Annotated in this window: 54 protein-coding genes, 1 tRNA gene and 1 pseudogene; 29 read left to right on the top strand and 27 right to left on the bottom strand. The window is 62.8% G+C overall.

Annotation, left to right across the window (positions count from 1 at the left end; all coding sequences use genetic code 11):
* A pseudogene (locus AB4Z43_RS33005) lies at positions 1-253 on the top strand (ATP-dependent DNA ligase); the annotation flags it as partial.
* Positions 254-339: 86 nt separating this feature from the next.
* Entirely contained in the window at positions 340-795 is a 456-nt protein-coding gene (locus AB4Z43_RS33000; RefSeq protein ID WP_064982390.1) for a YidB family protein, read from the top strand.
* Between the two features lie 656 nt (positions 796-1,451).
* On the opposite strand, the gene AB4Z43_RS32995 is transcribed toward AB4Z43_RS33000, so the two are convergent.
* The 3 genes from AB4Z43_RS32995 to AB4Z43_RS32985 all read right to left on the bottom strand — a co-directional run bounded on the left by AB4Z43_RS32995 (position 1,452) and on the right by AB4Z43_RS32985 (position 3,277).
* Positions 1,452-1,541: transfer RNA gene (locus tag AB4Z43_RS32995), tRNA-Ser, on the bottom strand.
* Positions 1,542-1,613: 72 nt separating this feature from the next.
* Positions 1,614-2,819: a tyrosine-type recombinase/integrase gene (locus tag AB4Z43_RS32990; RefSeq protein WP_441940903.1), complete on the bottom strand. Its 1,206-nt coding sequence runs from the start codon at positions 2,817-2,819 to the stop codon at positions 1,614-1,616.
* Complete coding sequence (locus AB4Z43_RS32985) at positions 2,816-3,277, bottom strand: hypothetical protein (protein WP_441940902.1); 462 nt, start codon at positions 3,275-3,277, stop codon at positions 2,816-2,818. The genes AB4Z43_RS32990 and AB4Z43_RS32985 overlap by 4 nt, the downstream gene beginning before the upstream one ends.
* A 326-nt stretch (positions 3,278-3,603) precedes the next feature.
* Between AB4Z43_RS32985 and AB4Z43_RS32980 the strand changes: the two genes are divergently transcribed.
* The 12 genes from AB4Z43_RS32980 (at position 3,604) to AB4Z43_RS32925 (ending at position 11,066) form a co-directional block, all read left to right on the top strand.
* Positions 3,604-3,822: a hypothetical protein gene (locus AB4Z43_RS32980; protein WP_441940901.1), complete on the top strand. Its 219-nt coding sequence runs from the start codon at positions 3,604-3,606 to the stop codon at positions 3,820-3,822.
* Positions 3,823-3,843: 21 nt separating this feature from the next.
* Positions 3,844-4,488, top strand: a complete 645-nt coding sequence (locus tag AB4Z43_RS32975) for a hypothetical protein (protein WP_441940899.1) — start codon at positions 3,844-3,846, stop codon at positions 4,486-4,488.
* Positions 4,485-4,673 (top strand): hypothetical protein, encoded by a 189-nt coding sequence (locus AB4Z43_RS32970; RefSeq protein WP_441940897.1) that lies wholly within the window; start codon positions 4,485-4,487, stop codon positions 4,671-4,673. Before AB4Z43_RS32975 ends, AB4Z43_RS32970 begins: the two co-directional genes overlap by 4 nt.
* Positions 4,674-4,754: 81 nt before the next feature.
* A complete protein-coding gene (locus tag AB4Z43_RS32965; RefSeq protein ID WP_441940896.1) occupies positions 4,755-5,120 on the top strand; it encodes a hypothetical protein in 366 nt (121 codons plus the stop codon).
* Positions 5,093-5,287: a hypothetical protein gene (locus tag AB4Z43_RS32960; RefSeq protein WP_441940894.1), complete on the top strand. Its 195-nt coding sequence runs from the start codon at positions 5,093-5,095 to the stop codon at positions 5,285-5,287. Before AB4Z43_RS32965 ends, AB4Z43_RS32960 begins: the two co-directional genes overlap by 28 nt.
* A gap of 47 nt (positions 5,288-5,334) precedes the next feature.
* Positions 5,335-6,891 carry a terminase large subunit domain-containing protein gene (locus AB4Z43_RS32955; protein WP_441940892.1) on the top strand — a complete coding sequence of 519 codons (1,557 nt, stop codon included), beginning with the start codon at positions 5,335-5,337 and terminating at the stop codon, positions 6,889-6,891.
* The gene (locus tag AB4Z43_RS32950; RefSeq protein WP_441940890.1) at positions 6,882-7,142 is read left to right on the top strand and encodes an HNH endonuclease; all 261 of its coding nucleotides are present in this window, start codon (positions 6,882-6,884) and stop codon (positions 7,140-7,142) included. Before AB4Z43_RS32955 ends, AB4Z43_RS32950 begins: the two co-directional genes overlap by 10 nt.
* 36 nt (positions 7,143-7,178) lie before the next feature.
* Entirely contained in the window at positions 7,179-8,438 is a 1,260-nt protein-coding gene (locus AB4Z43_RS32945) for a phage major capsid protein (RefSeq protein ID WP_441940888.1), read from the top strand.
* The gene (locus AB4Z43_RS32940) at positions 8,439-8,960 is read left to right on the top strand and encodes an HK97 family phage prohead protease (RefSeq protein ID WP_441940886.1); all 522 of its coding nucleotides are present in this window, start codon (positions 8,439-8,441) and stop codon (positions 8,958-8,960) included.
* Complete coding sequence (locus tag AB4Z43_RS32935) at positions 8,960-9,514, top strand: hypothetical protein (RefSeq protein WP_441940884.1); 555 nt, start codon at positions 8,960-8,962, stop codon at positions 9,512-9,514. The genes AB4Z43_RS32940 and AB4Z43_RS32935 overlap by 1 nt, the downstream gene beginning before the upstream one ends.
* Before the next feature lies 1 nt (position 9,515).
* On the top strand, positions 9,516-10,580 hold the full coding sequence (locus AB4Z43_RS32930; RefSeq protein ID WP_441940882.1) for a phage portal protein: 1,065 nt from the start codon (positions 9,516-9,518) through the stop codon (positions 10,578-10,580).
* Positions 10,581-10,583: 3 nt separating this feature from the next.
* Positions 10,584-11,066 carry a hypothetical protein gene (locus AB4Z43_RS32925; protein WP_441940880.1) on the top strand — a complete coding sequence of 161 codons (483 nt, stop codon included), beginning with the start codon at positions 10,584-10,586 and terminating at the stop codon, positions 11,064-11,066.
* A gap of 480 nt (positions 11,067-11,546) precedes the next feature.
* Here AB4Z43_RS32925 and AB4Z43_RS32920 read toward each other — a convergent pair whose 3' ends face one another.
* Positions 11,547-11,834: a hypothetical protein gene (locus tag AB4Z43_RS32920; protein WP_441940879.1), complete on the bottom strand. Its 288-nt coding sequence runs from the start codon at positions 11,832-11,834 to the stop codon at positions 11,547-11,549.
* A gap of 495 nt (positions 11,835-12,329) precedes the next feature.
* Here AB4Z43_RS32920 and AB4Z43_RS32915 point away from each other — a divergent pair, with 495 nt between their 5' ends.
* From AB4Z43_RS32915 to AB4Z43_RS32885, 7 genes are all read left to right on the top strand, one after another.
* Positions 12,330-13,553 carry a septal ring lytic transglycosylase RlpA family protein gene (locus tag AB4Z43_RS32915; RefSeq protein WP_441940877.1) on the top strand — a complete coding sequence of 408 codons (1,224 nt, stop codon included), beginning with the start codon at positions 12,330-12,332 and terminating at the stop codon, positions 13,551-13,553.
* Between the two features lie 83 nt (positions 13,554-13,636).
* The gene (locus tag AB4Z43_RS32910; protein ID WP_441940875.1) at positions 13,637-14,803 is read left to right on the top strand and encodes a D-alanyl-D-alanine carboxypeptidase family protein; all 1,167 of its coding nucleotides are present in this window, start codon (positions 13,637-13,639) and stop codon (positions 14,801-14,803) included.
* 76 nt (positions 14,804-14,879) lie between these two features.
* A complete protein-coding gene (gene tmk, locus AB4Z43_RS32905) occupies positions 14,880-15,554 on the top strand; it encodes a dTMP kinase (RefSeq protein ID WP_019858058.1) in 675 nt (224 codons plus the stop codon).
* Positions 15,551-16,606 (top strand): DNA polymerase III subunit delta', encoded by a 1,056-nt coding sequence (locus tag AB4Z43_RS32900; protein WP_441940873.1) that lies wholly within the window; start codon positions 15,551-15,553, stop codon positions 16,604-16,606. Before tmk ends, AB4Z43_RS32900 begins: the two co-directional genes overlap by 4 nt.
* A gap of 84 nt (positions 16,607-16,690) precedes the next feature.
* Positions 16,691-18,244 (top strand): methionine--tRNA ligase, encoded by a 1,554-nt coding sequence (metG, locus tag AB4Z43_RS32895; RefSeq protein ID WP_441940871.1) that lies wholly within the window; start codon positions 16,691-16,693, stop codon positions 18,242-18,244.
* On the top strand, positions 18,244-19,038 hold the full coding sequence (locus tag AB4Z43_RS32890; RefSeq protein WP_019858055.1) for a TatD family hydrolase: 795 nt from the start codon (positions 18,244-18,246) through the stop codon (positions 19,036-19,038). The genes metG and AB4Z43_RS32890 overlap by 1 nt, the downstream gene beginning before the upstream one ends.
* 3 nt (positions 19,039-19,041) lie before the next feature.
* A complete protein-coding gene (locus tag AB4Z43_RS32885; RefSeq protein ID WP_441940869.1) occupies positions 19,042-19,860 on the top strand; it encodes an MBL fold metallo-hydrolase in 819 nt (272 codons plus the stop codon).
* Positions 19,861-20,099: 239 nt separating this feature from the next.
* Here AB4Z43_RS32885 and AB4Z43_RS32880 read toward each other — a convergent pair whose 3' ends face one another.
* Positions 20,100-23,183 carry an ATP-binding protein gene (locus AB4Z43_RS32880; RefSeq protein WP_441940867.1) on the bottom strand — a complete coding sequence of 1,028 codons (3,084 nt, stop codon included), beginning with the start codon at positions 23,181-23,183 and terminating at the stop codon, positions 20,100-20,102.
* 241 nt (positions 23,184-23,424) lie between these two features.
* Between AB4Z43_RS32880 and AB4Z43_RS32875 the strand changes: the two genes are divergently transcribed.
* From AB4Z43_RS32875 to AB4Z43_RS32865, 3 genes are read left to right on the top strand one after another with little or no spacing between them, the layout of a single operon-like run.
* Complete coding sequence (locus AB4Z43_RS32875; RefSeq protein ID WP_019858052.1) at positions 23,425-23,610, top strand: hypothetical protein; 186 nt, start codon at positions 23,425-23,427, stop codon at positions 23,608-23,610.
* A gap of 48 nt (positions 23,611-23,658) precedes the next feature.
* Positions 23,659-24,348 (top strand): iron-containing redox enzyme family protein, encoded by a 690-nt coding sequence (locus tag AB4Z43_RS32870; protein ID WP_223217735.1) that lies wholly within the window; start codon positions 23,659-23,661, stop codon positions 24,346-24,348.
* Positions 24,349-24,372: 24 nt separating this feature from the next.
* The gene (locus AB4Z43_RS32865; protein ID WP_441940865.1) at positions 24,373-25,059 is read left to right on the top strand and encodes a Crp/Fnr family transcriptional regulator; all 687 of its coding nucleotides are present in this window, start codon (positions 24,373-24,375) and stop codon (positions 25,057-25,059) included.
* 123 nt (positions 25,060-25,182) lie between these two features.
* Here the strand turns inward: AB4Z43_RS32865 and AB4Z43_RS32860 are convergent, their stop codons facing one another.
* Entirely contained in the window at positions 25,183-25,455 is a 273-nt protein-coding gene (locus tag AB4Z43_RS32860) for a hypothetical protein (protein WP_019858047.1), read from the bottom strand.
* A 408-nt stretch (positions 25,456-25,863) separates the two neighbouring features.
* Here AB4Z43_RS32860 and AB4Z43_RS32855 point away from each other — a divergent pair, with 408 nt between their 5' ends.
* Positions 25,864-26,769, top strand: coding sequence for an agmatinase (locus AB4Z43_RS32855; protein WP_441940863.1), 906 nt, complete (start codon positions 25,864-25,866; stop codon positions 26,767-26,769).
* 22 nt (positions 26,770-26,791) lie between these two features.
* Here the strand turns inward: AB4Z43_RS32855 and AB4Z43_RS32850 are convergent, their stop codons facing one another.
* From AB4Z43_RS32850 to AB4Z43_RS32825, 6 genes are all read right to left on the bottom strand, one after another.
* Entirely contained in the window at positions 26,792-27,571 is a 780-nt protein-coding gene (locus tag AB4Z43_RS32850) for a pyrroline-5-carboxylate reductase (protein ID WP_019858045.1), read from the bottom strand.
* A 43-nt stretch (positions 27,572-27,614) separates the two neighbouring features.
* Positions 27,615-28,499: an aldose 1-epimerase family protein gene (locus AB4Z43_RS32845; protein ID WP_441940861.1), complete on the bottom strand. Its 885-nt coding sequence runs from the start codon at positions 28,497-28,499 to the stop codon at positions 27,615-27,617.
* 174 nt (positions 28,500-28,673) lie between these two features.
* Positions 28,674-29,390 (bottom strand): Bax inhibitor-1/YccA family protein, encoded by a 717-nt coding sequence (locus tag AB4Z43_RS32840; RefSeq protein ID WP_019858043.1) that lies wholly within the window; start codon positions 29,388-29,390, stop codon positions 28,674-28,676.
* Between the two features lie 42 nt (positions 29,391-29,432).
* Positions 29,433-30,206 (bottom strand): anti-sigma factor family protein, encoded by a 774-nt coding sequence (locus tag AB4Z43_RS32835; RefSeq protein WP_019858042.1) that lies wholly within the window; start codon positions 30,204-30,206, stop codon positions 29,433-29,435.
* Positions 30,203-30,736 carry a sigma-70 family RNA polymerase sigma factor gene (locus AB4Z43_RS32830; protein ID WP_441940907.1) on the bottom strand — a complete coding sequence of 178 codons (534 nt, stop codon included), beginning with the start codon at positions 30,734-30,736 and terminating at the stop codon, positions 30,203-30,205. The genes AB4Z43_RS32835 and AB4Z43_RS32830 overlap by 4 nt, the downstream gene beginning before the upstream one ends.
* Positions 30,737-30,846: 110 nt before the next feature.
* Positions 30,847-31,440: a histidine phosphatase family protein gene (locus tag AB4Z43_RS32825; protein ID WP_441940858.1), complete on the bottom strand. Its 594-nt coding sequence runs from the start codon at positions 31,438-31,440 to the stop codon at positions 30,847-30,849.
* 175 nt (positions 31,441-31,615) lie between these two features.
* Here AB4Z43_RS32825 and AB4Z43_RS32820 point away from each other — a divergent pair, with 175 nt between their 5' ends.
* Together AB4Z43_RS32820 and mazG are read left to right on the top strand one after the other, a co-directional pair.
* The gene (locus tag AB4Z43_RS32820; protein WP_441940856.1) at positions 31,616-32,800 is read left to right on the top strand and encodes an amino acid aminotransferase; all 1,185 of its coding nucleotides are present in this window, start codon (positions 31,616-31,618) and stop codon (positions 32,798-32,800) included.
* An 80-nt stretch (positions 32,801-32,880) separates the two neighbouring features.
* On the top strand, positions 32,881-33,705 hold the full coding sequence (gene mazG, locus AB4Z43_RS32815; protein WP_019858038.1) for a nucleoside triphosphate pyrophosphohydrolase: 825 nt from the start codon (positions 32,881-32,883) through the stop codon (positions 33,703-33,705).
* 63 nt (positions 33,706-33,768) lie between these two features.
* On the opposite strand, the gene hflX is transcribed toward mazG, so the two are convergent.
* The 8 genes from hflX to dusB all read right to left on the bottom strand — a co-directional run bounded on the left by hflX (position 33,769) and on the right by dusB (position 43,902).
* Entirely contained in the window at positions 33,769-35,160 is a 1,392-nt protein-coding gene (gene hflX / locus AB4Z43_RS32810) for a GTPase HflX (RefSeq protein ID WP_064982413.1), read from the bottom strand.
* The gene (gene hfq, locus AB4Z43_RS32805; protein ID WP_006202172.1) at positions 35,161-35,406 is read right to left on the bottom strand and encodes an RNA chaperone Hfq; all 246 of its coding nucleotides are present in this window, start codon (positions 35,404-35,406) and stop codon (positions 35,161-35,163) included. It lies immediately after the preceding gene.
* A gap of 145 nt (positions 35,407-35,551) precedes the next feature.
* Positions 35,552-36,415 (bottom strand): D-amino-acid transaminase, encoded by an 864-nt coding sequence (locus AB4Z43_RS32800; protein ID WP_441940853.1) that lies wholly within the window; start codon positions 36,413-36,415, stop codon positions 35,552-35,554.
* Between the two features lie 100 nt (positions 36,416-36,515).
* Positions 36,516-37,877, bottom strand: coding sequence for a nitrogen assimilation response regulator NtrX (ntrX, locus tag AB4Z43_RS32795; RefSeq protein WP_010909346.1), 1,362 nt, complete (start codon positions 37,875-37,877; stop codon positions 36,516-36,518).
* Positions 37,867-40,149, bottom strand: a complete 2,283-nt coding sequence (locus AB4Z43_RS32790; RefSeq protein ID WP_441940851.1) for an ATP-binding protein — start codon at positions 40,147-40,149, stop codon at positions 37,867-37,869. The genes ntrX and AB4Z43_RS32790 overlap by 11 nt, the downstream gene beginning before the upstream one ends.
* Before the next feature lie 128 nt (positions 40,150-40,277).
* Entirely contained in the window at positions 40,278-41,738 is a 1,461-nt protein-coding gene (ntrC, locus tag AB4Z43_RS32785; RefSeq protein WP_019858034.1) for a nitrogen regulation protein NR(I), read from the bottom strand.
* A complete protein-coding gene (locus AB4Z43_RS32780) occupies positions 41,735-42,877 on the bottom strand; it encodes a two-component system sensor histidine kinase NtrB (RefSeq protein ID WP_019858033.1) in 1,143 nt (380 codons plus the stop codon). Before AB4Z43_RS32780 ends, ntrC begins: the two co-directional genes overlap by 4 nt.
* Complete coding sequence (gene dusB, locus AB4Z43_RS32775; protein ID WP_441940848.1) at positions 42,874-43,902, bottom strand: tRNA dihydrouridine synthase DusB; 1,029 nt, start codon at positions 43,900-43,902, stop codon at positions 42,874-42,876. Before dusB ends, AB4Z43_RS32780 begins: the two co-directional genes overlap by 4 nt.
* Positions 43,903-44,145: 243 nt before the next feature.
* Between dusB and AB4Z43_RS32770 the strand changes: the two genes are divergently transcribed.
* Complete coding sequence (locus AB4Z43_RS32770) at positions 44,146-45,369, top strand: bifunctional 2-C-methyl-D-erythritol 4-phosphate cytidylyltransferase/2-C-methyl-D-erythritol 2,4-cyclodiphosphate synthase (RefSeq protein WP_441940846.1); 1,224 nt, start codon at positions 44,146-44,148, stop codon at positions 45,367-45,369.
* On the top strand, positions 45,366-45,848 hold the full coding sequence (locus AB4Z43_RS32765) for a CinA family protein (protein ID WP_441940844.1): 483 nt from the start codon (positions 45,366-45,368) through the stop codon (positions 45,846-45,848). The genes AB4Z43_RS32770 and AB4Z43_RS32765 overlap by 4 nt, the downstream gene beginning before the upstream one ends.
* Positions 45,849-45,871: 23 nt before the next feature.
* Here the strand turns inward: AB4Z43_RS32765 and AB4Z43_RS32760 are convergent, their stop codons facing one another.
* The 7 genes from AB4Z43_RS32760 to AB4Z43_RS32730 form a co-directional block, all read right to left on the bottom strand.
* Positions 45,872-46,327 carry a type II toxin-antitoxin system RatA family toxin gene (locus tag AB4Z43_RS32760; protein ID WP_019858030.1) on the bottom strand — a complete coding sequence of 152 codons (456 nt, stop codon included), beginning with the start codon at positions 46,325-46,327 and terminating at the stop codon, positions 45,872-45,874.
* Positions 46,328-46,337: 10 nt separating this feature from the next.
* Positions 46,338-47,303: a lipoyl synthase gene (lipA, locus tag AB4Z43_RS32755; protein WP_064982419.1), complete on the bottom strand. Its 966-nt coding sequence runs from the start codon at positions 47,301-47,303 to the stop codon at positions 46,338-46,340.
* A 137-nt stretch (positions 47,304-47,440) separates the two neighbouring features.
* The gene (locus AB4Z43_RS32750) at positions 47,441-47,698 is read right to left on the bottom strand and encodes a GlsB/YeaQ/YmgE family stress response membrane protein (protein WP_019858028.1); all 258 of its coding nucleotides are present in this window, start codon (positions 47,696-47,698) and stop codon (positions 47,441-47,443) included.
* Between the two features lie 99 nt (positions 47,699-47,797).
* Complete coding sequence (gene lpdA / locus AB4Z43_RS32745; protein WP_064982421.1) at positions 47,798-49,243, bottom strand: dihydrolipoyl dehydrogenase; 1,446 nt, start codon at positions 49,241-49,243, stop codon at positions 47,798-47,800.
* A 16-nt stretch (positions 49,244-49,259) separates the two neighbouring features.
* Positions 49,260-49,895 (bottom strand): SGNH/GDSL hydrolase family protein, encoded by a 636-nt coding sequence (locus tag AB4Z43_RS32740; protein WP_441940841.1) that lies wholly within the window; start codon positions 49,893-49,895, stop codon positions 49,260-49,262.
* A complete protein-coding gene (locus AB4Z43_RS32735) occupies positions 49,892-50,308 on the bottom strand; it encodes a hypothetical protein (protein ID WP_441940839.1) in 417 nt (138 codons plus the stop codon). Before AB4Z43_RS32735 ends, AB4Z43_RS32740 begins: the two co-directional genes overlap by 4 nt.
* 15 nt (positions 50,309-50,323) lie before the next feature.
* The coding region (locus AB4Z43_RS32730; protein WP_441940905.1) for a 2-oxo acid dehydrogenase subunit E2 at positions 50,324-50,480 on the bottom strand (157 nt) is incomplete at its 5' end.

The raw sequence follows: 50,480 nt of genomic DNA, 5'->3' as shown, positions 1-50,480 counted from the left end.
GCCGGCCTTTGCCCTGATGGCCGATCGCAAAACCGGCCGCTATGTCGGTTCGGCCTTCATCAACTCCAGCCAGGCTATCCGCGAGCGGCTGTGGAAGCGTGTCCAGGAGCATGCCGGGCCTGCGCCCCAGGGGATGAAGCGACCGGCGACGCAATGGGTCAAGCCTGGCATCATTGGCCGTGTGAAGCACTTGCGCGGCGAAGAGGATCTACGGCACGGTTCGCTGCAGGATTTCCGGCTGGAGACGGACTGAACGCATTGGAAGCTCTACTCGACCCGAACAGGTGGAACCTTTGCCAGCACGAAACCTTCTCCTTGTGACCCTAGGGAGGAAAACCAATGGCAAATCTTGGAAGAATGGCTGTCGCCATGCTCGGCATTCTGGCCTATCAAAATCGCGACAAGATCGGAGACTTGATCCGCGGTGCGAGAAATACCGATCCGAACAATCCTCAAGGCGGGCTCTTGGATCAGGTATCCAAGAGTGTCTCGGGGACGGCGTTGGGGGACATCCTCGACCGCTTCAGGAATGCGGGAGCAGGGTCGAAGGTGGATTCGTGGGTCAGTCCCGGCCCGAACCAGCCGATCGACCCGAAGGATGTCGAAACAGCGATAGACGAGGAGACTCTCACCTCGCTTTCCATGCAAACTGGCCTGTCGCGCGATGAACTGATTGCCAGGATCACGAAAGACTTGCCGGAGGCGGTCGACAAGCTGACTCCAAATGGCGAACTGCCATCACCCACTGATGAGATTACACTCCTCGATCAGGTGCCGCCACGCACAGGGACCTAACCTGATCCTGCGACGGAACATTATCTGCGAGGCAACATTCAAAGGTCGGTCAGCCAACGGAGGCTTTCCATGACCCGAAGACGAGTGGACAAGGAACGATTCGAGCGCGCCGATCGTGAGGCTAAAATTGCGATTGAGGCGGAGCGTCAAAGCCGGATTGTCAAGACGGCGCGGCTACGGGAAGAGCGGCTGTCCGTTGAGCAAGCGGTTGAGAAGCCTCCCCGGGGTCAAGCCTCGGCTAGCGGTCGCAAAGGTCCCTGAGACGACGAAGGCCGACGTCATCTTGGTCGACGAACTGACAGCTGATCGCCGACGCAAAGGCCCTTGGCATTAAGCGGAGCGAGATCGATGAAGAGGGCGAAGCCTCTATCGGACGATCCTCGACGCGATTTTGCAGTCACTGGCAAGGAAGTCGAGTTCATCGCTGGTTTGGAGGCGGATGGGCCCAGCGATCGCGTGCCTGTCCATTCCCGTACGGCTGGGGAGGATCTCCGAACCTGTCAAAGCCCTGACGTCTGGATCAGGTTGGCAACTCGCATACCAAGCCTAGTGGTGAATTCGCCATTGTTGGCGGCGAAATCCCAGAAGAAGGCCCCCAGGCAAAAAAGGAGAATGGAGAATCGCATTAGCGCATTCTAATAGTTATGCGAGAAATCTGGCGGAGGGAGTGGGATTCGAACCCACGGTGAACTTGCGCCCACGCCGGTTTTCAAGACCGGTGCCTTAAACCGCTCGGCCATCCCTCCAACTAATTGCAATTATTGCGCTTTTTGACATTTCGCAATTGGCTGTTCAGCCGTTTGCAACGCACTTTGCAACTATTTGCCTTTTCGGTTGTCGCTTATAGCCGCCTGCAACGCGACGTCAACTTGCTCTGCAGCGTCTGCCTGCATTCCTGGCATGACATGGCTGTACAAATCCAATGTTATCCCGATGTTCGAATGCCCGAGGCGCTCGCTGGCAATCTTCGGGTGAACGCCGGCCGAAAGCATTTGCGTGGCATGGGTATGCCGAAGATCATGGAATCGGATGCGGGGCAGGGACGTCTTGCCAAGGACGCGCACCCACTCATGCGTGAGAGATCGGGGTTGTAGGGGCTGGCCGTCGACCTGGGCCACAACGAAGCTGTCGCCGTCAGGACGAATGCCTAGGCGCAGCTGTTCCTCGGCCTGCCGCACGCGGTGCGCCTTGAGTTCAGCCACGGTGCTGGCCGACAGCGCCACTGTCCTGGCCCGGCCGCTCTTCGGCTCTTTGTAGCGTACGCCGTCGGCGGTCTGCTCGGCGCTCTCCTCGATCGACATCTGCCGGCGATTGTCGCCAAGCTCCAGATGGCGCCAGCGAAGTGCCAGGATCTCACCGCGACGGAGCCCGCACGTCACTGCCAAAAGGATCGGGATAAACATTCGCGTCGACCGAAGGGTTTCAAGCAGTGTCGCGGTCTGGCCCACGTCATAGGCGAGCATCTTCTGTCGCTCGACCTTCGGCGGCGTGGTCGCTAGGGCTGGGTTGCGAGAAAGCCTCTCCCACGTCACGGCTTGGCCGAGCGCCTTGACCAACACCCGGCGGTAGTGGTGAACCGTGCGGGGCGCCAGCGGCGGCAGAGGCCCGCGTTGGTTGCCATCCTTCTTGGAGCGGTGGTCAACACGCGGAGCCGTCAATGCGGTGGTGAAGGCGGCGTCGATCCGGTCCGTCTTCAGCTTGGACAGGATGACATTGCCGATGAGCGGAGCCAGTCCCTTGCGGCAAATCTCGGCATACCGCTCATGTGTCTTCGGGGCCACGGACGGTTTGATGAAGCCAAGCCACTCGTCAAGGAATTCGGCCACGGTCTGTTTGGTCGGCTCGACATAGAGGCCTTGGTCGAGGACAGTGACGAGGCGGGAACATTCTTTCTGCGCCTCGCGCTTCGTTCCCTTGAAGCTGTGCCACTTCCGCTTTTTCTTGCCAGTCTTCGGATCGATCTCACCGACGTCGAGGACGATTGCCCAGTGGCCTGGGCTGCGCTCGCGAATGTGGCCTTTCATTGGTGCTTTTCCTCCAGCCCAGCAATCAAGCTTTCCAGTTCGATCCGCTTCTCATCTGCAAGGCGCATCGCTTCCTTGACGTCTGCCCCTCGAGCGAGCGCCGAGCTTTGGAGGCGACCGACTTGCGCCCTGTACATCAGGATGTTGGTCCGCCTGTAGAGCTTCCGATACTCATCCTTCAGGAGTTCTACCTCGTCTACGGCTTCGCCTGATTTCTTCCGATCTCTCCAAAGGGCGGTTGTGGATTTCATCGCTTCCGCGACTTTCCTTAGCGCGCTCATGAGGTCGCTCTCTTGCGCCTCGTAGCGCATCGCAATCTGGCAAAGGCGCCGGATTGCCTCCGACCTGGAAGGCACCCGATTCGCGTGCTGCCAATGGTCGATCGCCTCAACCTCATCCTCCGTGATTACCATTTGGAGACGCTTGCTCTCACTGTCGCCCAGCTTCGGCCTGGCCATTTTTCACAGTCCCCAATTCGAATTTCATGTTAAAAATACACACGAAACGTTGCGGGTCAATCCAGAATGGGATACATGTGTATGATTGCTACTTAATCAACCCATGAAGGTCTCAGCATTATGACACTGGATGAAGCACTATCCCGCCCCACGATCTCAGTCCCGGATGCCGGCAGGCTGTTCTACGGGCTGGCCCGAAATGCGTCCTACGACGCGGCTCGAAGGGGCGACATTCCAACAGTTGAGATCGGAGGCAGGAAACTGGCTGTTGTGTCCGCGATCGCCGAGAAGCTTGGCCTTCGCTCGACGGCGGGAAGGGCGGCCGCATGAACGACGACGCCAGCATAGAGCGTCGTCTTCGCCGTCTCGCCAGGGACAGCGGCTTCGACATCAAGCAATCGACCTGCAGCATCGGCGACCACAACATCGGCGGGTACCAGCTCTTCGAGCGGGCAACCAATCGCGTCATTGCAGGCGCCCGGTATGACCTGGATCTCAAAGCCGTGGCAGTCGAGTTGCAGAAGCTCCATGTCCTCGGCCGATAAAAGGGAAGGGCACGCGAACCGATGTCCAGATACCGCAAGATCGACACCCGCATATGGAATGATGAGAAGTTCCGGGGGTTGAGCGATGAGGGAAAACTCGCGTTCTTCTTCATCCTGACCCATCCGAACATGACCGCCCTTGGCGCCATGCGAGCGACCTTGCCAGGGCTCGCAGCCGAGCTTGAATGGCCGCCGGAAGGCTTCCGGCAAGCCTTTGGAGAAGCCTTGTCGAAGGGTATGGCAGAGCACGATGAAAAGGGCTCCGTGATCGCCCTTCCGAACTTCCTGAAATACAACCAGCCGGAGAGCCCGAACGTCGTCAAAGCATGGGCGGCGTGTCTCGACCTCATCCCCGAAGGCGACCTGAAAACCCTTACAATTCAACGGGCAAAAGCCTTTCTGAAGGGCAAGACGAAAGCCTTTACCGAAGCCTTACCGAAAGCCTTTGCGGAAGCCTTGGCGAAGCCTATGCCTAATCAGGAGCAGGAACAGGAGCAGGAACAGGAGCCGAATTCAGATGGCTCTGGAGGTGAAAGGTTAACTCCTACGCCCGCGCGAGAAGACCCGAACATCCTGCTGATGCCAATGGCAGAGGCCAAGGCTTACCTTGAGAAACAACAAAGGCCGGCGAACGCCTACGCAGCGGCAAAGGGGATCACAGCATGATGATCTCGATCACCTTCATCGTCTTGGCATTCATCATCGGCTATCTGCTCGGCGACCGGCGCGGCGTGGGCGCTTGCAACAAGATTCTCGACCACAACAACAAGCTCTTGCTGGAGGTGATCGGCGAGCCCGGCGCGGCTCGCGACATTGATGAGAGCCCAGAAGTGCGCCCGACTGTCCACTAGGACCACATTCCTATAAGTGTTGCCTTATCTGTCCGCATCAGGTAATAGGATATTAATCCTAGGGCCGGCGGCGGGCGGTGGATGGCTTCAATCCTCGATGACCTCAAAGACGATGTGTCGGCGGCACTGACCGGCACGCTGCGCGCGGCGATCTATTGGAAGAACGCTGTCGACCACTACAACGAATACAACGAGCCCGTCTTCACCTGGACGCCTTACGCATGCGAGGGGATCCGAGGCTCCTACGACCCAATCACTGCGGGCATTCGTGGCATTCCCCGCGACCACGCCAGCATCGAAGTCCTCGCCTCCTCGCTTGCGGTCGAGCCCGATGAGACGGGCATCGTCGAGATCGAGAACCGGTTCTGGCAGATCACCCATGTCGACGTAGACCCCGCCACCGCATGGTGGACGCTGGAATGCAGCGTGACGGTCTCCCCAACATGAGGACCGTTCCCTTCACGCGTGAGCAGATCATCGAGGGCACCCGCCGGGCTGTCATCGCATTCGCCGAGGAGATGGGACGCGCTCCTAACGAGCGTGAGCAAGCCCTGCTCGTCGCATGTTTGACCCGGTACTTCATCGCGCCAGACGCGTCGCAGGTGCTGAACTGATGGCACGGGCGGTTCCAATGCCTCGAACCCCAAAAGGCGCCAGACCGGTGGCCGGAGTGTTGTCTTCTCATTTTCAGGCAAAAATGGCGGAAAAGACGCCAGCGGAGGCCGCCATTGCCTTCCTCGAGACCCTCAAAATTCCAGAGGGACCGAAGGCCGGGCAAAAGCTCAGGCTTGCGCAATTTCAGAAAACGTTCGTTCGGGGCGCTCTCGATCCTGGAAACATGGTTGCCGTACTCTCGATCGGTCGCGGCAATGCCAAGACGGCGCTTGCGGCCGGCCTGGCGCTCGGCGCCGTGATGGGCGAGTGGGACAAGCAACCGAAACGCGAAATCCTGCTCGCCGCGCGCAACCGTGACCAGGCCAAGACGGCTTTCAATTTCCTCGTCGGTTTCATCGAACGCCTTCCCCGCGCCAAGCGGGCGCTGTTCACCATTCGACGCGGTTCCCGGCTGGAGGTGGAATACGAGGGCGCCAGCGGCGGGCTTGCCCGATGCATCGCGGCCGACGGTCGATCGGTCCTGGGCGGCGCTCCGACGATGGCCATCCTTGATGAGCGCGCGGCATGGGAGCGGGAAAAGGGCGACGCGTTGGAAAACGCCATCTTGTCCGGGCTGGGCAAGCGCAACGGCAAGGCGCTGATCATCTCGACGTCGGCGCCCGACGACGCGAACACATTCAGCCGTTGGCTCGATGCACCTCCGCCGGGCACGTATGTGCAGGAACACCGTCCGGCCTATGGCTCTCCTGCCGACGACGCGGAAAGCCTGCTGGTCGCCAATCCTGGGGCCGTGGAAGGCATCGGCGCTTCCGTGGAATGGCTGCAGGCGCAAGCCCGGCGCGCGATCGCCCGCGGTGGCTCGGCGCTGTCTTCTTTCCGCAATCTGAATCGCAACGAGCGTGTCAGCGCCGACAATCGTTCCGTCCTCATTACTGTCGACGAATGGTTGGCAGCCGAAGTCAGCGAACTGCCGGCAAGGGCTGGTGCCTGTATCCTTGGCGTCGATCTGGGCGGTTCGCGGTCCATGTCTGCAGCTGCGCTCTACTGGCCCGAGACGGGCCGCCTGGAGGCCGTGGGCACGTTCCCGGCCGTTCCTTCCCTTGCCGATCGCGGCGCCTCTGATGGCGTCTCCAGCCGCTACGTGGACATGAAGGAACGTGGCGAGCTTGTCACGATGGGCGATAACACCGTGCCGCCAGGTCCCTGGCTCGCAGAAGTCGTGAACCGGGCAGGCGGCGCAACGATCTCTTGTGTCGTGGGTGACAGATTCCGCCATGCCGAGTTTGTCGAGGCAATGGCGAAGGCAAACCTTCGCGTGCCGTTCATCTGGCGCGGTTTCGGATGGAAGGACGGCTCCGAAGATATCGAGCGATTCCGCCGCGCCCTGTTTGATGGGCACGTAAAGACGCTCCCAAGCCTCTTGCTGCGCTCGGCGTTCTCGGATGCGATCACGCTGGTCGACCCGGCAGGGAACCACAAACTGGCGAAAGCCCGCTCGCTCGGCCGCATCGATGCCGCTGCCGCTGCCATTCTTGCCATATCGGAGGGCGCGCGCCGCGCTGCCCGGACCTCAAAGCAGTCGAGGGCTCCGACATGGGCATGAAAAATGGCCGCGCCGGATATTCAATCTATCGCTCGGCAGCATGGCAAGCGCTGCGCCTGGCCGCCAAGCGGCGCGACGGCTTCATGTGTACGCGCTGCGGCGCTCGCGGCCGCCTCGAAGTTCACCACGAAACCCCGGTGAGGCAGGCGCCGGAACTCGCGTACGACCTGGGCAATCTGAAGTGTCTCTGCCCGCCCTGCCACACCAAACAAACCAATGCCGAACGAGGCTCAACCGAACCCCGCGCGTGAAGCGTGGAAATCCCTCATCAAAGGAAACTTTTCGACATGCTGACTTCCGTGACAATCCAGCGCCGGCAGAGCGAGATCCGCCAGGCCTTGGCCGAACTGGCCGGCAAGGAAAAGCCGAGCGACGACGAAACCAGGAAAATGGGCGAACTCGACACCGAGTACCGCTCGAACGAAACCCGTTATCGCGCGGCGCTCACCGCCGAAGATACCGAACGGCGCGAAGCCGGTGCGGACCTCGAGACCCGTGGCGACAGGGAATTTGCCGCCATGATCAACCGGTTCGAAATGCGCCAGATTGCGCTGCTCCTCGATGAGGGCAAGGCGCTTTCCGGCCCGACGGCCGAGATCGTGCAGGAACTGCGCACCAAGGGCGGTTATCGTGGCGTTCCCGTGCCGTGGCAGGCCCTGGAACTCCGCGTCGGCGAGACCATCGCCAGCGGCACGCCAAACCCGATCCAGACCATGCCGATCATCGACCGCCTGTTCCCCGACAGCGTTGCCGGGCGGATGGGCGCGCAAATGATCAATATCGACAGCGGGCTGCAGGAATGGCCGGTGGTCACGTCGAGCGTAACCGCCGGCTGGGCGGCAACGGAAACCGGCAGCGTGGCCGGTCCAACTGTCTTCGCCACGACCGACCGGCAACTGGCGCCGAACAACACGCTCGGCATCCAGATGAAAATCACCCGCAAGGCCTTGAAGCAGTCCGGCGATGCGCTGGAGCAGGCAGTGCGCCGCGACATGAACGGCGCCATTGCCGCGAAGCTCGATGCGGCTGTCTTCCAGGGCGCGGGCTCCGGTGGGGAACCGCTCGGCGTCGTCACCGGCTACTCCACCTACGGAATCACTGCGACCGCCGTCAATGCGGCGGCTTCCTGGTCAGCGTTCCGGAGCGCGGTTATCCGGTTCATGGGAAACTATGCTGTCTCCGCTCCCGGCTCGGTCAATCTCGCGATCACGCCCACCCTTTGGGGAAAGCTCGACGGCGCACTGATCACCAACACGGCCGTTTCGGAATGGGATCGCCTGCTTGCCAACATCCCGGCAAGCAACATCGCCATTTCGGCCAACGCCCTGCCGGCGACCGGCAACTCACCGGATGAGGTGGTGGCGCTGCTCACGACTTCAGCCGGCGGCGTGGCGCCGATCTTTGTTGGCACCTGGGGCGCGGTCGACCTGATCCGCGATCCGTACTCGGACGCGGCATCGGGCGGCCTTCGCCTCACGGCGCTGGCAACCATGGACGTGACGGTTGCCCGTCCGGCGCAGCTCGAACTCCTGACGGACATTCAGTAAATGGAACGCCGGGTAGGAATCGAGTTGCGGGCAATTGGCCGGAAGCTGGCGGGTTATGCCGCCGTCTTCGGCCAGGATACGCGCATTGCCGACTTCACGGAGACAATCCTGCCCGGCGCGTTCACCAACACGTTGCGGGAGGGGCGGGATATCCTCGCCCTTGCCGACCACGATCCGCGCGCTGTGCTGGCAAGGACGCGCAGCGGCACGCTTCGGCTGTCGGAAGATAGCCGGGGCCTTGCCTTCGAACTGGACGTTCCCGACACAGGCGCCGGCCGCGATATGCTGGCCTTGGCCGAACGTGGCGACATTGGCGGGGCATCCTTCGGCTTCACCATCGGCAAGGACGGCGAGCGCTGGCAGGGCGATCGGCGCCAACTCTCCAACATCGTCCTTCACGAAATCAGCGTCGTTCAGTCCTGGCCGGCCTATGAGGGGACCGTTGTTCAGGCAAGGCATCGTCCCTTCCGGGAACCGGCCGACGCCGGCCTGCAGCGCGCCCTCAACCGCTGGAGAGCCTGATGACCGCGATCACGCTCAAACAGTCCGAAGACCTGCCGGCGAGCTATCCCGCTTCGCCGGCCGGCTTGACGCCTGCGGCTGACGCGCTCGACGCGGAGATGATCTGGCAGCGCATTGAGGCGTATACCGCGCATCGCTTCACAGAAAGGGCCGTGAGTTGGATCGTTGAAGGCTGCGGCGAATGGCATCCGCCGTTGACCCCTGCCACGATCACCACGGTCGAGCGGTGGGACCGGTTCGACATGAACTATGTCGCCGTCGATCTCGATGCTTCGCCGCTCGGCGGCTACTGCCTGCCAGGTGGCACCTATCGTTTCACCGGCACGGCCGGGAGCACGGATTCGCCCGCAACCGCGCCTGCGACCATCGAGGAGGCCTTCCGGCGGCTTGCCGAGTACATGGCCGCGACCCTGAAGGGCTCACCCGGCCTTACTTCCGAACGCGTGACCGCCGGTTCCGTCACGGTCGAAAAAAGCCGCTCGGCGTCATGGGCGGCCGAGGCAATGTCAAATTCCGGCGCTGGCGATCTGCTGCGCCCTTATCGGAGGGCGTGAAATGTGGCCGTTCAAGCGCAAGATCGAGAAACGTTCCTCAGCGTCCGGCTTCACCGCGGAAATCATAGCCGCGCGCGAATCGTACATCAGCGGCCGGGGCGGCATTGCCGAACTCACCGCCACGTCGCAATCCTGCATCAGCTTGTGGGAGAACGGCTTCGGCCTGGCCACCGTGCAGGGCACGAACATCCTAAACCGGCGCACCATGGCGATGCTTGGCCGCTCGCTCGCCTTGCGGGGCGAGGCGCTCTTCCTGATCCGCGACGGGCTTGTTCCCTGCAGCGACTGGGATCTTCGAACCCGCAACGGCCGGCCGAGCGCATACCGTGTCTCTGTCTCGGAAGCCGGTGGCGGCACCACGCAAACGGCTCTTGCCGGCGAGGTGCTTCATCTTCGCATCGGCGCCGATCCTGCCGCGCCCTGGCTCGGCACGGCACCCCTACGCCGGTCAAGCCTCACCGCGAGCTTATTGCAGGCGGTGGAAAGCTCGCTGGCCGAAGTCTTCGAGAATGCACCGCTCGGCTCGCAAGTCGTTCCCATGCCCGAGCAACCGGAAACTGACAACACGTCGCTCGCCCGGTCCTTCCGTGGGCAGCGTGGCCGCGTCCTGCTACGCGAGAGCGTGAACGTGGGTGCTGCCGGTGGACCGGCTCCAGCGGTCGACTGGAGGCCTTCCAGCCTGTCTCCCGACATGTCGAACTCGATGACAGCCGAAACGCTCTCTGCTGCCCGCAATGCCATTGCTGGGGCCTTCGGTGTTCTGCCCGCTCTGTTCGACTCGGCCGCACAAGGGCCGCTCGTGCGGGAAGCGCAGCGCCATCTGTGCCAATGGACGCTGCAACCGATCGCCGAGGCACTTGCCGAGGAAGCCACCGAAAAGCTCGGCGCTACCGTCTCAATCGACGTGATGACGCCGCTTCAGGCCTTCGATGCTGGCGGTTCGGCCCGCGCCTTCACAACCCTCATTCAAGGGCTGGCACAGGCCAAGGAAGCCGGGCTCGACCCTGGCGCCGTGGCAGATGCGCTTGCAAAACTGGATTGGGCTCCCGCCGCGCAAACGAGGTGAACCATGCTTTCGCGCCTGCCTTGGACGCCCGCGCCGGAAGCGAAGCCTCTGCCGAAGGTACGACCGCGCGCGATCAACCGCGATCGGCGCCGGCACATGGTCTCGATCGTTGCCACCATCCTGAACGCCGGAGATCCTACTCCCTTCGCCTTCGAGGCGACGTGCCGCTATAGCATCCGCTCGCGCCTATGCCTGAAGGGATGGGGTTGGCACGAGGCAGACGCCACGGCCGCCGACATTGTGGGCGAGGCGATGCGGCTCATCGGCGCCAGGCGCCCGCCATGGGCTGAAGGGCAACCCGAATATGTGCAACTCGGAGCCGGCGCCCTAATCGAGCGGACGCGTTGCGTTCAATGCCATGGGCCGCTGCCGGATGATCATCGGAAGTTCTGCGGCCAGCACTGCGCCCAGGCTCACCATGCGCTGTGGAATCGCCGCAAGGAAGCCTCCGAGGAATCGGCTTATGCTCTCGCGGCAAGACTTTGATGATCCATGTCCCGGTTGCGGCGCCCTGATCGACCGGGACAAGCCGCACGCCTCCAGGCGCGTCTATTGCACCGCCCAATGCGGGCAGCGCGATTATCACCGGATGGAGGCGGAGGCCGTCCTCGAGGCCAAGAGGAACCGACCGCCATGCCGGCGCTGCGGTAGGGCCATCCCGGCGGCGAAGCTGTCAACCAAGCTCTATTGCTCGAAGCAATGCCGCAATGACCACCACAACGACGCCAAGAAGGCGGCAAGCCGGAAGGCGAGGGCCATCCGCCCGCCATGCCGAAGCTGCGGCGGGCAGGTGCCGGTGGAGCTATACCCTCAGGCTGTGTTCTGCTGCGATGACTGCCGGTCCGTGGGCGGCATTCCCAAGACGTGCGAGTTCTGCGGCAAGGGCTTCATGGGCGTGAAACGCTCGAAATATTGCGGCCTGTCATGTGCGGCGCGGCATCGGCAGGCCGTGAGGCGGCGAACAGCTTAGGTTTTCTTCGGCCGGAGAACGTGGTTCCGAAAACCGATCGTACGCAGGCGAGCCTGTTCATGCTTTTCACGCAGTTCAACTGCCCGTCGCTTATCGTCTAACGTCGGCCGCTCGCCGCTGCCACCGGTGCGATAGTGGACGTCCCTGCGATTGTGTCCGACAAGCCAGATGGATTCATCGAGCGTCAGCCCGGCGAGAACTGTCTTGCCATCCTTGTCTGTGGACAGCGACAGATCTGCGCGATACCTCGCCTCTTCCTCAGCAGTAAAAACCAGTTCTGTCATGTTGGCATCTCATGTCGCACGGAACAGCCGGCGAACGCTCTGCTACGATTTTTGCAACGCAACGCTACGGTATCGGGCGGGACAGTCTCGCACAATGGGCACGCCCATGAGGCGGAACGCCTTGACAGGCAAGGACTTGACAGGATGGAACGGTAAGGGGCGGTACGGCGGCGAGCGAATTTCAAGACCGGTGCCTTAAACCGCTCGGCCATCCCTCCAGTGACTGTCCATCACATTCGACTGCTCTAGTGTGCCCGGCAAAGGCCTGTCAACCGGCATGCGTGGCCGCGCATGTTCCTTCACCAACCCGCGCAGCAGGGGAGACGCCACAATCTTGCCCGGTTCCGGCCACAATCGATTAATACCGTGATAAACAATTCCTGTGCACAAAGGATCGGGGTTCAAGGCGTCGTTGGCATTGTCGAGGGAGTGCTTTGGCTCCTCTGCTGTTCAAACGACGGCGTCTTGATTGAGACTGTAGGGGATTTCAGGATAATGCAGGCTACGACGCATCAGCGTCTTCGTCGCGCTTCCACGCTCACGCTGCTTGCTGCGTCGGCTGCCTTGCTGGCGGCTTGCGCGTCGCAGCCTGAGCCGAAGGCGATGGTCAATCCCAAGCATCGCTCCAAGGAATATTTCGCCGAAACCGAATATGGCGTGAAGGCGAGCCCGCGCGTCAATTTCATGCGGCGCGGCGGCGGTCGTGACCAGCTCGGCAAGCCTTACCAGGTGCGCGGCAAGTGGTACTATCCCAAGGAAGACCGGCACTACGCCAAGGTCGGTCTGGCCTCCTGGTATGGCGACGCCTTCCATGGCCGGCTGACCGCCAATGGCGAAGTCTATGACACGGCGCAACTGACCGCCGCGCATCCGACCATGCCACTGCCGAGTTACGCCCGCGTCACCAACCTCGAAACCGGCAGTTCGGTCATCGTGCGCGTCAACGACCGCGGGCCGTATCATGAGGGCCGCATCATCGACGTCTCCGAGCGCGCGGCGCAGATGCTCGACTACGACAAGGTCGGCACCGCCAAGGTCAAGGTCGAATATGTCGGTCGTGCGCCGCTCGACGGCAATGACGACCAGTATCTGATGGCCTCCTACCATCCGGGCAACAGGATTCCGGATCCGTCGGACGGCCTGCCAACCGGCGTCATGGTGGCCATGAACGGACCGTCGCCAAGCCTGCCGGTGGGCGCGGCCGCCGTGCCGTTCCCCGGTCAGCTGACGGATTCCGGTCAGGCCGTGCAGCCGTCCCTGTCGGCGCAGGCACCGGCTTTCGGCGATCTGGCACTGCCCGATTTCGGACCGATCGTGCCGGAGCGTCCGGAGATCGGCCTGCCGCCGCAGTCGCCGTTCGCTGTGGCCTCGCTGTCCTACGCGGATGAACGCGTGCACCGCGCCGACGTCTTTGCCGCGCTGGATGACAGCGGCATGTCGCCCGCCGATATCCTGCGGTCGTGGAAAAAATCCAATCCGCAGGCGTCACCGTCCAGTGCCGACTATGTCGCCGCCGGCACGTTCGACGACGCCACCGAAGCCAAGCGCGTGGCAACGGCACTTCAGCCCTTCGGCCGAACGGAAATCCAGCGTTCCGACCTCGACGGCAATGACTGGTACGCGGTCAATCTCTATCCGAACGGCCATGGCGGCCTGGACGAATTGCTGCAGGCGGCATGGTCGCACGGCGCACCCGATGCACTGGCTGTGCGCAACTGACCTATTTTGCCCGGGCGGTTGATCCGGCGGAAAAAACCCTGATAGCTTGGCTGTGCCAAAACCGGCAAACGGGTCGAGATTTCATGCAGTTGCGCGCCTTTCCGCCATTTGCCGGCTTTCTGGGACTGGCTTTGCTGCTGCTTTGCCTCGTACCAGCTCAAGCGCAGCTTTTCGAGACCAAGGCCACGCAGGCCTTCATGATCGATGCCGACACCGGTACGGTGCTGTTCTCGAAAGACGCCGACAAGCCGATCCCGCCGGCCTCGATGGCCAAGCTGATGACCATGGAGGTGGTTTTCAACGCCATCAAGTCCGGGCGCCTCAAGCTCGACGACACGTTCGTGGTCAGCGAAAACGCCTGGCGCAAGGGCGGCGCGCCATCGGGCACATCGACGATGTTTGCCAAGCTCAAATCGTCGATCCGGCTCGAGGATCTGATCCAGGGCGTGACCGTGCAGGCGGCCAATGACGGCTGCATCGTCATTGCCGAAGGCATGGCCGGATCCGAGGACAGTTTTGCCGCGCAAATGACCGAGCGTGCCCGCCAGATCGGGCTGAAGACATCGACCTTCGTCAATTCGACCGGCCTGCCGGCAGACGGCCAGCAGACGACGGTGCGCGAGCTGGCGCTGCTGGCGCTGCATTTGTGGCGCAATTATCCGGATTTCTATCGCTACTACGGGCTGAAGGATTTCACCTGGAACAAGATCTCGCAGAGGAACCGCAATCCGTTGCTGGCCATGGACATCGGGGCCGACGGTCTTGCTGTCGGCGCGAGCGAGGTCTCGGGCTTCGGTATTGTCGCTTCGGTCGGCCACAACGGCACGCGGGTGATCATGGCGATGAGCGGATTGGCCAACGACAAGGAGCGTGCCGAGGAGGCGCGCAAGCTGCTCGACTGGGGCGCGCGCTCCTTCGAGAAGACCGAGATCTTCGCCAAGGACGAGGTGGTCGGGGAGGCCCAGGTTTTTGGCGGTGCGAAATCCGGCGTGACGCTGAAGGCAAAAGGGCCGATCGACATCTTCCTGCCGATCACCAACCGCGACAAGCTGACGGCCAGGATCGTCTACACCGGGCCGGTTGCGGCACCCGTGGAGGAGGGGCAGCCGGTGGGTGCGCTGCGCGTCTGGATCGGCGACACGCTGAGCCAGGAGACACCGCTTTTCGCTGCCGAATCGATCGGCGTCGGCACATTGCCGCAGCGCGCGCTCGATGCCGTCAAGGAACTGGCGATCGGCTGGCTGCGATAGCACCGACGGCATGGACGTTTTCCCGAACCCGGACTATCTAGTGCGCAACAATCCACCTGGACAAAGGCCCTTTCGATTGGCGCGCGGATTTTTCATCACCTTCGAAGGCGGCGAGGGCGCAGGCAAGTCGACGCAGATCGAGCGGCTGGCGAGAAAGATGCGCGCCAAGAAGTATGATGTCTTGCTGACGCGCGAACCGGGCGGCTCGCCGGGCGCCGAAGCGGTTCGGCATGTGCTGCTTTCGGGTGCCGCCGAGCCATTCGGACCGAAGATGGAAGCGCTGCTCTTCGCCGCCGCGCGTTCCGACCATGTCGAACAGGTCATCCGGCCGGCGGTCGAGCGCGGCTCCATCGTGCTCTGCGACCGTTTCCTGGATTCCTCGCGCGTCTACCAGGGCGTCACCGGCGGGATCGACCCGGCGTTCATGGCCGCGCTGGAACAGGTCGCCATCAATGGCATGATGCCCGATATGACGCTGATCTTCGATATCGATCCGGCCGAGGGCCTCAGGCGCGCGACGCTGCGGCGCGGCAGCGACGCCGACCCCGACCGCTTCGAAAAGGAGACGCTGGCCATTCATCAGGCCCGCCGCGCGGCCTTTCTGGCGATCGCCGCGGCAGAGCCGGAACGCTGCATCGTCGTTGACGCCTCCGCCGATCCCAATACGGTGGAGGATGTCGTCACCGCGGCCGTCTTCGCGGCGCTGGAGGCGAGGGCGCCCGCGCGCAACAGGCAGGCCGCACCGGTATGATCTTCGAACGCATCGCGCCGGAACAGCATGACACGCTGGACGGCGTGCCCGAACCGTCCGAAACGCCCCGTCTGGTCGGGCACAGGGGGGCGGCCGAGATGCTCGCCGCCGCCTATCGATCGGGAAAGCTGCCGCATGCGCTGATCTTCGCCGGGCCGGTCGGCATCGGCAAGGCGACGCTGGCCTTCCACCTGGCGCACCATCTCTTGAAGCACCCGGCCTTCGAGCAGGCGCCGGAACGCCTGGCCAGTCCTGATCCGGCCTCGCCGCTGTTTCGCCAGATCGCGACCGGGGCGCATCCGGGCGTGCTGCACCTGACCCGACCGATGAACGACAAAACCAAGAGCTTCAAGACGGTCGTCACCGTCGACGAGATCCGCAGGGTCAGTCGCTTCCTGTCGATGACCTCGCATGACGGCAGCTATCGGGTCGTCATCGTCGATCCGGCCGACGACATGAATGCCAACGCCGCCAATGCCTTGCTGAAGAATCTTGAGGAGCCGCCGGCGCGTACGCTGTTCATTCTCATCGTCCATGCGCCGGGAAGCCTGCTGCCGACGATCCGCTCACGCTGCCAGGTGATACGCCTGACGCCACTCGACGCCGAGGAGTTGATGGGTGTGCTGGAAACCGCCGAGCCGCCGCCGCCGGACGATCCGGCCGCGCGGGCGGCACTGGTCGAGCGGGCAGGCGGCAGCGCCCGCAACGCGATCCTTTTGACGCAATATGGCGGGCTGGAGATCGCCGAGACGCTCGATGCGCTGGTGGCGAAGGGAAAGAGCGACATCGGCGGCGCCTATCGGCTCGCTGAAGCCGTCGCCGGCCGCGACCAGGCGATCCAGTTCGATATCTTCAACCGCCGGGCGCTCGACCTTTTATCGGATGCTGCAAGCCAGGCTGCGCTCGCCGGCGACCTCGCAAGGGCGAAAACATTGTCGGACACTTGGCACGAGGCGCTGGACGCTATATCTGAGACCGACACCTACAATCTCGACAAGAAGCAGCACGCCTTGACCATGATCGACCGCCTGAATTCTGCGATGCGAATGTGACGGTCTCCACCGGGATGGCAATCGCCATTCCGATGCGATATCCACCGCCACGGCTTCCATTCAGACATTCATGACGGTTCATTCATGTCACGCGACACATTCTACATCACGACCGCGATTTCCTATCCGAACGGCAAGCCGCATATCGGCCATGCCTACGAGTTGATCGCCACCGACGCGCTTGCGCGTTTCCAGCGCCTCGACGGCAAGCAGGTCTTCTTCCTCACCGGTACCGATGAGCACGGCATCAAGATGCTGCAGACGGCGAAGCGCGAAGGCATTTCGGCGCGCGAGCTGGCCGATCGCAACGCGGCCGATTTCAAGCGCATGGCGACCGCGCTCAACGCCTCCAACGACGATTTCATCCGCACCACTGAAGATCGGCACTATGCGTCCTCGCAGGCGATCTGGAAGGCGATGGACGTCAATGGCGACATCTACAAGGGCGGCTATGCCGGCTGGTACTCGGTGCGCGACGAAGCCTATTACGGCGAGGAGGAGACGGAGGTCCGTCCCGACAATGTCCGCTACGGGCCGCAGGGAACGCCGGTCGAATGGGTCGAGGAAGAGAGTTATTTCTTCCGCCTCTCGGCCTATCAGGACAAGCTCATCGCGCTTTATGAAAGCCAGCCCGACTTCATCGGCCCGGCCGAGCGCCGCAACGAGGTGATGAGTTTCGTCAAATCGGGACTCAGGGATTTGTCGATCTCGCGCACCACGTTCGACTGGGGTGTCCCGGTGCCGGGCGACGAGAAGCACGTCATGTATGTCTGGGTCGACGCGTTGACCAATTACATCACCGGTGTCGGTTATCCCGATGAAAACGATGATAAATGGCGCTTCTGGCCGGCCGATGCCCACATCATCGGCAAGGACATTGTGCGCTTCCATGCGGTTTACTGGCCGGCCTTCCTGATGTCGGCGGGCATCCCGCTGCCGAAGCGGGTTTTCGGCCACGGCTTCCTGTTCAACCGTGGCGAGAAGATGTCGAAATCGGTCGGCAACGTCATCGACCCGTTCACCATGATCGAGCATTACGGTCTCGACCAGGTGCGCTACTTCTTCCTGCGCGAGGTGCCGTTCGGCCAGGATGGCAGCTACAGCCATGAAGCGATCGTCAACCGCACCAACGCCGACCTTGCCAATGGCCTCGGCAATCTGGCGCAGCGGTCGCTGTCGATGATCGCCAAGAACTGCGGCGGCGTGGTGCCGAAGCGCGGTGATTTGACGGAAGCCGACAGCGCCATCCTGGATCAGGCGGTGACCGCTCTCGCCACCGCGCGCAAGGCCATGGCCGGGCAAGGCATTCATCTGGCACTGGCGGCGATCTTCGATGTGGTGGCGGAAGCCGATCGATACTTCGCTGGACAGGCACCATGGGCGCTGAAGAAAACCGATCCGGAACGCATGGAAACGGTGCTGTGGACCACCGCCGAAATCGTGCGTCGCGTCGCACTTCTGAGTCAGCCTTACATTCCAGGATCGGCAGCGAAGCTGCTTGACCTGCTGGCGGTGCCCGCGGACAAGCGTGATTTCGTACATGTGCACGCCGACCACGCGCTTGTGCCCGGCACGGCATTGCCCGTGCCGGAAGGCGTGTTTCCACGTTACGTCGAACAGGCGAGCGCGAACGCCTGATGCTTGTCGACAGTCACTGCCATCTGGATTTTCCAGATTTCGCCGAGGAGCGGGCGGCCATTGTCGCTCGCGCCAAAGCGGCCGGAATTGGCCGCATGGTGACGATCTCGACCCGGGTGAAGCGGTTTCAGCAAATACTTGAAATCGCGGAAACTTTCGACGAAGTCTACTGCTCTGTCGGTACCCATCCGCACAATGCGGCAGAGGAGTTGGACGTGACGTCGGCGGAACTGATCCGCCTGTCGGCACACCCGAAAGTGGTGGCAATCGGCGAAGCGGGGTTGGATTATTTCTACGACAAGGCGCCGCGCGATGCGCAGGCGCAGGGCTTTCGCAATCACATTGCCGCCGCTCGCCAGACCGGCCTGCCTCTCGTCATCCATTCGCGCGATGCCGATGACGACATGGCAGCCATTCTCGAGGACGAAACAGGCAAGGGCGCCTTCCCCTTCATCCTGCATTGTTTCTCCTCCGGACGCCGGCTGGCCGAGGTGGGCGTCTCGCTCGGCGGCTATGTGTCGTTCTCGGGCATCCTGACCTTCAAGAACTCAGCCGAACTGCGCGCTATCGCCGCCGATGTGCCGCATGACCGGCTGCTCGTCGAAACCGACGCACCCTATCTGGCGCCGATCCCGTTTCGCGGCAAGCGCAATGAGCCGGCCTATGTCGCGCACACCGCCAAGGTGCTGGCGGAGACGATTGGTGTCAGCGAAGCTGAAATCGCGGATCTGACGACGAACAATTTCTTCCGCCTGTTCGGCAAGATGCCGCGACCTGCCGAACTGAGCGCCTGAACGATGACCGACCGGCTGCGCCTCACCATTCTCGGCTGCGGCTCGTCGCCAGGTACGCCGCGCATCACCGGCGACTGGGGCAATTGCGACCCGAGCAATCCGAGGAACCGGCGCATGCGCACGGCAGCGCTGGTCGAACGGATTGCGGCCGACGGCGGCCGTACCACCGTGGTCATCGACACCGGGCCGGATTTCCGCGAACAGATGTTGCTTGCGTCGGTCAAACGCATCGATGCGGTCGTCTACACGCACCCACATGCCGACCATATCCACGGCATCGACGATCTGCGCGGCTATGTGCTCGAGCAGCGCCACCTGATCGACATCCATGCCGACCAGCCGACGATGCTGCGCTTGCGGCAGGCGTTCGGCTATTGCTTCGAGACGCCGCCGGGCAGTTCTTATCCGCCGATCGTGCGGGCGCATATTATCGACCACGCAAAGCCTGTGATCATCGAAGGCGAGGGGGGTGCCCTCGCCCTTGAACCGCTGCCGCAGATTCATGGCGACATCATCTCGCTCGGCTTCCGCATCGGTGGCCTGGCCTATTGCCCTGATATCAGCGACTTTCCCGACGCCACGGCCGAGCGGCTGCGCGGCCTGGAGATGCTGGTCATCGACGCGCTGCAATACAATCCCCATCCCAGCCATCTGTCGCTCGGCCAGGCGCTCGGCTGGATCGAGAGGCTCACACCGAGGAATGCCGTGCTGACCCACATGCACGTGCCGCTCGACTATGCTACGGTCAAGGGCGAAGTGCCGGCCAACGTCACCCCGGCCTATGACGGCATGGTGATCGAAATTCCCTATGAATCAGCGTGATACGAACGGCTCTCATGAAGGTGTTCTGCTCTTTGGGGCGAATATCAGCAGCGTTCCAATCCGTTCATAGCCCATGCAGCGGCAATTCCCAGATGCTGGCCAACGCATAAGTTCCATAATCTATCTTATGCGACTTTTGTATGCGCACGCTTCGTCCACGCGCGGCCCCGGATAGCCTGCGAGATTCAACCGAATGGAGTCTGTTGCGGCCGAGACGAAACGAGGAAATGGCGGCTGCCCTACAGAGCGAGCTTTCTTCGTCGCCCTCGAGCCTGTCGTGCACCGACGACGAAGCCCTTTTGCGCGCACAGGCGCACAGCGCCCGCAAGCGCTGCATCCGCTTCCTCCGGGAGGCCGGCGATGTGGAGAACCTCACCAAGACCGTCGAGGACGAACGACTGGAGGAACAGAAAGTCCGTCGGCTCCGCGATTGCGACAGCCTCCCGGGCCATACGGAGAGCTCCCTCCACATCGCCCTCACGGACCGAGATCTTTGACCGAACGCATCGCAGCAGGCCTTGCGAGTACGTGTCGTCACTGCCGGCGATCCCCTCGCCCAACCGAACGAACGCCTCGGCCTCCTCGTACCGGCCTTGGACATAGATGGCCTGGGCGAGGATGCCGGCAATCGTAGGCAACCATGCGAACTCGCCCGTGCGTTGAAGGGTCCTTACGCCCCAGCGAAGCTCCCGCTCGGCGGCTGCCGCGTCGCCCGCCCAGAGCTCGGCCAGGGCGCTCATCTCAGTAAGAGGTCCCGCGCTCCACACGGTCAGTGCGACTTCCTCGACCATTGACCTCGCCTGCGCTATCAACTGCCGCGCTTCATCGAATCGGCCGCGCATCGCCTCGAGATTCCCCCAGCTGAAGAGCGCCGCCGACATCGCCTTGCGATCACCCTGCGCCCTGGCGAGCACGTCCTTGCACCGGCCGATCGCCGCCTTGACCGGCATACGGCCCGCCCACACGACAAGCGGCACCCATGAGAGCGACTCGAGCCATTCTCTGTCGTTGCCGGCTGCAAACGCATGCGCCGCCGCGCTCTCCCACGCCTCTTCAGAGGCGCCGAAATTGCATTTCGTCAGATGAAACAGGCCAAGCAAGGACCAACCCTTGGCCAAGCCGTGCTCGTCGTTCTCCTGCTCGAACATCGACATGGCCTGCCGTGCCTCTCGGTACGCCTCGTCCGCCCACCCCTCGGGCTCTGACAGGAAGCGCACCCACAGATCGAGAATGAGCGCATGCGCTTGCAGTCGACGATCGGCGGAGGCGGTCGCAGCCTCACGCATCTGGGCGATGGCGCCACGCGTGCGCTCGAGGTCGCCGGTCTCCAGCAGTGCAAATGCGAGCTCCGGCAAGAGTGCGAGTCGCCCAGGATCGTCGTGAGGGCCGAGCGAGATGGCGCGCGACAGCATGTTGACCGCAGCGGGCATGTCGCCCCGCGCGAAGGCGCGCTGCCCGGCAGAAGCCAGCGGCACGCTCGCACGTCGTGCCAGCGACTCGACGCGCTCGTTCGATAGACCGAGCTCCGCGAGAGACCTGTAGGCCCGCTCGAGGTGGTAGCCGACGATCTCTTCGTACTCTCGGGCCCGCTCGCGCATCCTTGCCTCTAGCCACGAAGCGAAACGCTCATGCATGTGGGCTCGTACGCCCTTCGGAATGCCATTGTAGGCCGCGTCCCCGACAAGACTGTGAGTGAAGCGAAAGGCATCTTCCTCCTCCAGATCCGAGCGATCCGGGTGGATCAGCTGCTTTCTCGCCAGAGACTGAAGCTGGCCGCCGACGCGAGGCCGCTGCTCTTCTGGCGACATCTCCTCGACGGCCCCCCACCAGAAGATGCGCCCGATCACGGATGCTCGTTCGATCACAGAGCGCTCCTCGGCGCCGAGCCGGTCCAGGCGCGCGTTGATAAGGGCGTTGATCGTCGGTGGAATCGTCAGCCTCGATAGGTGGTCAGCCGCCGTCCACGTTCCGTCGACGGCAATAAGCAAGCCGTCGTCGATCAGCATCCGCAGCGTCTCCTCCACGAAGAGAGGGTTTCCCTCAGCGGCATCGGCGATCCGCGCGCGGGCATCGTTCGCGAGCTCCGCTCCTCCGAGCAAGTTCCGGATCAAGCTGTCTGTATGAGCATCACTCAGCGAGCGCAGGGTGACGAGAGACGCGTTCGCCTTTGAAGTCATCCAGCCGGCGCGGACCTCGAGCAGTTCAGGGCGAGCGAGGCAGAGGAAGAACGCCGGTACGCCGCCCAACGAATCGGCGAGATATTCGAGGAGATCGAGGAACGTCGGCTCGGCCCAGTGAATGTCGTCAAACACAACGACCAATGGCCGATGCGTCGCCAGCTTGCCGAACAGCTTGCGCACGGCCCAGAACGTCTCTTGAACACCAGGCGTCGCGCGGGTGAGGCCCATGAGTGCCGACAGGCGTTCGACGACCAGCGCGGCATCGGGGCCTTCCAGCAATTTGCCAATCTTTGCGCGAGCATCGTCGGGCGAGTGACTATCCGTGATGCCCGCCGCGGCCTTTAGCACCTCGATGATGGGCCAAAAGGTAATCCCCTCGCCGTATGGCAGGCATCGCCCCCCCACGACCATCGTTGTCCTTTCGAGTCGGGGAAGAAATTCACGCGTCAGCCGGGACTTGCCGATTCCCGCCGGGCCCATCACCGTTACGACTTCGCATAATCGCGATTTGACCGTCCTTTCGAACATCTCGCCGATTGCGGCGACTTCTTTGTCGCGACCGATAAGAGGGGATTCGAGACCACGGGCAGCGAGGGCCGCGGGTGCCACATCCACGAGGTTCCAGGCGGCCACGGGCTCTGACTTCCCCTTCACGCGAAGCGGCTCGATCGGCGATGTCATCGCGACATCGCGGACCAGCCGATACGTCGCGTCTCCGATCAGGACCTGCCCTGGCCCGGCAGCTTGTTCGAGCCGAGCAGCAATGTTGACCGCGTCTCCGACCGCGAAAGTTTCGCCCTGGCTGGGATCCCCGGCGATCACCTCACCCGTGGTCATACCTATGCGGATCACGATCCTGATTCCCCAACGCGCCTCGAACTCATCGTTCAGCCGGTGAAGCGCACGAAGCATTGCAACTGCGGCTCGAACCGCACGCACCGCGTCGTCCTCATGCAGGAGTGGGATGCCGAACACCGCCATGATCGCATCCCCGATGAACTTCTCGGTTGTCCCTCCGTGACCACGAATTACCGCGCCCATCTCCCGAAAGTACTGGGTCATGAGATTGCGAAGCGACTCGGGATCGAGCTCGTCTCCCAACGCCGTCGAGTCGACAATATCAGCGAAGAGGACCGTGACCACCTTGCGCGTATCGGCGGCACCGGAAGCTCGTTGGGTTAGCGGCGATTCACAGGACGCACAGAACTGCAATTCGGCTGCATTGGCAGATCCGCATGTCGAACAGATCAAGCTCCCAAGAGCATATCTCATTAGCCTATGGACTGTACGGCCAGGCCTTACGGAGGGCAAGTCCGCTCTCTTGACAGACCCGTCTTAGTCTAGGATATTTTAGGATGGTCTAAGATAACTGGAGGGTGGGGCGATGGCAACAGAATTGCCACCACACGTCAAAAAGTATCTCGACGACATGGAGGTCTCGGCGGATGCCCTTCCACAGGACGCCTGGGAGACGTTTGCCAGCCTTTCGGGGGGCGAGATACTCCTCTTGAGGAAGCTGCGGAAGGACCTGGAGAAAGCAGATGTCGACGTCGTCATCAAGGTTCATTAGCCGCGCTTCTTAACCACCGGGATGCTTCTTAACCACCGGGATGCCGGCATGAGCGGGATCGAGATTGGGGCCGCTACTACGCCGAGCATTCGCCTCCGGCGGAAGATCGATCTTGCGGTTCAACCGTACGCACAGTCATGCCGCACCCTTGTGACGCACCCGAGGCTTGCTGACTTTTGGCCACAGTTCCTGCTCACTCAGCACCAAATCATCCGCGCAACGGTGCCCTTGACCGAAGCAGCAGCGGAGCGGGCGGACAAAATGGCGGCTGCTGACCCTGCCGCATCCGGCCTGGCCAGATATCTGAAGGAGCACGTCAAGGAGGAGTTGGGGCATGATGACTTGCTGCTCGATGACCTTGAACTGCTGGGTGTGAAGCGGGCGACGGCGCTGAGCCGCATACCATCTCCCACGGTCGCGAGCCTGGTGGGAGCGCAGTACTACTGGATCCATCACCATCACCCTATCGCGTTCCTTGGTTTCGTCGCGTTGATGGAGGGACACCCGCCGACACCCAAGCTGATCCAGACGCTGATCTCCGCGACGGGGTTTCCGCATGCGGCTTTCCAGACACTCACCGAGCACGGTGAGCTTGATCCCGGACACCGCGATCGGCTCTACCGCACGATCGACGCCCTGCCCCTGACGGCCGAGCACGAAACCCTCATGGGTATCTCCGCCATGCATAGCGCCACGCTTCTCCCACCCACGATCGAGGAGATCCTCGAACAGGGGTAGCGAGGCGGCAATTTGGAAATCAAAATGGCCTCCGGCAACGCGAACGATGGAAATGATCTGCCGCGGCTTGCACGGATTGACCCACGCCTATTCGATCTTCTTTTCAGCGGCTGCAAGGTCGAACGCTACTCGGCAGGCCAGCATCTCTTCGTTCAGGAAGATCCATCCGATCGCATTTACGGGGTGATGAGCGGGACGGTGGAGATATCGATCTATTCGCAGGGCGGCCAGAGGCTGGTGGCCAATATCGAGCTTGCGCACAGCCTGGTCGGCGAGGTTGGCGCGCTCGACGGGCGCCCGCGCACCGCAACCGCCATCTGTCTGACCGCTTGCGATCTAGCCTCGCTCAGCCGGACGCAACTCTTCGATCGCATTGAAAAAAACCCATCTCTGGCACGGGCCATGATTGAGCTGTTGTGCACACGGCTGCGTTGGATCAGCAGCGAACTTGGGGATCACGCTTTCTTCGGCATCGAGGCGAGGCTGGCAAAGCGACTGGTCTTCTTGGCTGGCGTAATGGCGGATGGGTCAGGCTGGATACCGATTTCCCAGTCTGAATTGGCGGAATTCCTGGGCGCCACGCGAGAGTCCGTCAACAAGACGCTTAACAGTTGGCGCAACCGCTCGATCATCGCAATCAAGCGTGGTGGCCTGCGAATAACCAACGTCGGCGCCCTTCGTCATCTGGCCGAGTCACAGAACGACAACTGATGTTCGCCACTTCGCAAGGGCGGAATGAGAGCCGCCAAATCGGATCCTGACAGTCCGTAGGAATGTCACTCCCCGCTCGAGGCGGGAGAGCGGTAGCTCTAGCCACCGCTCTCCACTTGTATCTCAGTTGCGGCAATTGGGGCTGACAGGGTCATACTGGTGCGGGCTAACCCCCATGCAATTGGAGTTCGAAACGCCACCAGCCAACCCGATCGATCCTGTCTGGAACCCATACACCGCTTCTCCTGAAGCCAATGGATGTTGGCCCTTGACCTGTCCCGGGCCCTCGAAGTCACCATTGTCGGCACGAAGGCTGTGCACGAATGTCGAGTCGATCGCGAACGCGGGCGCGGCAAGCATGAGCAATGCTGATGCAACTGTAATGATCTTATACATTTTGATCTCCTTTGTTTGGTTCCACCACAAATTACGACTAGAACGAAAAGTTACCTATCTGCGAAGACCGTCCTGCTCGTTTGATCTTATATTTCTGCTGCAAGATCTTTTCGCAAGGGCGGGTAACTTTCTGTTCTGGCATATCCTGTACGCCGCGCACGAATTTGTATGTGAAGGAGTTCACAAGAGTCTGCCAATATGACGTAGGTCGTTTTTCGGGGCAGTAGTCTGCCCGCCTGTCGAGAAGCGTCTGGAACAGATCCAGCGCGAGATCGACGGCACGACAATCGACTATAATCGCAAAAAATTCAGGGATGATCGAAGGCGCCGTGCTAGGCGACCTGCTTTGCGGCAGTCGGTGTTACGCGGTAACTTCCCCAGTCCGTGCCATCAAGGACCACCAAGAAAATGTCGCCATCATTCCTCGCCCTTCCCGATCGCCTCGCGGATGGCCGTACGCCTCGTGCGGTGATCTTCGGCGCCGGGCACGGCAGCACCTATCCCGGCAAGGACAGCAGTGGCCATGCGTTGGCGGCCGACGCCATCCGTGCGGCCAGCCAGGATGACGCCCCGCTTGTCGGGCACTGGGATTTCGATCTTGGCGGCCCGTTGTTCGACGGCAAGCCGGTCTGCTGCATCGATGCCGGCGACATCTCGACCATCCCGCACGACAATGCCGAAAACAGGGCCCGGATCGAGGCGAGGACGCGCGAGGTCCTGGCCTTGCCGGCCGTGCCGATCCTGCTCGGCGGTGACGATTCCGTCGTCATTCCGTTCCTTGCCGGCTTTGCCGATCACGGACCGATCTGGATCCTGCAGATCGATGCCCATATCGACTGGCGCGACGAGGTGCATGGAGAACGCCACGGCTATTCCAGCCCGATGCGAAGGGCGAGCGAGATGCCGCATGTCGCGGGCATGGTGCAGGTTGGCCTGCGCAGCGTCGGCAGTGCGCGCCTTGCTGAAGTCGAAGCGGCGCAGCACTACGGCAGCCGTTTCGTGACCGCGCGCGAGGTTCATGCACAAGGCGTGGAGGCGGCGCTCAGGCATATTCCGGAAGGCGCACGGGTGGTCGTCACCTTCGACTGCGACAGCCTTGATCCCGGCATCATGCCGGGCGTGGCGGCGCGTACGCCCGGCGGCCTCACCTACACGCAGGCGATCGACCTGATCGCGGGCGTTGGCAAGCGGACCAGGATCGCGGGATTCGACCTTGTCGAGCTCTATCCGCCGGCCGACATTGACGGCCTGTCGGCCCAGACCGCCGCGCGCCTTCTGGTCAACGTGATCGGCACCATCGCCCGGCAGGTTTGAAACCCATCGCAAAACTTTCCCGTCAGGTGGCGCCAACCGCTGAAATGCGCCGATGCACGCCGTCCAGGCTTTCCGCCAGCGCATCGAAGACGTTGCGGGCCGTGAGTTCCTTCAGGACCTGCTCGTTGATGCCGCCACGGGTCGCATAGTCCTGCGCCAGATGCGTGAAGTCCGCCTCAGGCGCCGTCTCCGGAGCGTGCCCGAGCGCCGTGAAGAGCGCGGCGATATAGTCACGCCCCTTGGTGTCCGGCACATCATGCGCTTTCAGCCAGCGATGGATCGTATCGAGGTACTTGAAATAGGTGGCATAGGTCGCGGTCACGACGCTCAACGCGTCGAACTCGCTGGAACTCTCGACCTCGATCACCTTCCCCAGTCCGCCGAACAACGCGGTCACGTCCGGATCAGGCGGATAAATGATCGTCGCCCCCAGCCGCCGGGCGATCATCGGCATGGGCAGCGCTTTGGTCACGCGGCTCGCCGGTGCGGTCAGGCCGGCTATCTCCTCGTGCGACAACGTGGCGATCAGGCTGATGAGGTGATGGTCGCGCCGAAATTTCAATTCAGGCAGCACCTGATGGGCATCTTGCGGCCGGACAGCCAGCATGACGGTATCGCAGTCGTCGAGCACCTCCTGATTGTCGGCGGCAACGCGTGTATTCGGATAGCGGGAAGCGAGCTTCGCCGCGATCTCTTCGTTGCGCGGCGACAACACCACCGACACCGGATCGCCATCGAGGGATTTGAGCCCGATGACAATGGCTGAAGTCAGCGCACCTGTGCCGATGAAGCCGAGTTTCATTGGGTGCTCCCAGGCGTTGATTCTGCGGTTGGCCGTCGGTCGGTCACCGCCGGCCCGGCTCCAGGCCGATCTGGTAGCTCAGCGAACGCTTCGCCCCCGGTTCGATCAGCATCACGCCGGGCTTGTCAGTGAATTCGCCATCGAAATCGGTCGGGCTCGCTATGCCATGCCAGGGTTCGATGCACAGGAAGGGCGCGCCGCCGGGCTTGGACCAGATGCCGAGATCCTCGACTCCCTGCCATGACATTTCGATCGCCGGACCGCGCTCGGCCGCATAGCGCACGCTGGTGCTCGCTGGCCGGTCCAGGATGACGGCGTCGTCATCGAACAGCCGTTCGGACAGCGCAAGCGTCCTGCCATCGATGGGCGTCGGCCGCGGTTCCGAGAGCAGCAGGCCGTCCTTCAGGCGGCGGATCGGTGCCGGCTCGTCGTCGGAAAAGGTCAGCCGATAGGCCTCCTTGGGCAATTCCGGCAGCAACGGCCAGTTGAATGCAGGATGCGCGCCGATCGAAGCCGGCAACGGCTCGTCACCGGTGTTGGTGATCTTGAAGGCCACACCAAGCTGCTGTCGGTCCAGCGTGTAGGTCACGGCAAGGCGAAAGGCGAAGGGGTAGTGCGCGCGGGTGTCGGCGTTGTCGGTAAGCACCAGCGTGCAGGAGTGGGGTCCCCTCTCCTCCCAGGTGAACGGTTTGTCGCGGGCGAAGCCGTGCTGCGTCATCGGATAGGTCTGGCCGCGATGGCGCAGCCGATCGCCCGTCAGCCGGCCGACTATGGGGAACAGCACCGGCGAATGGCGCCGCCACTCCGGCCCGGCTTGCCACAGAAACTCAAATCCCCGCCCATCCTGCAGCGAAACCAGTTCGGCGCCTTGCTCTGCAATAACGGCCGAGATGCCGTCGCCATGAAGCGTTTGGCTGTCCTGTGCCACATGTCCTCGCGCGTCGGTGTTGAAGGCCGCTGCGGCGGCAGACTAACAAAAGCTCCTGGGGACTCAAGGCATAGACGGGTCTTGCAGGAACGAATTGTGGCCGGAGGATTTCTCCTCCGGCCACCTCTCCGCATCAAGGGCGAGAACCCCGCCCTTGCCCACAGCGGACAGTCGTTACTCCCGCTCGCCCGTGAAGTTCAGCAGCAATTGGAAGATGTTGATGAAGTTCAGGTAGAGCGAGAAAGCACCGAAAACAGCCAGCTTCTGGCGCGATTCCGCGTCGAAATTCTCGGCATATTGTTCCTTGATCGTCTGCGTGTCCCAGGCGGTTAGCCCGATGAAGATGGCGATACCGATCACCGAAATGGCGAACTGCAGCGCGGTCGAGCCGAGGAAGATGTTGACGATGCTGGCGATCACCACGCCGATCAGGCCCATGATCAGGAAAGACGAGAACTGGGTCAGGTCGCGCCTGGTCGTATAGCCGTAGAGACTGGTGGCGCCGAACATGGTGGCGGCGATGAAGAAGGTGCGCGCGATGCTGGTGCCGGTGAAGACCAGGAACACGGAGGCGAGCGACAGGCCCATCACCGCGCAGAAGGCCCAGAACATTGCCTGAGCGCTGGCCGCCGACATGGTCTGCATCTTGAACGAAAACAGCATGACGAAGGCGAGCGGCGCCAGCATCACCACCCATTTCAGCGGGCTGGAGAAGATCGGCACGTAGAGCGCCGGCGTCGACGACACCAGGAAGGCGACCAGGCCGGTGACCACCAGGCCGAGGCCCATATAGTTGTAGACGCGCAGCATGTGCTGACGCAGGCCCTCGTCAAAGACGGCTCCGGCCTGGGCGCCGGTGCCGACGCGATATCCCAGATTGGGCGTGTTCATTTGCAGTCTCCTTTGTGGATCGGTCAGTAAAGCGTGGGTCGATCAGTAAAGCGTTTTGGCGAGCGTCTCGGCGGCGCGGTCGAGGTCATGAACCCCGCTTCTCGCGACCACCGCATAGGCGACCTCGCCGATCTGGAAATAGGCCGAGGAAATGTCGCCCGACGGCGCGACGGTCGGCTTGACCACGTCGAAGGTTCCCGGCCGGATCGCAAACAGCGACACCAGGCCCATATCCTTGGTGTCGACAGCCACCTCGACGCTCGGGCCGAAGCGCGACGGATAGATCTGCACGTCGCGCACCTTCCAGTCCTTTGGCAGCGACGGCATGACGATCGCGGTCGCAGCACGGATCTCGCCGGCACTGTAATTGGGCGCTTCCGGCTGCGAGGGCATGGTCTCGCGCACCAGCGTCGTCCTGTGTGCCCGCACGGCCTCGTCGACATAGGCGGGCGGCTGCGGCGACGCGACGACCTTGGTCACCGACATCGGCCCGATGATGCCGTTTGCCAGCCAGCCGGCGGCAACGAAGGCAGCAACCGCAGCGGCGCGCTGCAGCACGCCGAAGATGCGGCCACGGACAAGCCCCCTCTCCAGCCGCCGCGCCGCGTCAGCGGTCGCCGGCCGGGCCATGCCCTTGGAGCCGGCAAGCGCCACGCGCAGCTCATCGCGGGTCCGCAGATCCGACATGACGCGCGCGGCGGCCTCCGGGCGAGTCGACAGGAAGGCTTCGACCTCGATGCGGCGGGTGACATCCAGCTGGTCGTCGACATAAGCGTCGAGGTCGGCGTCGGTCACCGGGTCGACAAGAGCGCTCATGGCTCACCTCCCACGATCTTGAGATGATTTTTTCCGCGCACCGGGGCGGCGTCTTCCATCTGGCGAAGGGCGGCGCGCGCCCTGCCGATGCGCGACATCAGCGTGCCCAGCGGCACGCCGGTGGCACTGGCCGCCTGCTGGTAGGAAAGCCCTTCGATGGCGACCAGATGCAGCGCCGAGCGCTGCTCTTCCGGCAGGTTGAAAAAGGCGTCCCGCACCTGCGCCAGGCGCACCGAATGTTCCTGCGGCGCCGGCGTGGCGGCATCGGCGAGGTATCCGGCCTGTTCGATGCGCACGGCTTCCGATCGGCGCGAACGCACGCGGTCGATGAACGCGTTGTGGACGATGGACAGCAGCCAGGCCCGTAGGTTTCCGCCGGAGCGGAAGGTGCCGCGCCGCTCATAGGCGCGCACCAGCGCGTCATGCACGAGATCCTCGGCATCCGCGCTGTCGCGCGTCAGCGACTGCGCATAGCGCCGCAGCGATCCGAGCTGTCCTATGATGTCAAAGCGTGGCATCGACCGTTTCATGCCCTGTTTACGGAGCATGTGGGGATTTTAATCCCAGCCGCGCCTTTTTTCTTATGCCCGGTGGTTTCGCCGGGGGATCGCGTTTGCGATCCCCTCGCCCTGCCTGGCTCTCAAGGGCGAAGCGTTGTTGCGGATTTGGGCGCGGCTACACCGCAGGCGCGCAACACCCATCTGCGGCCGTCGCTGCGAAAATCGGTGATGCTCAGCGGCTCGATATCGATCTTCCAACAGGCCGCAAGCGGAGCACCCAGAACATGCACGATCGCGGTGCGGATGACGCTGGCATGGGTCAGCGCGATTGTGTGGCCAGGCTTGGCCATCAACCGGTCCATCAACTCGGAAGCCCGGCGGGCAACGTCAGCCAGCGACTCGCCACCACGCGTCGCCGTGTTGGGGTCTGATAGCCAGGCAGCGATGCCCTCGGGCTGCTCCGCCTGCAGGTCCTCAAAACGCATACCGGCCCAGCTTCCATAGCCCTGATCCGCCAGGAGCGGTTCGACCGATGCGTCCAGCGATAGCGCCTCGGCGGTCTGGCGGGCGCGAAGCGCGGGCGCTGTCCACACGCGGTCGGCGCGGCGCAGCGTCCCGCGCATCGCCTTCGCCAGCGCCAGCGAGCGCGGCTCCAGCGGCTCATCGAGCGGAAACGACCCCCGCCGGGTCGCGGCCGTGGCGCCGTTGCAGATCATCGTCAGCCGTACGAGCATGAGGCAGTCATTCCTTGAGCCGCTTTCGAAGCGACGCATACGCTGCAATTAGAATAGCTGCTATCGTTTCGAAAGGCCGCGCCCCTGGGTGCCGCCCTCCGTTTTGCGTAATTAAACCGCTGGCGAAGTGCGCTCTATTTGCGTATCACTCCGCCGCGCCAACGGAACCATAGCGATGTTCGAAGAACTGCAGCCAGCTCCCGCCGACAAGATCCTGGCCCTGATCGGCCTCTATCGCGCCGATCCGCGACCCAACAAAGTCGACCTCGGGGTCGGCGTCTACAAGGATCGCGACGGCAAGACGCCGGTGATGCGCGCCGTTCGTGAGGCTGAAAAGCGGCTGCTGAACAGCCAGGACACCAAGACCTATCTCGGGCTCGCCGGCGACACCGGGTTCAACGCGGTGATGGCCAAGCTCGCCTTCGGGCCGGGCGCGGACATGACGCGCATCCGGGCGGCACAGGCGCCTGGCGGCTCCGGTGCGCTTCGCCTGGTGGCGGAGCTGCTCAAGCGGACCCGTTCGGACGCCACGATCTGGCTGTCGGACCCGACCTGGCCGAACCATATGCCGGTGATGCGCGCCGCCGGCCTGCAGATCCGCGAATACCCCTATTTCGATGCGACCTCTGGTGCTGTTCGTTTCGACGACATGCTGGCGGCGTTGCTGACGGCCAAGAACGGCGACGTGGTGCTGCTGCATGGCTGCTGCCACAACCCGACTGGCGCCAACCTCGACGCGGCGCAGTGGCAGGCCGTCACCGATCTGGTCGTCGAACGCGGCCTGCTGCCATTCGTCGACATCGCCTACCAGGGCTTTGGCGACGGCCTCGAGGCCGACGCTATTGGCCTGCGCCTGTTGGCGGCGAAAGTACCGGAGATGGTCGTTGCCTCGAGCTGCTCGAAGAATTTCGCCGTCTACCGCGACCGTGTCGGCGCGGCGATGATCCTGGCCAGGGACAGCGCGCAGGCCGACGTGGCGATGAGCCAGATGCTGTCGGCGGCACGTGCCATGTATTCGATGCCGCCGGACCATGGTGCCGCGGCGGTGCGCATCGTGCTGGAAGACGCAAGCCTGCGCGCCGACTGGGAAGCCGAACTGGAAGAGATGCGCCTACGCATGCTCAGGCTTCGCGTGGCTTTCGCCGAGGCGCTGCGCCGGCAGTCCAACTCCGACCGCTTCGACTTCGTCGCCAGCCATCGCGGCATGTTCTCGCGGCTTGGTCTCACGGAAGCGCAAGTCGAGCGGTTGCGTGCCGAGTACGGCGTCTACATGGTCGGCGATAGCCGCATCAATGTCGCCGGTTTGCCAGAGGACGGCATGGACGACCTCGCCAAGGCGATCATCTCCGTGCTCGACTGAGGCGGCTCAGCTGTGGACAAGGCCCCCTTGCAGGCTGACAGCGTTGGCCGCGCGTCGGGTCGCAGGATAGCATCCGCCGCATGACGCCATCCAAAGACATTTCGCGCCTGATCGAGATCATGGCGGCGCTGCGTGCGCCGAAGACCGGCTGCCCCTGGGACATCGAGCAGGATTTCTCGACCATCGCGCCCTATACGATCGAGGAAGCCTACGAGGTGGCGGACGCCATCGCGCGCGGTGACCTCGGTGATCTGCGGGATGAACTCGGCGACCTCCTGCTGCAGGTCGTCTACCACGCGCAAATGGCCGAGGAAGCGGGTGAATTCGCCTTCCCGGATGTCGTCCAGGCCATCACCACCAAGATGATCCGGCGCCACCCGCATGTCTTCGGCGACGAGGAAGCCCGCGGCGCCGGCATGGCCAAGGGCATGTGGGAGAAGATCAAGGCGCAGGAGAAGGCGGAGAAGCGGCAAGCCCGTGTCGCGCGCGGCCTCGACCCCGAAGACAATGGCAAGGGATTTCTGGACAGTGTTCCGGTCGCCCTGCCCGCTTTGACACGGGCGCTGAAACTTCAGGAGAAGGCTGCCCGCGTCGGCTTCGACTGGAGCGAGGCAGCCCCCATCCTCGACAAGATCGAGGAGGAGATCGGCGAATTGCGCGAGGCTCTGGCGAAGGGCGAGACGGCCTCGATCAAGGACGAGTTCGGCGACATGCTGTTCGCCGTCGTCAATCTCGGCCGTCATCTCAAGCTCGATTCGGAAGCCGCGTTGAGCGGCACCAACGAAAAATTCCGGTCACGCTTCCACTATGTCGAGCAGGCCCTGGAGAAGTCCGGCAACACGCTGGAGAAGGCCACCCTGGACGAGATGGAAGCGCTCTGGCAGGAAGCGAAGAGCGCGACGTAGGGCCCTATAGGCCGGCAATCAGGACGGAAAAGCGTTATACGCTTTTCCTGCAATTTCTCCGTCCTAGCCGTTGTTTTTACGGCGCAATCGGCTTTCAATCTCTTCGCGGGCGCTTTGCGTGGCCTTGAGCGAGATGGTGGCGCTGCCGTCTTCATTGTCGGTGCGCGAAACGATATCGCCATTGCGATACAGCCAATCGACAAGGCCGAACTGCGCCGGCTCGATCGTCACCGTAAGGTCTTCGAGCTCGCCAGCCATGCGCGTTTCGATAACCGCCTTCAGCGCATCGATGCCCTCGCCGGTCACCGCCGATATGGCGATCGGCGGACCCTTGCTGCCGTCGGCGGCATCGGCAAGCAGACGGCTCCTGTTGCCTTCGTCCAGCAGATCGACCTTGTTCCAGACCTCGATCACACGCTTGGCATCACTGGCGTCGACACCGAGGTCGGCCAGGATGCGCTCGACGTCCTCGGCCTGTGCCGCCGTGTCGGGATCGGAAATGTCGCGCAGATGGATGACGAGATCGGCTTCGACCACCTCTTCCAGCGTCGCGCGAAAAGCCGCGATCAGATGCGTCGGCAGGTCGGAGATGAAACCGACCGTGTCCGACAGGATGATCGGCGTGCCATGCGGCAGGCGCACGCGGCGCAGCGTCGGGTCGAGCGTGGCGAACAACATATCCTGCGCCAGCACGTCCGCGCCGGTCAGCCGGTTGAACAGGGTAGACTTGCCGGCATTGGTGTAGCCGACGATCGCCACCACCGGGAACGGCACCTTCTTGCGCTTGGCGCGGTGCAGGTCGCGGGTGCGACGCACCGTTTCCAGCTCGTGCTTCAGCTTGATGATCTTTTCCTGCAACTGCCGCCGGTCGGATTCGATCTGGGTTTCGCCGGGGCCGCCGAGGAAGCCGGCGCCACCGCGCTGGCGTTCAAGGTGGGTCCAGCTGCGGACCAGGCGGCCCTTCTGGTAGTTGAGATGGGCAAGCTCGACCTGCAGCGTGCCTTCCTTGGTGCGGGCGCGCTCGCCAAAGATCTCGAGAATCAGGCCGGTGCGGTCCAGAACCTTGGCATGCAGTTCCTTCTCGAGATTGCGCTGCTGCACCGGGGTCAGCGGATGGTCGACGATGACCAGCTCGGCGTCGTTTTCCTTGACGATCTCGGCGAACTCTTCAACCTTGCCGCTGCCGAGCAAGGTCGCTGGACGCGGATCGTTGACCGTCACGACAGCCGTATGGACAGGGTCGAGATTGATGGCGCGCGCAAGGCCGACCGCCTCGTCATGGCGAGCGTCCGCCGAGCGCGTCAACCGAGGGCGGTTGGTGTCGTCGTCGCCGCGCGGCTGGCGGGTAAGCACGGGCACAATGACGACAGCCCGGGTCGGCCCCTTGGCTTCCGTCCCGGGATGATGCGCTGGTTTTCCGCGAACCGTGCCGTCCGCGTCCTTCTCGCGTGCCAATCAGGCGCCCTGGCTTTCCTCGCCATCGAACATCTGAACCGGCTGGCTCGGCATGATCGTGGAAATGGCGTGCTTGTAGACGAGCTGAGAGTGACCGTCGCGGCGCAGCAGCACACAGAAATTGTCGAACGAAGTAACCACACCGGTCAGCTTCACGCCGTTGATGAGGAAGATGGTGAGCGGGTTCTTGCTCTTGCGAACTGAATTCAGGAACAGGTCCTGAAGGTTTTGCGATCGTTCCGCCATTGTTCTTGTCTTTCGCCGATCCCCTTCGGTTTGCAAGCCAATGCGCCAAATTGTCGGGCACATGTCAAGCGCGCAAACACCGTCTTGTCGTCAGTAACGACAAGCAGAACGAGATATATTGATGTTCATTCCACCTGTGCGGTTATCAGGCTGGACTTTTTTCCGCAATGTCAAAAAAGGCCTGCCGTAACGAAAGTGTCACTGAGCCGGGATGCCCATTGGCCACAGGATCGCCGTCAATGGCCACGACCGGCATGGCAATCGTCGTAGCCGAACTGATGAACGCCTCGCGCGCCGCCTTGGCCTCGGCGACGGAAAAACCGCGCTCTTCGATCTTCAGGCCGAGCTTTGCCGCAACTTCGAACATGGTCGTGCGGGTGATGCCGCGCAGGATGCCGTGATCCGCTGGCCTCGTAACCAGGACGCCGTCCTTGGTGACGATCCAGGCGTTCGACGAGCCGCCTTCCTTGACGTTGCCGTCGGTGTCGACGAACCATGCCTCCTGAGCACCGGCCTCCTTGGCTTTTTGCTTGGCCAATACATTGGGCAGCAGTCCGACGGTCTTGATATCGACCCGGTCCCAGCGGTTTTCTGGCACGGTGATGACCGCGATACCGGTCTCTGCTCGCTTTGCTCCAGCCGCCGGATCGGCCTTTCTAGCAGTGACCACCAAAGACGGCTTGGTGTCCGCCGACGGGAAAACAAACTCGCGGCTGGCGACACCGCGCGTTACCTGCACATAGACCAGCCCATTGACGACATGGTTGCGGTTGACCACTTCGCGCAGGATGAGCGGCAGCACGTTACGCGCCACCGGCCACGCGATCGACAATTCGGTCAGCGAGCGGTTGAGCCGGGCAAGATGGCGCGGCATGTCGACGATGAAGCCGCGTGCCACCTCGCAGACCTCATAGACGCCATCGGCGAACTGATAGCCGCGATCCTCGATATGCACGGAAGCGTCCGCGTGGGCGACGTAGCGCCCGTTGACAAAGGCAATGCGCGGCATTGGCGACCCCTGGAAAATTCTCGGGCTTTCTTATGCGATTCCGCCGCCGCCGTAACCGGCAAATGCTTGGACCACGCGCGGTTCAGCACAGGTCCGCGCGTCAGACGCCCAGCGACTTCAGTTTGCGGTGCAGAGCCGAGCGCTCCATCCCGATGAACTCGGCGGTCTTGGAGATGTTGCCGCCAAAGCGGTTGATCTGGGCGATCAGATAATCCTTCTCGAACTGTTCACGCGCTTCGCGCAGCGGCAGCGCCATGATGTGCTGGTCGGACTGATTCGGCGTTCGCGGCATGACATCGCCAATCTCGGACGGCAGAAGGTCCGCGGTGATCGGCGCATCGACGTCGTCGCCGCGCGCCAGGATCATCAGGCGTTCGACATTGTTGCGCAGCTGGCGCACGTTGCCCGGCCAATTGTGCGCCTGCAGAACGGCAAGCGCATCGTCGCCGATACGGCGCGGCTTGATGCCGGCCTGGCGGGCGATCTGCTTCATGAAATTGTCGACGAGATAGGGAATATCCTCGCGCCGCTCGGCCAGCCCCGGCACCATCACCGGAACCACCGCCAGGCGATGGTAGAGATCCTCGCGGAAACGCCCGTCGGCAATCATGGCTTCCAGGTTCTGCGAGGTCGAGGAGATGATGCGGACATCGACCTTGACCCGCTTGGTGCCCCCTACACGCTCGAACTGCTGCTCGACCAGCACGCGCAGGATCTTGTTCTGCGTCTCGCGCGGCATGTCGGCCACTTCGTCGATGTAGAGGATGCCGCGATGGGCCTCCTCCAGCGCGCCGACCTTGCGCTCGACACCGTTCGATTCGGTGCCGAACAGTTCGATCTCCATGCGCTCGGGCGTGATGTTGGCAGCGCTCAGCGTCACGAACGGCGCGCCCTTGCGGGCCGACAGCGTATGAATGGCGCGCGCCGCCAGTTCCTTGCCTGATCCGGACGGGCCGATGATCATGACACGGCTGTTGGTCGGTGCGACGCGCTCGATGGTCTGGCGCAGCTGGCTCATGGCCGACGACATGCCGATCAGGTCGAAGGTCTCGCCGCTGCGCTGCTTGAGGTCGGAAACCTCGCGTCGCAACTTCGAGGTTTCCAGCGCACGCTCGGCGATGAGAATCAGCCTGTCGGCCTTGAACGGCTTCTCGATGAAGTCATAGGCGCCACGGCGGATGGCCGAGACCGCCGTTTCGATGTTGCCGTGGCCGGAGATCATCACCACGGGCAAAGTGGGATGCATGGTCTTGATCTCGTCGAGTAGCGCCAGGCCGTCCAAGCGAGAGCCCTGCAGCCAGATGTCGAGGAAAATCAACCTCGGCGCCCGGTCGGCAATGGCCGCCAACGCGCTGTCGGCGTCAAATGCCGTACGGGTTTCGTGACCTTCGTCGCTCAGTATGCCTGCGACGAGCTCGCGGATGTCTTCCTCGTCATCGACGATGAGAATATCAGACGCCATTATCGACCTTTTCAGTTTCTCTCTCGTGTTCCGACTTGCCTTCGCGCAACGGCGTGACGGCCGCGGGCGGCAGTATGATGCTGATCATCGCCCCGCGGCCGCCATGGAAATCCGCAGGCGCATCATGAAGTTCCAGCCTGCCGCCATGGTCCTCCACGATCTTCTTGACGATAGCGAGACCAAGCCCGGTGCCCTTCTCGCGCGTGGTCATATAGGGCTCGAGCAACCGTTGGCGATTCTCCCGCGGCAGGCCTTTGCCATTGTCGATGACGTCGATTCGAATCGCGCCATTCTGACGACCGGCTTGAATCCGGATTATGCCGTGCGAACCGTCCTTTTGTTCCAGTCCGTCGATCGCCTCGGCGGCGTTCTTGATCACATTGCCGAAAGCTTGCGCCAAAAGGCGACTGTCGAACGTGCCCTTGAGCGGTTCGTTACCGAAAATCCGCTCGAAGGTGATGTCGGCGCGGCTGACCTCGACCAGGAAGGACGCCTCACGCAGCGATTCGCGCAGATCGATGGCCTTCATCTCGGGCTTGGGCATGCGCGCGAAGGCGGAGAATTCGTCCACCATGCGGCCTATGTCCTCGACCTGCCGGATAATGGTGTCGGTGCATTGGTCGAAAACCTCACGGTCCTCGGTGATGACCTTGCCATAGCGGCGCTTGATGCGCTCGGCCGAAAGCTGGATCGGCGTCAGCGGGTTCTTGATCTCGTGGGCGATGCGGCGCGCCACATCGGCCCAGGCGGAAGAACGCTGCGCCTGGACCAGATCGGTGATGTCGTCGACGGTCACGACGTAGGATTTCTCCTCCGAGCCGTCATCGCCCCCCTCGACGGTGATCTGCACGTTGAATGTGCGCTCCGTGCCGGCGCGGAAAAACGTCACCTGCTCTCGGTAGACGGGCTTGCCCGACTGGCGGCCGATCTCGAAGACACGGCCAACATGCGGCAGAATGGCGGAAAGGTTCTGTCCGAGTGCAGCACTGGCGGAGATGGCCAGCATCGATTCGGCCGAACGGTTGACGATGGTGACGATGCCGTAGGGATCGACGCCGATGACGCCGGCGGTAACACCGGCAAGCACGGCTTCGGAAAAGCGCCGCCGTTCGTCGATCAGGTCCTTTGCCGACAGGATCTCGTTGCGTTGCGATTTGAGCTCCAGCAGCATCTTGTTGAAGGTGTCGCCCAGCGAGGCGACGTCGCCGTCGGAAGGCCTGACCGGAACCGCGACGTCTAGATTGCCTGTCGCGACCTCGTCGGCAGCGCCAATGAGCTGGCGAATCGGCCGCACGAGACGGTCGGCGACCGCGATGCCGGTCCAGATCGCCGACAGGATGATGATCAGGGTCAGCGACAGATAGGGCAGTGCGAAGGCCACTTGCGAGGTGCGCCTGTTGTCTTCGAGATTGCGATACTCGTCGGTGTTGGATCTGACGATCTGCCTCGCCTTGATCACCTCGGGATCGACAAGGCGGATGGTGTAGAGGTAGAGGCCCTCGATCTCGCGCAGCTTGACGATGGCGCCCATGATGTTGCGGGTGCGCGGCTCTATCAGCACCGGTTTGCCATCGGTGGCGCTGCTGACTGCGCCTTCCGGCGGTTCCGGCATGGCGAAATCGGCATCGGTCTGCGCGCTCATGACGAACGAACCGTCGGGCTTGATCAGCGCCGCATGGGCCAGCGACCGGCCCACCGCCTCCTTGTTCAAGAGGTCGAGAAAGCCTGTGCGATCAAGGCCGTAGAGTGTTCGCGACGCGTCGAGATCATAGGCCATCGACAGCGTCGTGCCCTGCAAGTTGCGGGCATTTTCCTGGACATAGGCATCGGCGATCGACAGCGAGGAATTGACGATCGTCTTGGTGCGGATCTCGAACCAGCGATCAAGGCCGATATCGAGCGTGATCGAGGCGATGATGGCCACCATGATGGCGGGAATGGCGGCAACCAGCGCGAACATGGCAACGATGCGCACATGCAGGCGCGAGGCCGCCTTGCCGTGCCGGCGCGCCATGACGATGCGATGGACCTCGCGCCCGACCAGCGCCATCAGGAACAGCACGAAAGCGGCGTTGAGCGCGATCAGCGCCCAGGTCGTCCTGGCGTCAGGCGCGATCGGCGTCGCGCCGACCAGGATGGTGAACGAAATGGCCGCCATGACCAGAGCGCCGACAACCGCCACCACGCCGGGCAATGCCAGCAAGCGGCGACCGTCGCGCGCGCCGGGTTCGCTGAATAGCGGTTGGTTGAGTACAGGTGCCTGCGGAGCCATGTCGCCGTCTGGGAGCCAATGATTGCGTCCGATCTATGCAACGCATTGTGGCGATTATGCAACAAGTGTGACAATGGCGGAAATCTTTCGCCGCTCAGTCCCCTGAAAAGAGTGCGTCAGATCAGCGCTCAGCCCGGCCGCGACGATTTATAGACGTTGACGCCCAGTTCGCGAATCTTCTTGCGCAGCGTGTTGCGGTTGAGCCCCAGCAGCTCCGCGGCCTTGATCTGGTTGCCGCGGGTTGCCGTCATCGAGGCCAGGACCAGCGGATATTCGACTTCGGACAGGATGCGCTGGTAAAGCCCGGCGGGCGGCAATTCGCCGGCAAACGAGGCGAAATAGCGCTGCAGGAAATGCTCGACCGCCTGGCCGATGGAGAGGTCGTCGGGAATGAGGTTGCCGCCGCCGGGCACCACGGGGCGCTCGCCGGTCTTCAGCTCCGCCTCGATGATTTCGGCGGAGATCTCATCCTGTGAATAGAGCGCGGCCAGCCGGCGAACCAGGTTTTCCAGTTCGCGCACATTGCCCGGCCACGGGTAGCGTTTCATCAGTTCGATGCCGCCGGACGAAATACGCTTGGTCTGCAGCCCTTCCATCTCGCCGAGCTTGAAGAAGTGGCGCACGAGATCGGGCACGTCCTCGGAGCGCTCACGCAGCGCCGGCAGCCTCAGCGGAACGACGTTGAGACGATAGAATAGATCCTCGCGGAACAGTCCCTGGTTGATCAAGGTGCGCAGATCCTTGTTGGTGGCGGCGACGATGCGCACATCCGTTTTGATCGGCGTGCGGCCGCCGACCGTCGTGTATTCGCCCTGCTGCAGGACACGCAGCAGGCGCGTCTGCGCCTCCATCGGCATGTCGCCGATCTCGTCGAGGAACAGCGTGCCGCCCTCTGCCTGCTCGAAGCGGCCGGTGGAGCGGTTCTGGGCACCGGTGAAAGCCCCCTTCTCGTGGCCGAACAGTTCCGATTCGATCAGGTCGCGCGGAATCGCCGCCATGTTGATGGCGACGAACGGTCCGCCGCGACGGCGGCCATATTCATGCAGCGCGCGCGCCACCAGTTCCTTGCCGGTGCCGGATTCGCCCGAGATCATCACCGTCAGGTCGGTCTGCATCATGCGCGCCAGCATGCGGTAGATGTCCTGCATGGCCGCCGAGCGGCCGACCAGCGGCATCGTTTCGGGCTGTTCATCGGGCCGCGCATCGATCTTCGGCCGGCGGGGCTCCGACAGCGCCCGGTTGACGATGTTGAGCAGTTCGGTCAGGTCGAACGGTTTCGGCAGATATTCATAGGCGCCGGTCTCGGATGCACGGATTGCGGTCATGAACGTGTTCTGGGCGCTCATGACGATGACGGGCAGCTCCGGCCGCGCCTTCTTGATGCGCGGCAGCATGTCGAAGGCGTTCTCGTCCGGCATCACCACGTCGGTGATGACAAGGTCGCCCTCGCCCGCCGCCACCCAGCGCCACAAGGTCGAGGCGTTGGACGTGACGCGCACCTCGTGGCCGACGCGCGAGAGAGCCTGGTTGAGCACGGTGCGGATCGCCGCATCGTCATCGGCGACGAGAATATTGCCGCGAACGGTCATTTGCGGTCTCCTTCACCGTCTTCTTCAGCGCCGAACGGCGTTTCCTTCCAGGCCGGCATCAGGATGCGAAAGGTGGTCCCGCGCGGGGTCGATTCGCATTCGATGATGCCGCCATGCTCGCCGACGATCTTCGCGACCAGCGCCAACCCCAGCCCCGAGCCGTTCGGCTTGGTGGTGATGAAGGGATCGAACAGGATCGGCAGGATATCCTCCGAGACACCGGAGCCATTGTCGCGCACGCAGAACTCGAGCGGCAGCGACACGCGGTCCTGCGTGCCTGGAACCGAAACGCGGATGCCCGGCCGGAATGCGGTCGACAGCACGATCTCGCCATGCGGGTCGCTGCCGATTGCCTCGGCGGCGTTCTTGACCAGGTTCAGGAACACCTGGATCAGCTGGTCGCGATTGGCGAATACCGGAGGCAATGATGGATCATAGTCCTCCAATATCCTGATTTTCTTCGCAAAACCGTTCTTTGCGATCGCCTTCACATGGTCAAGTACGACATGGATGTTGACGGGGTAGCGATCGATCGGCCGCTCGTCGGAAAACACCTCCATGCGATCGACCAGCGAGACGATGCGGTCCGTCTCGTCGGTGATCAGCCGGGTCAGTGCGCGGTCTTCGTCGGAGGCGGACAGTTCGAGCAGTTGGGCTGCGCCGCGGATGCCGGAGAGCGGGTTCTTGATCTCGTGGGCGAGCATCGCTGCAAGGCCTGTCACAGAGCGTGCGGCACCGCGATGCGTCATCTGCCGGTCGATCTTGTCGGCCATCGACCGTTCCTGGAACATGACCACGACGGAGCCCGGGAATTCCGACACTGGTGCGACATAGAGATCGACGACCTTCTCGATGCCGAGGCGTGGCGACGACACATCGACCCGATACTCGTTGACCGGAGCCCGGCGCTCGCGCACCTGATCGACCAGGGTCAGCAGCGGGCTGCCGAAGGGGACGAGCTTGGACAGCGTGTTGCGCGCCAGCATGGTCGCGCTGGAGCGAAAGAAGTCCTCGGCATCGGCATTGGCGAAGGTGATGAACCCGTCCTCGCTGATCATGATCACCGGGCGGCGGATGGTGTTGAGGACGATCTGGGCGGCATCCGCCATTTCAGTTCCCTGGCCAGCGGTGGCGTTCATGCGGCGCTCCGCAGGCTCAAGGGTTGCGGATCGCGCGAAAACACATTGCGCAGCAAGGTAATGACGCGAGCCGGATCGAACGTCGTCAGGATGGCCTTTCGATGGTCGTCGGCGACGCCAACAGCATGGCGATCGAGATACCAGCCCAGATGTTTGCGCGCCTGGCGCAAACCGCTCTCGACGCCATAAAGCGCCAGCATGTCCTCGTAGTGGCCAACGATATAGTCGGCCAGAGCCGCGGCAGTCTGCGGCACGTTGGCCGCCGTTTGGCCCGCCGCCGCTGCCGCGATGCCACCGGCGATCCAGGGCACGCCGTAATGCGCGCGCCCGACCATCACCGCATCAGCGCCCGATTGGTCGAGAATGGCGGCTGCCTCGGCCGGGGAACAGACATCGCCATTGGCAACGACCGGAATGGACACAACTTCCTTGACGCGAGCGATGGCGCGCCAGTCGGCCTTGCCCTGGTAGAACTGGCAGCGCGTGCGGCCATGCACCGTCACCATCTTGACGCCCGCCTGCTCGGCCCGGCGCGCGAGGATTGGCGCATTGAGCGCGCCTTCATCCCAGCCGAGCCGCATCTTGACCGTCACCGGCACCTTGACCGCGCCGACCACGGCCTCGATCAGCGACAGCGCATGGTCGAGATCCAGCATCAATGCCGAGCCGGCATAACCACCGGTGACCTTCTTGGCCGGACAGCCCATGTTGATGTCGATGATGTCAGCGCCCTCGCCCGCGGCGATCCGCGCGCCTTCGGCCATGTATGCCGCCTCGCGGCCGGCTAGCTGCACCATATGGACGGGCAGGCCCGAATGACGTATGCGCAGATCGAAGCCGGCTCTTCCCTTGGCGAGTTCGCCGCTTGCCACCATTTCGGATACAACCAGGCCCGCGCCATGCGCATGGGCGCGCCGCCGGAAAGGCTCGTCGGTGATGCCTGACATCGGCGCGAGGAATACGCGATTGCGGATTTCCACGCCGCCGACGTTCAAAGGCGCGGCCAATCTGGTTGAGTTAACCATGCACAAAAACCAAGCACGTCCATTCGTTGCACATTCTCTAGCCATATCAGCCGCAATGTGCAACGCGGAATGACGTCACATTGAGGCGCAATTGGGAAAATTCCGGACCCTTAGGGATTTGCCGTGACAAGGCGCCGCGCGTCCTTCATGGCGTGTGAAGGAGGCTTTGGAGTTCATATTTGACGCACGATCTTTTCGGAAAACCAATTACACTTTTGGGGATCGTGCGCTAAGCCAATCGCCATGACTGACGGAAGTGAAAACTCGAGCGCGACAGGTGAGGTTGCGGTGGTGATCGTCGCCGCCGGCCGCGGCGCTCGTGCCGGGCAGGCCAACGGACCCAAGCAGTACCAGAATATTGGCGGCCGCGCTGTCATTGCGCACACGCTGGAGATGTTTCTGGCCCATCCGCGAACCGGCCGGATCGTCGTCGCCATCCACGCCGACGACCACGAATTGTTCCGGCAAGCGGCGGGCGGCCAGGCTGAGCGCGTCACTGCCATCATTGGCGGACCGACCAGGCAGGAGTCCGTTCGGCTCGGGCTGCTTGCGCTGAAGGACCACGCGCCGGGCCAGGTTCTGATTCACGACGCCGTCCGCCCGTTCGTCGATGCGGAGTTGATCGATCGCACCATCGCCGCCATCGGCAAGAACGAGGGGGCGTTGCCCGCCCTGCCCATCGCCGACACCTTGAAGCGCGAGTCGGCCGCCGGCGTGGTCGCGGAAACCGTTTCCCGCAGCGGGCTGCACGCGGCGCAAACGCCGCAAGGTTTTCCCTACGGGCCGATCCTTGCCGCACACGACAAGGCCTATCAACTAGGCAGGCTGGACTTCACCGATGATGCGGCCATCGCCGAATGGGCGCAGATTCCAGTCAAGCTCGTTCCGGGCTCGCCGGACAATGTCAAACTCACCTGGGCACGGGACATCGCCATGGCGCACCAGCGGCTTTCCAGCGAACGCACACATTTCCCCGACATCCGCACCGGCAACGGCTACGACGTCCACGCCTTTGAGCCCGGCGATCACGTTACACTGTGCGGCGTCGCGATTCCGCATGACAAGAAACTATCCGGACATTCCGATGCCGATGTCGGGCTGCACGCCTTGACCGACGCGCTGCTTGCGACCTGCGGCGCCGGCGACATCGGCACGCATTTTCCGCCGTCCGAGCCGCAGTGGAAAGGTGCAGCGTCGCGGATCTTCGTCGAACACGCGGCGAAAGTGGTGCGCGAGCGCGGCGGACGCATCGCCAATGCCGACATCACGCTGATCTGCGAGGCGCCGCGCGTCGGCCCACATCGCGAGGCGATGACGGCGGCCCTGTCGCAAATGCTGGGGATTTCCGCCGACCGCATCTCGATCAAGGCGACAACCAACGAAAAACTCGGCTTTGTCGGTCGCGAAGAAGGCATTGCGGCGATCGCCACTGCCAGCGTGGTGTTTCCCGGCGAGGTGCCGGAATGAGCAACGCCGAACTCGCAAACTCCCTGCTGCTGGCCTGCCAGCAACGTGGCATCATGCTGGCGACGGCGGAAAGCTGCACCGGCGGCATGATCATTGCCGCGCTCACCGACATTGCAGGCTCCTCGGCGGTGGTGGACCGCGGCTTCATCACCTATTCCAACGAAGCCAAGATGGACATGCTCGGCGTTTCCGCCGAAACGCTCGACGCGCATGGAGCTGTTTCGCGCGAAACGGTCCTGGAGATGGCGGCCGGCGCGCTGGCGCATTCGCGCGCGAGCCTTTCTCTTGCCGTTACCGGCATTGCCGGCCCAAGCGGAGGTTCGGCCGACAAGCCGGTCGGTCTCGTCTGGTTCGGCCTTGCCCTGGCCGGCCAGCCGGTTGTCGCCGAGCGCCAGCTGTTTGGCCACAAGGGCCGCGAATTCATCCGCCACGAGACGGTGAGACATGCGCTGCAACTCGGCCTGCGCGCGCTTGGATAAGGCATGGACTCACTACGATAGCGTCATGCCGGCGCAACCCCATAGATGACGTCGGCACGCTTTTCGAAAGCCTCGGCGAACATGCGGAAGGCGCGGTCGAACATCGTGCCCATCAGCGCGCCCAGAATGCGGCTCTTGAATTCATAGTCGATGAAGAAGCGGACGGCGCAGCCGGCGCCATCGGGCTCGAAACGCCAGACATTGCTCAGGTATTTGAACGGGCCATCGATATATTTCACGTCGATGGCGTTCTCGTCGGGCTTCAAAAGCACCTGCGTCGTGAAGGTCTCGCGGATCGCCTTGTAGCCGATGCTCATGTCCGCCAGGAGAACGGTACGTCCGTCACGCTCCTTGCGCGAGCGCACCGTCAGCGCTTCGCAAAGCGGCAGGAATTGCGGATAGGCCTCGACATCGGCTACCAGCGCAAACATCTGTTGCGGCGTATGGGCGACGCGGCGGGTGGCTTCGAATTTCGGCATTCAACCAGCGCTAGACCGACTTCTGAAGCTGTGCTTCCCGCGCCGCGCGCAGCCGGGCGAAATCGTCGCCGGCATGGTGCGATGAGCGCGTCAGCGGGCTCGATGCCACCAGCAGGAAACCCTTGGTCCGGCCGATCGTCTCGAAGGACTGGAACTCTTCGGGCGTGACGAAGCGGATCACCGGATGGTGCTTCTTCGACGGCTGCAGATACTGGCCGATGGTCATGAAGTCGACATTGGCCGTGCGCAGATCGTCCATCAGCTGCAGGATTTCATTTCGCTCCTCGCCCAGGCCGACCATGATGCCGGACTTGGTAAAGATCGACGGGTCGAGTTCCTTGACCCGCTGCAACAGCCGGATCGAGTGGAAATAGCGAGCGCCCGGCCGAACCTTCAGATAGTTTGACGGCACGGTTTCGAGATTGTGGTTGAAGACGTCGGGCTTGGCCGCCACCACGATCTCCAGGGCGCCGTCCTTGCGCAGGAAATCCGGCGTCAGGATTTCGATCGTGGTCGACGGCGTTGCCGCGCGGATTGCGCGAATGACATCGGCAAAGTGCTGCGCACCGCCATCGGCAAGATCGTCGCGGTCGACGGAGGTGATGACGACGTGGCTCAGCCCCATCTGCTTGACGGCATGCGCGACGCGCGCCGGCTCATCGGGATCGAGCGCGGTCGGGATGCCGGTGGCGACATTGCAGAAAGCGCAGGCGCGCGTGCAGATCTCGCCCATGATCATGAAGGTGGCGTGCTTCTTTTCCCAACACTCGCCGATGTTGGGGCAACCAGCCTCTTCGCAGACCGTCACCAGCTTGTGCGATTTCACGATCTCGCGCGTCTCGGCATAGCCCTTGGAGACCGGCGCCTTGACGCGAATCCAGTCGGGCTTGCGCAACACCTCCTGGTCGGGCTTGTGCGCCTTCTCGGGGTGCCGCAGCCGTGGTGCGTTGGCGATCGTGTCGAGGACAGTAACCATCTGAACCCTGGCTTTTCTCGCGACCGCCCGTCGGCGATCGTCACTTTATCGTCATCTAGGACTTTTCAGCACAAAGAAAAAGGCTGCAGCGGCGCATGCCGCTACAACCGTTTTCGCATAGCCGGGAACGGTACCGACTAGCGGCGCACCAGGCGACCGACCCAAATCAGCAGGCAGGCACCGATGAAGCCGGTGATCAGATAGGCGGTCCAGCCAACGCCGAACGGGCCGAAATTGAGGGCCTGCAGGATGGCGTTCAACACGACCGCGCCAACGATACCCATGATAATGTTCATGAAAATGCCGGTGTTGCTCTTCATGACCATTTCGGCGAACCAGCCTGCCAGGCCGCCGATGATGATGGCTGCGATCCAGCCCACGCCGTTCAAGTGCATATGCCTTCTCCTTGCGCGCGTAAAAATGCATGCGAAAACGAACTGCCTTGCCGCCGAGTTCCGGCGGCTTTCGCGGCTGAGTCTCCTGCTGCGAATCTATCATGCGTTCAAGGCGCGGCCATAGGCGTCGAGCACGCTCTCCTTCATCATCTCCGACAGCGTCGGATGTGGGAAGATGGTGTGCATCAGCTCTTCCTCGGTCGTCTCCAAGTTCATCGCCACGACAAAGCCCTGGATCAGTTCGGTCACCTCGGCGCCGACCATGTGGGCGCCGAGCAGCTGACCGGTCTTCTTGTCGAAGATGGTCTTGATGAAGCCCTGGTCCTCGCCAAGCGCGATCGCCTTGCCGTTGGCGGCGAACTGGAAGCGGCCGACGCGGATATCCTTGCCTTCGGCCTTGGCCTTGGCTTCCGTCAGGCCGACGGAGGCGACCTGCGGATTGCAGTAGGTGCAGCCAGGGATCTTGAGCTTGTCGATGGCATGCACGCCGGGGAAATTGGCGATCTTCTCGACGCACACGACGCCCTCATGCTCGGCCTTGTGGGCAAGCATGGGCGGGCCGGCGACATCGCCGATGGCGTAGATGCCCGGCACATTGGTCTTGCCGTAACCGTCGACGACGACGCAGCCGCGATCCGTCTTCACGCCGAGCGCCTCAAGGCCGAGATTCTCGATATTGCCCTGGACACCAACGGCTGAGATCATGCGGTCGGCGGTGATCTTCTCAACCTTGCCGTCCTTCATCTCGACATGCGCGGTGACCGAGTTGGCGCCCTTCTCGACCTTGGTCACCTTAGCTTCGAGGATGATCTTCATGCCTTGCTTCTCGAACTGCTTTTGCGCGAATTTCGAGACCTCGGCGTCCTCGACCGGCATCACCGCCGGCAACAGTTCGACCACCGTCACCTCGGCGCCCATGGTGCGATAGAACGAGGCGAATTCGATGCCGATGGCGCCCGAGCCCATCACCAGCAGCGATTTCGGCATCTCCTTCGGCACCATGGCCTCGAAATAGGTCCAGATGAGCTTGCCGTCCGGCTCGATGCCGGGCAGCGCGCGCGGGCGGGCGCCGGTCGCCAGGATGATGTGCTTGGCTGTGTAGGTGCCCTCGCCCTTGACGCCCTTCGGCACCGGCGGCTGTGGCTCCATCGGCTTCTTGGCCGTCTTGGAGACGATGACCTCACCCGGCTTCGACAGCTTGGCTTCGCCCCAGATGACGTCGACCTTGTTCTTCTTCATCAGGAAGGCAACGCCGCCATTGAGCCGCAGCGAGACTTTGCGCGAGCGGTCGACGACGGCCGACGTGTCGACGCTGACCTTGCCGTCGAGCTTCAGGCCATAGTCCTTCAGATGATCGGAATAGTGCATGATCTCGGCCGAACGCAGCAGTGCCTTGGTCGGTATACAGCCCCAGTTGAGGCAGATGCCGCCGAGATGTTCGCGCTCGACGATGGCCGTCTTGAAGCCGAGCTGGGCGGAACGTACCGCCGTGACATAGCCGCCGGGGCCGGAGCCGATGATGATGACGTCGTAGTTCTCAGCCACGGATTTTCTCCTTCAGTCACAATTCCAGCATGACGCGCACGACCGATGTCAGCGCCTTGCCGATGTTTCGCGTGTTTTCGGCATCGAGATGGACGCCGTCGAGCGGTGTGGTTTGCGCCACCGTGCCGGCGTCGAAGAAGCCGCAGCCGACTTCGTCGGCGAGCGCCGCATATTGTGGGGCGAGCTGCTTCGACGCCTCATCGCCGCCGGCAAACATTTCCCTGAAGTCGGCATTTTCGGTGCGGCTTACAACGGGCGGCGAGACAATGAGTATCTGTGGCGCCGGCCAGTCGAACGGATAGTCATGACCACGCACGATGTCGATCAACCGTTGGATGCCTTGCTTAGCCGCGACCGGATTGCCGTGGATCCAAGGCTTCATGTCGTTGGCACCGAGCATGATGACGATCAGATCGATCGGTGCATGCGTCGTCAGCACCGTCGGCAACAGCCGCGCACCGTTGCGATCGGCACCTGCCAGATGATCGTCGAAGGCCGTGGTGCGGCCATTCAGGCCATCGGCGATGACCTGGACGCCACCGCCTAGACCCGCCTGCAGAACGCTTGGCCAGCGATCCTGCAGCGCATGGCGCCCGCCTTCGGCGTTGTAACCCCAGGTCAGCGAGTCGCCGTAGCAAAGCACCGTCTTCATGCGTTCACCTGTGCATTCATCAATCCGCGTCCCACCCGCCAGCGTACGAACAGCCAGTGAACCAGCACCGTGGCCAGGTTTGGCAAGACCAGGCCGGCGACGATTGGAAGGTCACTTCCCCACTGGCGCTTGTCGACCGGCTGCGAGAACGTCCAGCCGATCAGGCCGAGCCCGACAAGCACGAACAGGACAATGGTGCAAAGGGCCAGCCAGTCGATGATCGCGGGTGCATTCGAAAAGAACTGCGCGACGAAAAACACGATCGTCACGACGATGGTGACAAGCGCGGACGCCATGAACACCAGAATGTATTCTTCCTGCGCATCGGTTGCGATGGCCAGTCCGAGCGCGACCAAACCGCCGGCAAACCAGGAAATGAAAAAGGCGAAAAGGCTGGTGAAGAATTTCCGCACGAGCCTTTTCCTTTCCTAGACCAGCATGCCCATCGGGTTCTCGATCAGCCGCTTGAAGGCGACCAGAAGTTCGGCGCCGAGCGCGCCATCGACAGCGCGATGGTCGGTCGACAAGGTCACCGACATCACGGTGGCGATTTTGATCTCGCCATTCTTGACCACAGGACCACAG

The sequence above is a fragment of the Mesorhizobium sp. 2RAF45 genome (assembly GCF_052115225.1).
GTDB classification, from domain to species: domain Bacteria; phylum Pseudomonadota; class Alphaproteobacteria; order Rhizobiales; family Rhizobiaceae; genus Mesorhizobium; species Mesorhizobium jarvisii.
The sequence above is the reverse complement of the archived record's forward strand: the minus strand, read 5'-3'. Positions and strand labels throughout refer to the sequence as shown.

What these genes read in the sequence shown, in the direction of transcription:
- AB4Z43_RS33000 (WP_064982390.1), top strand. Translation starts at nt 340, where the DNA reads ATGGCAAATCTTGGAAGAATGGCTGTCGCCATGCTCGGCATTCTGGCC.
- AB4Z43_RS32990 (WP_441940903.1), bottom strand. Translation starts at nt 2,819, where the DNA reads ATGAAAGGCCACATTCGCGAGCGCAGCCCAGGCCACTGGGCAATCGTC.
- AB4Z43_RS32985 (WP_441940902.1), bottom strand. Translation starts at nt 3,277, where the DNA reads ATGGCCAGGCCGAAGCTGGGCGACAGTGAGAGCAAGCGTCTCCAAATG.
- AB4Z43_RS32980 (WP_441940901.1), top strand. Translation starts at nt 3,604, where the DNA reads ATGAACGACGACGCCAGCATAGAGCGTCGTCTTCGCCGTCTCGCCAGG.
- AB4Z43_RS32975 (WP_441940899.1), top strand. Translation starts at nt 3,844, where the DNA reads ATGTCCAGATACCGCAAGATCGACACCCGCATATGGAATGATGAGAAG.
- AB4Z43_RS32970 (WP_441940897.1), top strand. Translation starts at nt 4,485, where the DNA reads ATGATGATCTCGATCACCTTCATCGTCTTGGCATTCATCATCGGCTAT.
- AB4Z43_RS32965 (WP_441940896.1), top strand. Translation starts at nt 4,755, where the DNA reads ATGGCTTCAATCCTCGATGACCTCAAAGACGATGTGTCGGCGGCACTG.
- AB4Z43_RS32960 (WP_441940894.1), top strand. Translation starts at nt 5,093, where the DNA reads ATGCAGCGTGACGGTCTCCCCAACATGAGGACCGTTCCCTTCACGCGT.
- AB4Z43_RS32950 (WP_441940890.1), top strand. Translation starts at nt 6,882, where the DNA reads ATGGGCATGAAAAATGGCCGCGCCGGATATTCAATCTATCGCTCGGCA.
- AB4Z43_RS32945 (WP_441940888.1), top strand. Translation starts at nt 7,179, where the DNA reads ATGCTGACTTCCGTGACAATCCAGCGCCGGCAGAGCGAGATCCGCCAG.
- AB4Z43_RS32940 (WP_441940886.1), top strand. Translation starts at nt 8,439, where the DNA reads ATGGAACGCCGGGTAGGAATCGAGTTGCGGGCAATTGGCCGGAAGCTG.
- AB4Z43_RS32935 (WP_441940884.1), top strand. Translation starts at nt 8,960, where the DNA reads ATGACCGCGATCACGCTCAAACAGTCCGAAGACCTGCCGGCGAGCTAT.
- AB4Z43_RS32930 (WP_441940882.1), top strand. Translation starts at nt 9,516, where the DNA reads ATGTGGCCGTTCAAGCGCAAGATCGAGAAACGTTCCTCAGCGTCCGGC.
- AB4Z43_RS32925 (WP_441940880.1), top strand. Translation starts at nt 10,584, where the DNA reads ATGCTTTCGCGCCTGCCTTGGACGCCCGCGCCGGAAGCGAAGCCTCTG.
- AB4Z43_RS32920 (WP_441940879.1), bottom strand. Translation starts at nt 11,834, where the DNA reads ATGACAGAACTGGTTTTTACTGCTGAGGAAGAGGCGAGGTATCGCGCA.
- AB4Z43_RS32915 (WP_441940877.1), top strand. Translation starts at nt 12,330, where the DNA reads ATGCAGGCTACGACGCATCAGCGTCTTCGTCGCGCTTCCACGCTCACG.
- AB4Z43_RS32910 (WP_441940875.1), top strand. Translation starts at nt 13,637, where the DNA reads ATGCAGTTGCGCGCCTTTCCGCCATTTGCCGGCTTTCTGGGACTGGCT.
- AB4Z43_RS32900 (WP_441940873.1), top strand. Translation starts at nt 15,551, where the DNA reads ATGATCTTCGAACGCATCGCGCCGGAACAGCATGACACGCTGGACGGC.
- metG (WP_441940871.1), top strand. Translation starts at nt 16,691, where the DNA reads ATGTCACGCGACACATTCTACATCACGACCGCGATTTCCTATCCGAAC.
- AB4Z43_RS32890 (WP_019858055.1), top strand. Translation starts at nt 18,244, where the DNA reads ATGCTTGTCGACAGTCACTGCCATCTGGATTTTCCAGATTTCGCCGAG.
- AB4Z43_RS32885 (WP_441940869.1), top strand. Translation starts at nt 19,042, where the DNA reads ATGACCGACCGGCTGCGCCTCACCATTCTCGGCTGCGGCTCGTCGCCA.
- AB4Z43_RS32875 (WP_019858052.1), top strand. Translation starts at nt 23,425, where the DNA reads ATGGCAACAGAATTGCCACCACACGTCAAAAAGTATCTCGACGACATG.
- AB4Z43_RS32870 (WP_223217735.1), top strand. Translation starts at nt 23,659, where the DNA reads ATGAGCGGGATCGAGATTGGGGCCGCTACTACGCCGAGCATTCGCCTC.
- AB4Z43_RS32865 (WP_441940865.1), top strand. Translation starts at nt 24,373, where the DNA reads ATGGCCTCCGGCAACGCGAACGATGGAAATGATCTGCCGCGGCTTGCA.
- AB4Z43_RS32860 (WP_019858047.1), bottom strand. Translation starts at nt 25,455, where the DNA reads ATGTATAAGATCATTACAGTTGCATCAGCATTGCTCATGCTTGCCGCG.
- AB4Z43_RS32855 (WP_441940863.1), top strand. Translation starts at nt 25,864, where the DNA reads ATGTCGCCATCATTCCTCGCCCTTCCCGATCGCCTCGCGGATGGCCGT.
- AB4Z43_RS32850 (WP_019858045.1), bottom strand. Translation starts at nt 27,571, where the DNA reads ATGAAACTCGGCTTCATCGGCACAGGTGCGCTGACTTCAGCCATTGTC.
- AB4Z43_RS32840 (WP_019858043.1), bottom strand. Translation starts at nt 29,390, where the DNA reads ATGAACACGCCCAATCTGGGATATCGCGTCGGCACCGGCGCCCAGGCC.
- AB4Z43_RS32835 (WP_019858042.1), bottom strand. Translation starts at nt 30,206, where the DNA reads ATGAGCGCTCTTGTCGACCCGGTGACCGACGCCGACCTCGACGCTTAT.
- AB4Z43_RS32830 (WP_441940907.1), bottom strand. Translation starts at nt 30,736, where the DNA reads ATGAAACGGTCGATGCCACGCTTTGACATCATAGGACAGCTCGGATCG.
- AB4Z43_RS32825 (WP_441940858.1), bottom strand. Translation starts at nt 31,440, where the DNA reads ATGCTCGTACGGCTGACGATGATCTGCAACGGCGCCACGGCCGCGACC.
- AB4Z43_RS32820 (WP_441940856.1), top strand. Translation starts at nt 31,616, where the DNA reads ATGTTCGAAGAACTGCAGCCAGCTCCCGCCGACAAGATCCTGGCCCTG.
- mazG (WP_019858038.1), top strand. Translation starts at nt 32,881, where the DNA reads ATGACGCCATCCAAAGACATTTCGCGCCTGATCGAGATCATGGCGGCG.
- hfq (WP_006202172.1), bottom strand. Translation starts at nt 35,406, where the DNA reads ATGGCGGAACGATCGCAAAACCTTCAGGACCTGTTCCTGAATTCAGTT.
- AB4Z43_RS32800 (WP_441940853.1), bottom strand. Translation starts at nt 36,415, where the DNA reads ATGCCGCGCATTGCCTTTGTCAACGGGCGCTACGTCGCCCACGCGGAC.
- ntrX (WP_010909346.1), bottom strand. Translation starts at nt 37,877, where the DNA reads ATGGCGTCTGATATTCTCATCGTCGATGACGAGGAAGACATCCGCGAG.
- AB4Z43_RS32790 (WP_441940851.1), bottom strand. Translation starts at nt 40,149, where the DNA reads ATGGCTCCGCAGGCACCTGTACTCAACCAACCGCTATTCAGCGAACCC.
- ntrC (WP_019858034.1), bottom strand. Translation starts at nt 41,738, where the DNA reads ATGACCGTTCGCGGCAATATTCTCGTCGCCGATGACGATGCGGCGATC.
- AB4Z43_RS32780 (WP_019858033.1), bottom strand. Translation starts at nt 42,877, where the DNA reads ATGAACGCCACCGCTGGCCAGGGAACTGAAATGGCGGATGCCGCCCAG.
- dusB (WP_441940848.1), bottom strand. Translation starts at nt 43,902, where the DNA reads ATGGTTAACTCAACCAGATTGGCCGCGCCTTTGAACGTCGGCGGCGTG.
- AB4Z43_RS32770 (WP_441940846.1), top strand. Translation starts at nt 44,146, where the DNA reads ATGACTGACGGAAGTGAAAACTCGAGCGCGACAGGTGAGGTTGCGGTG.
- AB4Z43_RS32765 (WP_441940844.1), top strand. Translation starts at nt 45,366, where the DNA reads ATGAGCAACGCCGAACTCGCAAACTCCCTGCTGCTGGCCTGCCAGCAA.
- AB4Z43_RS32760 (WP_019858030.1), bottom strand. Translation starts at nt 46,327, where the DNA reads ATGCCGAAATTCGAAGCCACCCGCCGCGTCGCCCATACGCCGCAACAG.
- lipA (WP_064982419.1), bottom strand. Translation starts at nt 47,303, where the DNA reads ATGGTTACTGTCCTCGACACGATCGCCAACGCACCACGGCTGCGGCAC.
- AB4Z43_RS32750 (WP_019858028.1), bottom strand. Translation starts at nt 47,698, where the DNA reads ATGCACTTGAACGGCGTGGGCTGGATCGCAGCCATCATCATCGGCGGC.
- AB4Z43_RS32740 (WP_441940841.1), bottom strand. Translation starts at nt 49,895, where the DNA reads ATGAAGACGGTGCTTTGCTACGGCGACTCGCTGACCTGGGGTTACAAC.